This window comes from Nonomuraea sp. NPDC049637, assembly GCF_040675235.1.
Classification (GTDB): domain Bacteria; phylum Actinomycetota; class Actinomycetes; order Streptosporangiales; family Streptosporangiaceae; genus Nonomuraea.
Genome location: NZ_JBFAOM010000008.1, coordinates 223797 through 280901, shown reverse-complemented (window position 1 = coordinate 280901; position 57105 = coordinate 223797). Strand labels below are relative to the sequence as shown.

Here is a 57105-nt window from a genome sequence, read left to right as displayed (position 1 = left end):
TAGCTGGTGTTGACGATGCCGGAGGCCAGGCCGCCCTCCTCGGGACGGGCCGAGGAGATGGCGGTGCCGAGCGAGGGGATGAAGGCCAGCGACATGCCGAGCGCGGCCACCAGGCTGGCGGGCAGGACGTCGACCGCGAAGCTGCCCTCGGGGCTGATCAGCGACAGCCAGCCCATCCCGACGGCGAGCAGGACCAGGCCCGCCACCGTGACGGCCTTGGGGCCGAACCGGTTGATGGCGCGCGGCGCCAGGACGATCATGCCGAGCATGATGAGGACGGTCATCGGCACCAGGGCCGCGCCGCTGGGGAAGGCGCTGTAGCCGAGGACCTGCTGCAGGTACAGGTTCAGGAAGAACCACATCGGGATCCAGGCGCCGCCGAGCAGGAGCTGGGTCAGGTTGGCGGCGGCCAGGTTCGGCGTACGGAAGATCGACAGCCTCATCAGCGGCTCGCGGCGGCGGGCCTGGATCGCGAGGAAGGCGACGAGCAGCGCGATCGCGGCGGCCAGCACGCCCCAGGTCTGGGCGGAGCCCCAGCCGACCTCGGGCGCCCGGACGATGGCGTAGACGGCCGCGCCCAGCCCGGCGGTGACGGTCAGCGCGCCGAGGATGTCGATGGAGCCGCGCTGGGACTGACCGGCGGGCATCAGCGGACGGGTGGCGAAGAGCGCGACGAGCGCGATCGGGATGTTGATGTAGAAGACCCAGGGCCAGCTCAGGTACTCGGTGATGACGCCGCCGAGGAACACGCCCGCGGTGCCGCCCGCCGGGGCGGCCGCGCCGTACAGGGCGAGGGCCTTGGTGAGCTCCTTGGGGTCGTGGCCGAACAGCATCATCAGCAGGGTCAGCGCGGACGGAGCGATCAGGGCCGCGCCGACGCCCTGGACGGCACGTCCGGTGAGCTCGACCCACACCTCGGGGGCGATGCCGGCGACGAGCGAGCCGGCCAGCAGGATGAGCCAGCCGGCGCCGAACAGCTTGCGTGCGCCGAACAGGTCCGAGAGCCGGCCGCCGAGCAGCAGGAGCCCGCCGAAGGCGACGACGTAGGCGTTGAAGACCCACGACAGGTTCTCCTGCGAGAAGCCGAGGTCTTCCTGGATGCGGGGGAGGGCCACGCCGATGATCGACGTGTCCATGATGACGATGAACTGGGCCGTGGCGATCAGGGCCAGGGCGGTCCATCGCCGGGGGGATGGTGCGGACATGAGCATTCTCCAGCACTACGCCGTACCCCGGTGGGGGATGCGGGCGGGTCTTTTGGGTTCCTCTGAAATACTGGTAGGGGGTATCTGGCGATGAACATACATACACCGGGGGGGTATCTGTCAAGCCCGCGCCGGAGATCACCCCGGCAGTGCACCGGGACGGCGAGCCCGCGTACGTCGCCGAGGCGGCACGACGCCTGGCCGGCGGCAGCGTTTCCGCAGCTCGAGCGGCCTCTGCCTCAAGGCGTCCGGGAGGCGTCACGGGGGCAAGGGCGCGCATTTGACGCGTGCACGGGGTTGCGATGTGCCGCACTTGTCCGGGTGGCGGGGTGTGCGGGAGCTGCGGGGGCGGAGGTGCGGGATAGGGCGCGGCATGGGGGGTGGGGGTATCGCGCGAGCTGTGCGGGGGAGGGGTATGCGGTGCGCGTCGGCGGCGCGGGGTGTGCGGGCCTTGCGGGCCGGGCCGCCGGAGGCACGGGCCGCACGTTGGGCGGCTCATGGTGGCGCCAGGACGTGCCTGCTCATGGCGGTGAGTCGGGGGCATGCCGGGGTGGACGTGCCCTCCTGGCTCGGGGGCAGGCCCGCGATGGCGTCAGGGTCATGCCGCTCGTGGAGGTGCGCCGGGTGTCGTGTCGGAGGCGTCGGGCGCTCAGGGGTCGGCGTCGGGAGCCGGGATGTGCGGTGGTCGGAGAGGCCCGCTCATGAGGGCGGGACGGGGGCTGCGAGCGGGCCCGCCTCGCGTCCGGGATTCGTGGGCGATCACGGAAGGCGGGCGGGTCGGCTCATGTCGTGCCTGGGGCGGCGTCCGGTCAGTGGCCGTGATGGCCGTGATGGCCGTGATGGCCGTGATGGCCCTCGTGTCTCTGGTGGTCGTCGCTGCCCTGGTGGCCGCCGTGGCCCTGGTGGTACTGGTGGATCACGGCGTGGCCCTTGCCGCGGGAGATGAGCCACTTGTTCACCGGCGTCGTCAGCAGGAACGCCACCAGTAGCGACCCGGCAAGCGCCACCCAGAACAGCCAGTTGCCCAGCCCGGCGTCCATGGCGCCCGGCACGGTCACCATCACGGTGTTGTCCAGCACCTCCATCACCGCGATCGAGATGGTGTCGGCGGCCAGCGCCACCTTCAGCGCCGCCTTGACGTCCACCCCGGCGCGCAGGACGCCGCGCATGGTCAGCGCGTAGCCGAACACGAAGGCCAGCGCCACCGAGATGATCACGGTGGCGAGGTTGGACAGGCCGAGCGCGGTGCCGATCACCATGCCGAGCACTTCGCCGATCGCGCACCCGGTCAGGCAGTGCAGGGTCGCCTGCGCGGCCATGGCCCACGTGGCGGCGGGCGGAGCGGCGTGATGGTGTTCCGGCGAGGAGGAGGGAGGGTGATGTCCACTATGGTCCATGGTGATACTCCTAGGAGGGGTGACCGATTTTAGGGGTATGGGGTATGCCGGTAAAGAGGGAGGTGAGCCTCTTGTCGGTGGCACGTGGGCGAAGAGAGGGTCCGAGGACCGGCTTCCCGCGAGCGGACCAGGCTACTACGACGTATAGTAGACAAAGGCGTGCCCCCATGCCGTCCGTCCACCTCGGGAACAGCCCGGCCGCCGCCCCGTCCGGGCGGGCATGAACAGGCGGGGACACGGCGAACTGGTCGCGGCGGCCGTGCGGCACTGGACGTGCTGGGGCGTCCCCTGAGGCCGTCCGGCCAGCTAGATACTAGCGACAGTAGTAGGTCAGAGCGACAGCAGCGAGTGGCAGTGGTGGGCCAGGAACGAGCCGACCCCCGGCGCCAGCGCCACCGCCGCGGGCCCGCCCAGCAGCGCGCTGACCGCCAGCAGCCCGGTCAGCCGTTCGCGGCGGCCGAGCGGCTGCTCGGGGCCGAGCAGCCGGCGTACGCGGCTGAGCGCCGTCTCCCCGCCCGCCCCGAGCGTGAACGCCGGCGCGCGCCCGGTGGCCAGGCTCACCAGCGCCGCGGCGATCTGGGCGCGCGGGTGACGGCGGGCCGCGACGTCGTCGGCGAGCAGCTCGACCAGCCGGGCGATCTCGGTCCTGGCCCGCTCGAACAGCGGCACCCCGGGAAACGCCCGCACCAGGGCCTCGGCCCCCGCCAGCACCAGATGATGACGGCCACGCAGGTGCGCCCGCTCGTGCTCCAGCACGGCGGCGATCTGCTCCGGCGTCAGGGCCCGCAACGCGCTCGTGGTGATGACGGTCTGCGCCCGCCGGCCCGGCACGCAGTACGCCAGCCGTTCGTCGTAGTCGATCACCACCACGCCCAGATCGGCGTCGCGCCGCCCGAGCAGCCGCAACATGGCGGCGTGCCGGCGACGCTCCACGGCGGCCCGCACCAGCACCGTCCCGCCGCACCAGAGCACCCTGGCGAGCACCGCGCCGGCCGCGAGCATGGCCGCGAACCCCACCCGCGACACGCTGGAGCCGTCGCCCAGCATGTCGGCGCACGCCTCGAACAACCCCGCCAGCCCGTGGCCCACGATCTCGGCCGGCACGGCGAAGGCCAGCGCGGCGAGCACCGCCGAGGCGACCACGGACGCCGCCCCCGCCTGCCACAGCGCGATCGCCAGCCGCGGCGCCCGGTCGGCCCACTTCGCGGCCCGCTGCCCCGGCACGGGCAGCCAGACGGCCGCCACCACGGTGTAACAGGCCAGCACGACGGCGGCGATCATGCGGGACGGCCCCGGTGCGGGTAGACCTGAAGGGCCGCCTCCAGCGCCGCGGCCTCCTCGGGGGTGAGCCGTTCCAGGAAATGCACGAGGGTGGCGGCCTGGTTGCCGCTGCCCGCGAGCGCGCGGCGCATCAGGTCGGCGGTGTAGGCCTCCTTGGAGGCGACCGGTTCGTAGACGTAGGCGCGGCCGACGGCCGCCCGCCGGAGCATGCCCTTGGTGTGCAGCTTGTCCATCACGGTCATCACCGTGGTGTAGGCGATGGTCCGCCGCTGCTTGAGGTCTTCGAAGACGTCGCGGACCGAGGCGGGACGCCGCCTGGCCCACATCCAGTCCATGATCGTGGATTCGAGCTCGCCAAGGCCACGCATCATGCCGGTCATGCTACCCGCGGTCGTAGTCAGAGCGCCTCGCCCGCGGCGATGGACCGCTTGAGCCTGATCAGGTCCTTCGGCGCGTTGACGGCGACCGCGCCGACCAGCACGCCGTCGCGGGCGAACGCCACGGCGAAGCGGTCCTCGTCCGGGTGGCCGGCGACGACGCGCGCCTCGTCGGCCAGGTGGGGCAGCCCGGCCGTCTGGATGCGGGCGCCGTGCACGTGGGTGGCGAAGTTGGGCACGTCCGCGAACGGCTGCGCCTCGTCGGGCCCGGCCAGCAGGTTGCGGGCGGCCACCGCGCCCTGCTCGTTGGCGTTGGACCAGTGCTCGACGCGGATCAGGGCGTCGCCGTACAGGCGGTGGGGCCAGCGGGCCACGTCGCCCGCCGCGACGACGTTCACCGAGCCGGTGGCGTACAGCGTCGGCTCGCACAGCACGCCGTCGTCCACGGCCAGGCCGCTGCCCGCCAGCCATTCGGTGTTGGGCGTCACGCCCATGCCGCCCACGACCAGGCCGGCGGACAGGACGCGGCCGTCGCCGAGCCGCACCTGCCCGCCGGTCACCTCGGTGACGCGGACACCGGTGACGAGTTCGACGCCGTTGCGCTCGTGGTGCCCGGCCAGCCAGCGCGCCGCCGCCGCGCCGAGGCCCGCGTGCATGGGGTGCGGGCCGGAGTCGACCAGGGTGACCTTGCGGCCGAGCTGCCTGGCCGTGGTCGCCACCTCGCCGCCGATGAACCCGCCGCCGATGACCAGCACGTGCTCGTGGCCGGAGTCCAGCTCGGCGCGCAGGGCCAGGGCGTCCTCAAGGGTGCGCAGGGTGTGCACGCCGTCGAGCCGCCTGGGACGGGCGCCGCTCGCGACGACCAGGCCGTCGTAGCCGAGCTCGGCGCCGTCGTCGAGGACGACCGTGCGGCTCCTGGCGTCCAGGCGTACCGCCTGCCTGCCGCGCAGCCAGTCGTCGCCGAGCTCCTCCGCGCCGGGGAGCGTGACGTCCTCGTCGCCGCGCAGGACGCTCTTGGACAGCGGCGGCCGGTTGTACGGCGCGTGCGCCTCGGCGCCGACCAGCGTGAGCTCGCCGTCGAAGCCCTCCCGGCGCAGGGTCTGGACGGCCCGCAGCCCCGCCAGCGAGGCGCCGACCACAACGATCTTGTCAAGAGTCCTCATGCAGGGCAACGATACCGGTAGGGGGTATAGCAGAGGCAATGTGACGCGCGTCTCACATACCCCTCCGCCGTATGGCTTGCCTTTCCCGAAGATCGGGCGTACGTTCTCTTCCGACATACCCGGCCGGGGTATCACGAGAGGAGCGAGGCGATGAGCACGAAGACCTACACGGTGTCCGGAATGACCTGCGGCGGCTGCGCGGGCACCGTCAAGACCGAGATCGGCAAGGTCGCCGGGGTCTCCTCGGTCGACGTCGAGCTGGCCACGGGGCAGGTGACCGTCACCTCCACCGACGCCCTCGACGACGCGAAGATCAGGGACGTCGTCGAAGAGGCGGGCTACGAGCTGGTGGCCGGCTGAGCAGGCGGGACCACCGAAGCGGCGCCGGGCCGACCCCGGCGCCGCTTCGGCCTGTCCGGGGCTGATCCCGCCGCCGGTTCGGCTCGGGCGGCGGGATCGGCGCAGGGCCGGCTCAGGGCTCCCGGGTCAGCGCCTGGTGCAGGCCCCGGCAGGCCCGGGTGAGCGAGGTCGAGCCGCGTCTGTCCGCGTGGGCGGCCACCTCCGGGATCGCGCCGCGCGCGCCGGCCCACATGGCGACGTCCGTGGCCAGCACGACGGCGTCGGTGTGCGCACGCCGGGCACGCTCGCCCCCGCGCGGGAGGAAGACGGCCAGGAAGTGGCGCAGGATCGTCCACGCCTCGGCGTGCGCGCCCTGCCGGGCGGCCAGTTCCAGTGACGGCAGGGCGAGGTCGGCCCGCACGCCGCCGCGGCGGCTCAGCATGCCCAGCGCACGACCCGTCTCGGCGGCGGGCAGCGCGCCCTTGGCCGCCAGTTCGAGCAGCGGGGGCACCGCGTCGTCGCCCTCCGCGGTGAGCAGGAAGGCCAGGACCAGGGCCGTGGCCGGGCCGGACTCGCCTCCGGCCAGCGCCAGGCCGCGCAGGTCGTCGACGCCGGGCGGGACCGCGTAGTCGAGCAGGCAGAGCGCCAGATGGGCCGCCGCGAGCTCCCGGTGGTGCGGCGTCATGCGCGGCCAGAAGTCACGTGAACCGCGCCGGAAGTGGCCCCTCCCGGAGGGCGCGGCCAGCAGGGCGTCGACGCGGGCGAGGCCGGTGGGCTGGGCAGGCGGCCAGCTCACGGCGGCGACCCCGCGCCGGTCGAGGACCTGCTCGTGGGACGCCGAGCCGAGCTCGGGGCTCCAGGTCACCTCGACCCGCGGGGGCGGCGGCGCGCCGCGCCCGAGCCGGCGGGCCACCGCGGCGGCGGCCTGCGAGCCGATGCCCTGCGCCCGTCCGGCCAGCTCGGGGGCAGGCTCGGGCGGCAGCCGCAGCAGGGCCTGGGCCAGGTCGAACGGCAGCGGTTCGCGGCCGGAGCGCGCGCACCCGGCCAGGCGGGTGAGCAGCGCCTCGGGGTCGAGGTGGCCGTCGGCGCGGGTGGGCGTGGCCAGCAGGACCGGGGGCAGGGCTCCGGCCTTCGCGGCGCGCAGCAGCTCGTCGAGGCGGGACAGCAGGAAGGCGTGGGGGCCGGCGCATACCTCCGGGCGGGGGAGCCGGTCCCACTCGGCGGGCGCCGGCCGGGCGCCGGGGTCGTAGAGATCGGTCTCGACGTCGTCCGTCCGCAGCAGCGTCTCCTGCACGTCGTCGGGCAGATCGTGCAGCGGGAGCATCGTGCGCAGGCCGGGGAGCAGGCGGAAGGCCGTGGCCGCGAGGTTCACCATGCCGTCGTACAGGGCCTGCCCGACGTCGCCGGGCGTGCTCCGGTACGGCGTCCACTCCCGCGGCGGACGCGAGCCGGGCGGCCCCGGATCCTCGCCCGGGTTGACCAGCTCCCTGGCCAGCGCGGTGCACCAGTCGCGCGGCGACTCCCACACCGGCATGTCGTAGAGCACCGGCCGCAGCTCCTCGCCGAACCGCCGGGCCAGCGTCTCCCGCAGGGAACCGGGGTTCGCGTGGGCCTCCCGGACGACCGCCGCCAGCCACGCCTCGACGGCGACCCAGTCCACCTCCGCCGGCGGACCGGCCTCCGGGCCGCAGACCGGGAACGGGCCGGGCACGGTGGCCTCGGGCAGCAGGCCAGGGGTGAAGTCGCCGGTCCGGCCCGCGCCGAAGCGCTCGTGCAGCCGCCGGGCCGAGGCCGGGGGCAGCAGCTCGGCCCCCTCCAGGAGCGCTGCGGGGTCGGTGAGGTGACCGGCGTACTTGAGGGTGAGGGCTACCGCGCGGTCGCGCACCTCGTGGGAGGCGTGCCCGTACGCGTTGCTCAGCGCAGTGACGTGGTCGTTGACCCGTTCCGGGTGGGGGCCGAGGGCGCGGTCGAGCCAGGTCAGGCCCTTCACCGCGAGCCCGGCCTCCGGGCGGAAGGTCATCGACTCGACGGCCTCGGCGACGTCCGCCGGGTCGAGCCGGGCCCCGCGCACCTGCCGCCAGGCCAGCTCGGCCACCGGGCCCGGCGCGGTGGCCAGCAGCCGCAGGTAGTCGCGCAGCCGTCCGGCCGACTCCGCCGGCGTGGGCGCCACGAGCGTGTGCAGCCGGACGAAGAACCGCAGGTCACGCGTGTCGCCACCGAGCAGGAAACGGCGCACGCAGCCCGCGATGACCTGCTCGCGCGGCAGCGCGCGGCCGGCCAGGGCCAGCCAGTGGGACGGCTCGGGGGTGAGCTTCTCGTCGGCCAGCGCCCGGCCCGCGCCGGCCGCCTCGAAGATCCGCGGAAGCAGGTGGGGCGTCAGCGGGTCGTCGGCCACGACCGCCGCCGACAACCAGGCCGCCACCAGCGGCTCGTGGTCGGGCGGGGGGACCGGGCCGTCGCGCAGCAGCGCCAGGGCCAGCGGCACGGCCCGGTCGTCGGGACGGCGGACGCGGCGCGCGAGCCGGGCCGCCAGCTCGGCCCGCCAGGCCGCCGGCCGGCCGGAGACCGCTCTGACCAGCCGGTGCGGGCTCGGCACGCCGGACGTTCCCGGATCGAGGTCGCGCTTCATCAGCCAGGTGGCCGCGCCGGCCGGGCCGGGAACGGTCGCCGCGCCCACCATCATCAGCGCCTCGGCGGGACCGGTGAGCTGGTCGAAGGCGTCCCAGCGGGCGGCGAGCAGCCGCGGGCGCAGCTCGGCGAGCAGGCCCGGCAGCTCGGCGGCGACGGCGGCCCGCTCGGCGCCGGTGAGGTCCGGCAACCGCGCCGCCAGCCGTTCGGCGTCACAGGCGAGCACGAGGCGCCTGATCTCGGCGCGGACGTCGTCGGCGTTCATGACGTGGCTCCGGTCAGCTGGGCGTGGAGGCGGCGGCAGGCGTGGGCGAAGCGAGTCGTCCGGCGGCTGCCCGCGAACTCGGCGACGACCGGGATCTCCCCGCGCGCGCCGGTCCAGAGGGCCACGTCGGTGGCGAAGGCGACGAGCCGGGTGTGGCTCACGGTGACCCGCCGCCCCTCGCCGGGCAACATCACGGGCAGCAGGGCCCGCATGACGCGCCACACCTCGTGGTGGCCGCCGGCCTCGGCCAGCCGGGTCAGGGCGGCGATGGCGGGGGTGGTCTCCTGCCAGGTGCGGCGCAGCACCAGCGCGAGCCGGCGGCCGATCTCCTCGGCGGGCAGCTCGCCCCTGGCGGCCAGGCGCAGGGCCAGCGGGATCATGCCGGGCACGCCGCCGGCCAGGAGGAAGGCGAGGATCAGCGCCGTGGACTCGCCCATCGGACCCTGGGCGAGCTCCAGGCGGGTGATCTCGGCCGGAGCGGTCCAGGCGCCCCAGTGGTGGCCGTGCAGCAGGTAGGGCAGGAAGTTGACGGCCACCACCTCGCGGTGCGAGGGCAGGACGGCGGGCCACGCCCCCAGCGTGTGGCCGGACTCGCCGCCCGCCCGCTCGACCGGCTCGCGCAGCACCACCTCGTCGATCAGCCGAAGGCCGGTCGGGGCCGTCACCCGCAGCACGGGCCGCAGCCTGACCTCGGTGAAGTGCTCCGGCTCGCCGTCGCCGAACTCGACCATGGACGCGCCGACCATGTGCCGCCACACGTGGCCGCACTCGGGGTCGGCCATGCCGTCACCGGCGAGCCAGCGGGCGGCCGACCGCGCCGCCTCCGACTCGACCTTGGCGGCCCGCTCGGCCGCCGCCGGATGGCGGCCCCGCGGCAGCCGCAGCAGCGCCTGCGCCAGGTCGGCGGGGAGCGGCTCCACCCCGGCGGCGGCGCACGTCTCCAGCCGGCCGACCAGCACGTCGGGGTCGAGGTGGCCGCTCGTCCAGGTCGGGGTGGCCAGCAGCACCGGCGGGAGGGCGCCGGCGCGCAGGGCCGCGGCCAGCTCCGCGTAGCGGTGCAGCAGGAAGTCGTGGAGCGGGGCGACCCGGCCGAGGCGGGGCAGGCGGTTGCGCCGCCGCCACTCGTCCTGCTCGGACAGCGCCTGCGGCAGGTACGAACGCCGCCGCGGCGGCACGAACACGACGGTCACCTGCGCGAGCGGCTCGTCCGGGCCCGGCGGGGGCACCGGTTCCCCCAGCCGCATCGCCGCGATCCGGACGGGATCCACGCCGAGCACGGCCATCTCGTCGTAGGCGCGGTCGAGGAGGTGGTACGGCATGACCTCCACGGAGTCGTCGTACCGGACGCCGGGCCTCTTCCGCACCGGACGCTCATCGGGTTCGTTCAGCCTGATCCGGCCTCCGGCGAAGGGGATCTCCCGGTCGCCCTCGCGGGCCACCGCCTTGGCGGGACCTTCGTCGCTGGTCCAGGTGATGGAGAAGACGCGCAGCGGGGCGTCGTCGTCGAGGAATCGGCCGGGCCGATGGGCGCCCAGTGTGATCCGCCTGGGCGACGGCTCCTGGTCGGGCTCCTGCCCGCGGGTGACGGCGCGCACCCGCACGGAGTGGGCGGCGCGGTCCCAGAACCTCTCCGGCTGGATCGGCGGGAGCTCCGGCACGCTGCCGGGGGTGACGAGCTCGGCGGCCAGCGCCGTCCGCCAGTCGCCGGGGTCGAGGCACACGTCCCTGAGCCGCCAGTGGCCGCCGGCCTGCGCGACGTGGGCCTGCTCGACGTGGGGCGCGAGCCTGCGGCGCAGCTCAGCCCGGTCGTCGGCGACGCCGGTGACGAAGGCCGCCAGCCAGCGCTCCTCGTCGATCCAGGGCTCGTGCCCGTCCGGGAAAATCGACGGCTCGGGGAAGGGCAGCGCCTGCGCGGGCTCGGGCAGCGGCGGGAACTCCTTGGGCTCCAGCAGCTCCTCGACCGGGGTCTGCCCGCCGAACCGCCCGGCCAGCTTCGCGCCCAGGTCGGCGGGGAGCTCGCGGACGGCGTCGAGGATCGCCTCGGCGTGCTCGGTGAGCAGGTCGGCGTGTTTGAGGGTCAGCTCGACCGCGCGGTTGCGCACGTCGAAGGACGTGTGCCCGTACGCCGTGGTCAGCGCGGTGACGAAGTCGGCGGCGGTCTCCGGCGTGGCCCGGATCGCCTGGTCGAGCCAGCGCAGCCCGGTGGCGGCGAGCTTGGCCTCGGCCCGGAAGGTGAGCGCGTCGACCGCCTCGACCAGGTCGGCGTGGTCGAGCGGCATCGCGGCGCGCACCCGCGCGGCGGCCGACTCGGCGACCGTGCCGGGCGCCGACGGCAACAACCGCAGGTAGTCGCGCAGACGGGCCGCCGACTCCGCGGGCGTGGGATCGAGCAGCGTGTGCAGCCGGACGAAGAACCGCAGGTCCTGCTGCTCGCCGCCACGCAGGAACCGGCTCACGCAACCGTCTAGGGCCTGCTCCCTGGGTGTCTTGCGGGCGACGGCGGCCAGCCAGCGGGAGGGCCGGGGCTGCAGCGACTCCTCCCGCAGGACGCGGCCGGCGCCGTCGGCGTCGAAGATCCGGGGCAGCAGCACGGGGGCCAGCGGGTCGTCGGGCACGGTCGGCAGGAACAGCCAGGCGGCCACCAGCGGGTCGTGGTCGGGCGGCACCGCGCCGGACCGGCGCAGCAGCTCCAGGGCCAGCGGCGCGATGCGGTCGGCGGGACGGCGCACCCGCCGGGCCAGCCGCACCGCGACGTCCCGGCGCCATTCCGGCGGACGGGCGGCCGCCACCCGGCACACCTGGTCGACCCTGATGGCCGGCCCCCAGCGGCGGTTGACGTCGCGGCCGGTCATCCACGTCACCGCGGCGGCCGGGCCGGTGATGAGCCCGACCCCGGCCACCAGCAGCGCCCTGGCGATGCCGGTGAACAGCTTCTCGACCTCCCAGGAGACCATCTCCCCGAAGTCGTCGGGGGTGCTCGGCGCGCACCTGCTCGGTGCGGACCCGGCGCAGCTCCTTGACCAGGCCGGGCAGCTGCCCGGCCAGCTCGGCGCGCTCCCGCTCGGTGAGCGTGACCAGCCGGTCGGCCAGGCGGCCGGACTCGTTGCGGACGACGAGGTCGCGGATCTCCGTCCAGGTGGTCATCGGGAGACCTCCACGGCGGCGCGGGCGACGATCCGGGCGGCCAGCACGTGCTTGCACGGGCCGCGGGAGCCGCGGTGGTCCCACCACCACTCGCAGGTGCAGGAGCCGTCGGCCAGCGAGACCTGACGCGTGCCGCCCGAGGTGCGGACGGTGGCCGACTCGCCGTCGAGCCGCACGGCGCCCGCCTCGACGAGCCTGCGCGCCTTGGCCAGCCGCGGGTTGAGCACGGTCACGTTGTCCTTGTCGTAGGGCAGCTCGCGGTGGAAGTGGGCGGCCTCGGCCAGGTCGTAGCCGACCCGGCCGGCGACGCCGAGCTGCGTCAGCGCGGCCCGCACCCGGTCGGCGGGGATGCCGGCGCGGTCGGCCAGCAGGCCGATCTCGACCTCGGGCTCGAAGTTGAGCAGCATGCCGACCAGGTCGGCGTCGTTCTCGGCCGCGTCGGTGGCCAGGTCGTCGAGCACCGCGCCCTCGCCGGAGAAGCCGCGCCAGCGCTCGGGGGAGAGGGTGAGCGTGTAGCGCATGCCCGGCAGCTCCAGCTCCCAGGCGCTGGAGGCGGCGTCGGACGGGCCGTACACCCGCAGGGCCTTGGCGAAGCGGAGCAGCGGCAGCAGGGTGGCCAGCCGGTTGGGGCCGGCGAGCTGGACGGACCCGGGAGCCGGGCGGTCAGAGACCTTCAGGTCGCGCCCCGCCTGCGCCACCCACACCGTGCCCCTCCTGGGCAGCCCGCGCACGAAGCGCACCGCCGCCATGCCGGCCAGCTCGCCGCGCTGGTCCATGCCCGACGCGATGACCTGCACCTCGGCGAAGCCGCGCAGCCAGCGCTCGGGCAGCGGCACCTTCTTCTCCACCACCGCGCCGTCCGTCGTGGTCACCACCAGCTCGTCGAGGCCCACTCCCAGGTGCAGCGCGTCGCGTGCGCCGATGCGCGCCAGCGCCTCCCGCAGCGGGGCGTTCACGTCGACGTTGGTGGTGCCCCGGTCGAAGACCTCGCCGTCGAGCGCGCCCTGCAGCAGGTCGAGCCGGGCGTACACGCCGCCGCAGGCCGAGAACGACTCGAAGCGCAGGCGGTCGCCGTTGCACGTCACCACCGGGTCGCGCACCCAGCCGGGCCGCTCCTGCGGCTGGTGGTAGCGGGCCAGCGCCACGTCGGCGACGCCGAGGAGGGCCGCCGCGGCGGGGGCGGCCTGGGTCACCACGCCGCTGAAGAAGCGGGGGGCCACGGCGGGGCCGGACAGGGCACGGCCGCCGGAGGTCGCGAGCCCGAGGCGACCGTCGATGAGGGAGGAGGGCGCGGCGTACGTGTACGCCTGCGTCGCTGAAGTCATGGCCGGGACGATAGATCGCGCCACCGACAAGATCTCCGCTACGCGATCCACCGGTTTTGAGGCCAGATCATGTTTGATTCCGGATGGTCTACTCATTTCGGACAAGCCGGTTTATGCTCTGGGCATCTCGAAGTGGATCACTCCCCAGGAGGCGCCCATGAAGAAGATGACCATCCGCCGCAAGAGCACGCAGCGCCTGATGTCCGGGGCCCGCCGGCTCTGGATCGAGTGGTGCTGGTAGGTGCCGAGACGGCGGGCGCTCTCGGGTGCCCGCCCCTGCGGTTCCCGGTGCGGCCGTGAACCGCTACGACTGCCATCGCGGCCACGGGCCCTACGCCGGGGTCGCCGGATTCCTCGCCACGATCGCCGCCGACCGTCCCCGCCTGGCCGCCCGCCATCGGGTCGAGCTGTACGCGATCGCCCCCTGGCTCGACCGCACGGCGCGGCCGGCCGTCGAGGAGGAGCCGATCAGGTTCCACCCCGCCCGCCGCACCGCCTGCCTGGCGTACGGCGCCGCCGAGTTCGCCGCCGCCTGGGCCGGCACCCTCCGCCGCCCGGTCACCGTCACCTTCGACCACGTCGCGAACGCCGACGAGACCACCGCCGAACTGCTGGACACCCTGGTCCCGCGGACCGCCGCCACCCCGCTTCACCTGGACCTGCGTGCCGACGGCCCAGCCGAGCCGCCGCCGCTCCCCACGGCCCCGGACGCCGTCCGCGCCGCACTCGGCGACGGGCTGGCCCGCGGCTTCTACCACCACGCGGCCCGCGTCGCCGCCCACGGACGCACCCTCGTCACCCCGGACGGCGACCTGCGGCAGTGGTGGGCCTGCACCACCGGCCTGGCCACCGCCCTGGCGGCGCTGGAGCGCGCCGAGGAGGCGCTCGCTCTCTACGACGAGGCCCGTGCCGCCACCGACGACCCGAAGATCAACATGTCCGCCGCGTACGCCACCGCCATGTTGTACGCCCGCCACCTCCCGGCCGCCCGCCAGGACCCCGCGCAGGCGCGGCACTGGCTGGAACAGGCGCTCGACCTGGCGCGGCGCGTGGACGACCCGCGCCACCAGGTGATCTCCACCGTCTTCTACGAGCAGGGCCTGGCGTTGCTGGACGCCAGGGCGGGCGCACCCGGCCAGGCGCTGCGGCTGGTCGACGACGGCCTGGCCAGGCTGACCGCGGTGCTCGCGCCGGGCGAGCACCCGCAGCACCTGGCCCGCCTGCGGCACAACCGCGCCCAGGTGCACCTGGCGCTCGGCGACCCGGAGCGGGCGCTGGCCGACCTGGACAGTGTGATCGCCCACGATCCGGACAACAGCGAGTACTACGTGGACCGGGCCGCCCTGCACCGGGCGGCCGGTCGCGTCCAGGCAGCGATCAAGGACTACGGCACCGCCATCAGCCTGGGGCCGCACCTGCCCGAGGCCTACTACAACCGCGCCGTGCTGCACCTGGAACGCGGCCGCGACGACCGGGCCCGCGAGGACCTGGAGCACGCGCTCGCCATCGACCCCGGCCACCTGGACGCCCGGATCGCCCTGGTCAACGCCCACCTGGGGCGCGGCGCGCTCGACGCCGCCGAACGGGAGGCGCTGGCCGGCCTCGCGCTGGCCCCCAAGGATCCCGCGCTGCTGTGCACGCTCGGCCTGATCCGCTCCGAGCGCGGCGAACCGGCCGAAGACCTGTTCACCCAGGCTCTGGAGGGCGACGAGACGCTGGTCGAGGCGTGGACCAACCGCGCCGCCGTCCGCTTCGAACGCGGTGAGGTGACCGCCGCCGTGGCCGACCTGGACCGGGCGGTGGCCCTGTCGGCCGCGCCCGAGCCGCGCTACAACCGGGGCACCGCGCTGGCCCGGCTCGGCCGCTGGGAGGAGGCGGCCCGCGACTTCACCGATGCGCTCGCCCAGCCCGGCCTGGACCGGGCGCTCCGCCGCGACCTGCGCGCCGAGCTGGCCCGCTGCCGGCGCGCCCGCTCCGGCTGACCCGCGCCGGCTGACCCCCGTCGGGGTCAGCCCGCCGATCGATGCGCGGCCGGGGTCACCCCCGGCCGGTCCTGTCGCAGGTGGTGTCCTCGCCGGGCAGGACGCCGTCCACCAGGTACCGGGTGACGGTGGCGTCCACGCAGGCGTCGCCCGCGGCGAGGTAGGCGCCGTGGCGGAAGGCGCCGCGCAGGGTGACCATGCGCGAGCCGCTCAGCGCCCGGTGCATGGACCGCTGGCCGGCGAAGGGCGTGACGGGGTCTCCGTCGGCCCCGACGACCAGCAGCGGGACGTCGTTGCCGAGCCCGGTGGGCGCCTCCACCGGCGCTGTCGGCCAGAACGAGCAGGGGCCGAGGTTGCGGGTCATCGGCCCGAACAGCGGCTCGTCCGCGCGGTGGGCCTGGATGTCGCGGTAGTACGACTCCAGGTCGCGGGAGGCGGCCCGGTCCGCGCAGAGGATCGGGGTGCCCGCCCGGTCCTCGGCCGGCCCGGACCCGGTGAACAGGCCGTCGAGCGTCTCCTTCAGCGACGCCGGGACGGTGACCGCCTCGCCGCGGGCGGCGCCGGCCAGCGTCCGCACCTCCGCGGCGAAGCCGGCGTACGCCTTGGCGCTGTCGTCGTAGAGGCGGACGAACAGCAGGTAGGGGACGTGGTGGGCGTCGATCCGGTACCCGCCGACGCGCAGCGGACGACGGGACGCGGCCCGGTTCACCCGCTCCACGGTGGCCAGGACGTCGGCCTCGGTGGCGCCCAGCCCGTACTCGGAGTCGCGGGCGGCGGCCCAGGAGGCCCAGTGCCTCAGCGCGGCGTCGATCGCCGGGCCGTTCGCGGACAGCAGGTCGGGGCCGTAGACGTCCGGGTCCACCGCGCTGTCCAGTACGAAGCGGTCGGCGCGGCCGCCGAACAGCTGCGTGTAGACGGCGCCCAGGTAGGTGCCGTAGGAGTAGCCGAGGTAGGACAATCCGGGCTCGCCGAGCGCGGCGCGGATGACGTCCATGTCGCGGGCGGTGTTGCGGGTGGAGGCGTGCGGCAGCAGGTCACGGTTGCCCTGGACGCATCCGGCGGCCAGCTCCTGCATGAGCGTGGCGCTCTCGCCGAACGTGCGGCGGGTCGGGCCGGCCGACCTGGTGGGGGTGTCGGTCGTCCACCGGCAGCGGATCGGCGTGCTGCGGCCGACGAAGCGCGGATCCATCCCGACCAGGTCGTAGCGGGCCGCGACGGCGGGCATGAGCCTGCCGAGCAGCGGCCGTTGCAGCCCGCTTCCGCCCGGCCCGCCGGGATTGATCAGCAGGACGCCCCGGCGCGCGCCGGGATCGGCCGCCTTGATCCGTGAGATCGCCACCGACACGGTCCGCCCCCGGGGCCTGCGGTAGTCCAGCGGGACGGTCACCTCGGCGCACTGGGCGCCCGCCGCGTCCAGAGCCGCGCCGGCGTCGTCGCCAGGACCGGTCGCGCAGCGGTGCCAGGCGAGCGCCTGACGGTGGAACCTCGCCAGGGCGTCGGTTCCGTTGCCGCGCCTGACGTCCGCCGACGCCTGTCCGGTGACCGCCATCCCCGCCAGCAGGGTCGCGCTCGCGGCGACGGCTGTGACGATCTTTCGTGCACGCACAGAAGGCCCCCTTTTCTGATGATGTCGGCACCGACGCTAGGGGGTCGTGCGATTGATCTTGATCGGCCGAACGGCCGACCGGGATCGGCCGTACGGACATTCCGGCGTCCTGACCCGGACGGCCTGGCCCGCAGCAGGTACGCCTCTCCCGCGACACCCGCGCCGGGCCGCCGCGCGCGGGGCTCGGTCAGTGGCCGTCGCAGCAGGCGGTGCGGGCTTCGTCGAGGTGGGCGGGGTCGTTCCACCAGTGGGCCGCCGTGCTCGGATGGACGGGGACGCGGGCCTTGACCCGGCCGGCGGGCGCCGCCTGGCCGGCGGCAGCGGTGGCGGTAGTGGTCGTGGCGGACGGGTAGGGCGCGAGCAGCTGCTCGACGGTGTGGTGCCTGCCGCCGACGACGACGGCGGTGACGTTGGCCGCGTCCTCGATGCGGGACAGCGGGTCGCCGTCGACGATGGCGAGGTCGGCGTACATGCCCTCGGCGATCCGGCCCAGCGGGAGGCCCAGGTAGGCCCCGGACGTGCTGGTCGCGGAGGTGAGCGTCTCGCGCGGGGTCAGGCCGTACCGGACCATGGCCCGCAGGTTCATGTGCAGGCTGACCCCGAGGTGGTCGATCGGCGCGTCGGTGCCGGCGGTGACCACGCCGCCGCCGCGGATCATCGCCTTGAGCTGCGCGACCTGGTTGGCGAGGTTCGTCCGGACCACCTGGACCGTCGCCGGGTCGGCGGTCTGCGCCGCGGTGACCGTCGCCCGGAGCGCGGCCGTCCGCCAGTTCGGGTAGAGCCGGCGCACCCGTTCGTCGGTGACCAGCGAGGTGTCCTCCCGGTACAGGGACGAGGAGTTGAACAGGGTGGGGGTCCTGGCCATCTTCGAGGCGTTGAACATGGAGATGACGTCGGAGTAGCCCGAGCCGACGTTCGTGACGGTGCGCGAGTAGCCGAACCGGTTGGTGGCGCCGACGTGCTCGGTCTGGTCGCCGCCCATGGCGATCGCCGGGTAGTGGTAGTGCGAGCTGACCGGTTTGCCCTGGCGGTGGGCCCAGTCGATGACCTCCCGGTGCCAGACGACCGGCAGCCGCACGTAACACTTGAGCAGGTCGTAGTCGAGGGCGGCGGCCCGCCGCAGTTCGAGCCGCAGCTGCTCGTGCGAGTACGTCGGGCGCATGAAGTTGTAGTAGATGCGCGCCCCGTCGATGGCCTCGCCGGTGCCCAGGTAGCGCGGCGCGAGCCGGGCGCCCGACTGCACCGACTCCCGCTCCTCGACCATGTGGTACGCGGGCGAGCCCGGCGAGCGGGTGGTGGTGACGCCCAGGGCCAGCCACAGCGGACCCTGCCGCGACCCGTAGGCGTAGCCCTGCATCTCGCGGTGGTGGTGGATGTCGATCAGGCCGGGCATGACGAACCTGTCGCGGGCGTCGATCAGGTCGCCGGGCCGTCCGTCCCGGTGCGGCTCGATCGCGGCGATGCGCTGGCCCCGCACGACGATGTCGACGTCACGGACGACGTGGCCGGAGACGCCGTCCCACATGCGGCCCGCGTGGATGACGACCTGGTCGGGGCCGGGGTCGTTGCGCCAGGTCAGCCGCACCGGGACCGGCCGGGCGGGCTTCCCGTCGAGGCTCGCCCGCTTCAGCCGGCCCTCGTTCAGGTAGAGCAGGGTGGCCGAGTCGCCGGCCCAGACGGGGGCGTCGGACACCTCGCGGGTGACCTGACGGGCCGCGCCGGTGGGCCGTCCGGACGGGTCGACGGGCAGCACCCACAGGACCGACTCCATGGCGAAGGCGAGCATCGTGCCGTCGGGCGACCAGACGGGGCCGTCGTCGCCACGCGTCTGCAGGGACCGGTGGGGCGCGGGGTCGACGTACGTGCCGGCGCCGGTGGCGCGGTCCACGAGCAGGATCTTGGACAGCCCCTCCCGGTAGCGCCGCGAGTACGGCACCACCGCGGCCATCGCCAGCGTCCTGCCGTCGGGGGACCAGGTCGGGCGGCCCGGCTCGAAGGTCGCGTCGTAGATCTTCTGGCGGTCGCCGGTGGAGACCTCCACGACCCACAGGGCGCCGTCCTGGTCCAGGTAGGCGATCTCGCTGCCGTCCGGTGACCAGCGGACCGACAGGGCGGCGGAGTCGGTCAGCCGGGTCACCTGCCGGTCGGCGCCGGTGTCCAGCTCACGCACCCAGACGTTGAGCGTGCCGGTGCGGTCGGTGACGAATGCCAGCCGCCGCCCGTCGGGGGAGAAATCCGGGTCGGCTTTCCACCAGCGGTCCCGGAAAAGCGGTTCTGGGGTGCCGCCGGCGCGCATCAGATAGATGTCGTTGAGCGCTCGGAAGGCGATGGCGGAGCCGTCCGGTGAAACGGCCGGGCTGCCGATTCCGACGACCGGGAATGAGCCCGGCTCGTCGAATACCCGGGCTTTTTTCCGGTACTTCGGAGTGGTCGTCGTCAGCGCGGCGGTGAATCCGACCGTGCCGGCGGAGGAGGAGCCGAGGCGGCGGACCTTGATGGCGCCCGCGGAGGTGTAGTAATAGCGTCCGTCCGCGGCGAAGCGGGCGCGGAACGGGAACACCTCCTCGCCGGTGACGAGCGCGCCCGCGGTGCCGGCCAGGTCGTTGGCGCCCGAGTGGAAGTGGTGGTAGGCGAGGTCGACGCCGTTCGGCAACCAGGACGGCTGGTGGACGACCTGCCCGGCGGGCACCGTGACCGCGGTGTCGCGCCTGCCGGTGGCGACCTCGACGACGTCGATCCTGGTGTCGGCGACGACGAAGGCGATCTTGCTTCCGTCGGGCGACCAGGCCGGCTCGTACTCCTCGGCGGAGCCGTCGGTCAGCACGCGGCTCGCTCCGGTGGCGACGTCGAGCAGGTGGATGCCGTAGCTGCCGCCCGCGTCGGAGGAGTAGGCGATGGTGCGGCCGTCGGGGCTGTAGCGGGGCTCGCGGTGGTCGTACGGGCCGGTGGTCAGCTTCCTGATCCCGGATCCGTCGGGCCGGATCGTCCACAGGTCGAAGACGCCGTCGCGGTACGACTGGAACACGATCGTCCTGCCGTCGGGGGACCAGTCGGGCTGGGCGATGTCGTACAGGTCGCTGGTGAGCCTGCGGGCGGCGCCGCCGGAGGCCGAGCAGACCCACAGGACGCCGAGCAGGTCGAGGGCGAGCAGGCGGCCGTCGGGCGAGGGCGCGACGGCGAAGTCGGTGCCGGAGGTGACGGCCGTCCGGCCGGCGTCCCGCGCCACGCGGGCCCGCGCCGGCGCCGCCGGGGCCAGCGCGGCGGCGAGCGCGGCGCCGCCACCCGCCAGGACGGCCCGCCGGGACGGCCCTGACCTTGATCCGGACGGGGCGGCGGAGACGTCGGAGTGAACGGGGGCGTGAGACATCGCGAATTTCCATTCCACTGTTCAGGTGGTCGGCGAAAGGCTGAACGTGACGACGCGCGATTCATGGTCCCAGACGAATTGTCTGATCGCCTCGGAGTTCATCTGATCGGCCAACATTGCGTGGCTGGAATATGCCTTCAGGAAAGTAGATATGTCGGTCAAAAGAATAAGTCAAGAGGGACGGGCGGGACGGGATCGCCGGCAGAAGTGGGGCCAGCCCCACCCACCCGTACGGCCAGCCCCATGTTCCGGCCCGGTGGGTGCTTCCTAAGCTCGCTGCCACAACGACACGGAGGAGACAGACCATGACGAACCCCGGCGACCTGACGCCCGCGACGACGGCCCTCGGCGACGCCCGTGCCCAGGAGGCCCTCGCCACGGTGAGGAAGTGCGTCACGCTCTTCGGGGTCGTCGGTGTCATCGTGCTCGGCGTGGTCGCGGTGATGGCGTTCACCGGCGGCGAGGCGTCCTCCTTCATGTGGGTCCGGGGGGTCGTGCTGGTCGCGATGGCTCCGCTGCTCCACCGGATGACCGTCCGCGCCGCGGAGGGGTCGTACAAGGCGTTCGACCGGGTGCGCACCCTGTCCACCGTCGTGCCGATCGCGATCATCGGCGTGGACCTGATCCCCGGCCTCTGCCCGGCCTGGTACGCCGTGCTCCAGGGCCTGTCGGCACTGGCCCTGGCCGGCGTCGCCTTCGTCACCCGCGGCGCCGCGCTGCGCGCCGCCTTCCCCGGCGGGAAGTGAGGCCCGGGCCCGCGCGTCAGGCGGGCGGCTGGAGCATGGGCACGAGGAAGCGCCTGGCCACCTCGGCGAGCTGCCCGTCGTCGTCGAGGTCGATGACGGCGCTGGGGATGGCCAGGAAGGAGGTGGAGATGCGCACCATCATCTCCGCCACGAGGTCGGCGTCGAGGCCGTCGGACACGTTGCCCGCGCGTTGCTCGCGGCGGAGCTGGCCGGCGACGAACTGCCGCACCGTGGCGAGGGTCTGGCCGCCGTCGGTCATCAGGGACGGCACGAGCAGGTCGGGCTCGGTGGCGATGAGACCGCCGATCAGCGGGTTGCCGCGGATGGCCCGCAACGAGCTGACGAAGCCGAGGACCACCCGGTCGGCCGGCGTGCGGGCCTGCTCGATGTCGATGAGGAACTGGTCGAAGTAACGGCGGAACTCCCGGCGCACCACATGCTCGACCAGCGTGTCCTTGCTGTCGAAGCGCCGGTAGACGGTGATCCGCGACACCTTCGCCAGACGCGCGACGTCTTCCATGGTGGAGCGCCTGATGCCCATCCGGCAGAACTGCTCGTAGGCCGCGTCGAGGATGCGCGCCCGCAGCTCGTCGGGGTCGCCGACGCGTTCGACGGCGTCGACGAAGGCGCGCTCCAGCAACGACGCCGAGCCCGACGGCGCCATGAAGCCGGACAGCACGGATTCCACGCTCACCTCCTGGATCGATTCTGCCTCAGGGGCGGGTCTTGTGATGTCCATCACAACGTGCTCTCATGATGATACACAGACTCATGGTTTGTTTCTCAGTATCACCCACTTCTCGGCTCCGGACGAGAAGGAGGAAGCGGCGTGGGAGAACTCAGCAGGCGTGATTCCGGCGACGGCGACGGCACGCGCTCCCTGTTCGGTGGATCTCCGGCGAGCCGATCGAGACTGCCCTGAGCGGGACCCCCATCTCGAAGGAGTGCAGAGCATGGCAGAGCTGAGCAGGCGCGAGATCCTGATCTCGGGCACCGCCCTCGGAGCCCTCGGCGCGCTGGGGATCACCTCCCCGGCCCAGGCCAAGACGCTCGCCGACGGCTGGGAGTGGCCGGCCGGCGGCTCGGTCGCGGGCTCCGGCAGCGGCGCCGACCCCCGCTGGGTGTGGGACGACGTCGCCGACCCGCTCCTCGCCTCGCTGTTCGACCGCGGGGTCATCCCCGAGGTCAACCGGCTCCTCTACGACTGGAACCGCAACGACCAGCCGCTGCCCGCCGGGCTGCCGGCCGACCTGCGGGCCTTCATCGAGCAGGCGCGTCAGCTCCCGTCCTGGGCCGACCAGGCCAAGCTGGACGCCGCGTCGCGGTTCCACGCGCTCAAGGGCAACTACATCGTCGTGCTCACCATCGTCGGGGCCGGCATGCTGGCCACCGCCATCCCCAAGGAGGCCCGCGCGGTCTACTACTCCGCGGGCGGCGCCGACCTGAAGGACCGGGTCGCCAAGACGAACGTCCTGGCGTACGCGGTCAGGCCCCAGAACGCCTGGGGGCCCGGCGGCACGGCCGTGGTCGAGGCCGTCAAGACCCGGCTGGTGCACGCGGCCGTGCGGCACCTGCTCAAGTCGTCCCCCCACTGGCCGGGGCCCATCCCGATCAGCCAGGAGGACATGCTCGTCACGTGGCACACCCTGGCCACCTACTCCATGCGCGGGATGCGCGAGTGGAAGGTGCGCATCTCCGCCGCCGAGTCCGCGGCGTACCTGCACTCGTTGCAGCTGCTGGCGCACATGCTCGGCATCAGGGACGAGTTCATCCCCGCCACCTGGGACACCTCCTACGCCCAGTCGGACATCGTCCTGCCCAGGAACATGGGGCCGACGCCGGAGGGCCTGGAGCTGAACGACATCCTGCGCGACATGCTCGCGGAGCTGACCAGCCCCGGCAGCATCGACAAGCCGCTCGTCAACGCGTTCTCCAGGTACCTCACCGGCAACCAGGCGGCCGACTGGAACGGCATCCCGCGCGAGCCGCTGTGGGACCCGGTCGTCAAGACCGCCTGGCCGCTGCTGGTGGCGTTCAGGGAGGGGGTGATCGGGCTGCCGCTGGTGCCGGCCGCGGCCTGGCTGCTCGACGAGATGATCAAGAAGTGGACCACCTTCTACCTGACCAAGGGCGCGCAGACCAAGATCGTGATTCCGACCGGCAACCGCCCCGGCTGACCCCGGCGTCTCCTCTCCGGGAACGCGTGCAGGACGCGGGCGACACCCGTGGGGCAGGGCCCCTGCCCCACGGCCGTGCCGGGTCGCAGTCTCGCGCCGGGTGGCGCGCCTTCGATAATCGGGTCGACAGGCGGGCTCGCGGTGCACTGTGATGGTCCGGCCGCCCGCCGCACGGAGCGGGCCCGTCGCTGGAGTCGTCCTTGGCAGTCCCGGGAATCGCGCCCGTCCGCCCCACGATCGACGCCGCCCTGGTCAGGAGGCTGGTCGACACGCAGTTCCCGCAGTGGGCCGCGTTGCCGCTGCGGCTGCTCGACCCGGCGGGCTCCGACCACGTGATCTACCGGCTGGGCGAGGAGCTGTCCGTCCGGCTGCCCCGCCATGCCGACGCCGTCGGGCAGGCCGACAAGGAACACGAGTGGCTGCCCAGGCTCGCGCCGCGGTTGACCCTGGCCGTACCGGTGCCGGTGGAAGTGGGGGAGCCGGGCTTCGGCTACCCCTGGCGGTGGGCGGTGTCCCGCTGGCTGGAGGGGGAGGTGGCCACCGTCGAGGCGCTGGCCGGCTCGTCCGTGGCCGCCGAGGGGCTGGCGGAGTTCCTGGTCGCCCTGCAGCGGTTCGCGCCCGAGTGCGTCCCGTCGCTGAAGGACCGGTACGACCTCGCCGGGCAGCCGCTCGCGGGCCGGGATCGCGCGACGCGGGCCGCCATCGCGGCGCTCGGCGGCGTGTTCGACGGCGCCGCCATGACCAGGCTGTGGGACGCGGCCATGAGCGCCCCCGGCTGGGACCGCGCCCCGGTCTGGTTCCACGGCGACTTCCACACCGGCAACGTGCTGACCGTCGAGGGCCGCGTCAGCGCGGTCATCGACTTCGGCGGGCTCGGCATCGGCGATCCGGCCGCCGACCTGATGATCGCCTTCACCCTGATGTCGGCCGGCAGCCGGGCCGCCTTCCGCGCCGCGCTCGGCGTGGACGAGGCCACCTGGACCAGGGGCCGCGGCTGGGCCCTGGCCACCGGCCTCAACGCCTACACCACATACGCCGCCGTCAGCCCGAGGGTCGCCGCGCAGACCACCCGCCAGATCACCGAGGCCCTCGCCGGCTAGACCGGTGCTGCCCGGAAAGCTCTGATCGCACCCGCCGCGACGCCGCCCGGCCCGGCCGCGCCGGAAGGGGGCGTCAGCGGTGGGGGCGGAAGGTGCGGCGGAGGTCTGCGACCCACTCGTCGGGGATCTCCCACGGGATGAAGTGCCCGCCGCGATCGTGGCAGGTGATGCCGGCGTGGTTGTACCAGGCGGCCCGGTCGCCGTCGAGGAAGCTGCGGATCCGCTGCTCGCCGGTGGTCACGCCGGGCGGGTTCTCGAAGCCGACGAACGTGATGCCCGTGGGCGCCTCGACGACCGGCCACCGGTCGTGCGACGGCGTCCAGGGGTAGCGGTTGTTGTTGGCGTAGGTGCGGATCGAGCTGTCGATCGTGTTGCCCGCCCAGAAGATCGTCGCGTGGGTGAGCAGGTCGTCCTTGGTGAAGACGGTCTCGACGTCGCCGTGGTTGTCGGACCACTTCGTCCAGCGTTCCAGGATCCAGGCCAGCATGCCGGCGGGGGAGTCGGCCAGGCCGTGGCCGAGCGTGGCCGGCGCCAGCATGTGCGCCGCCAGATGCACCGCGAACCGCCGGTCCAGCTCGACGAACCGGGCGTGCACGTCGGCGGGCAGGCCGTCCGGGATGGGCAGGCCGCCGCTCAGGTCCCAGGCGCGGTCGCCGTTGAAGAGGGTGAGCTTCTGCGCCGAGCCGATGTGGATGGCGTACAGCTCGCCGGCGTACTTGTGGCCGAGCTGCCCGGTGACCAGCGCCCCGACGTCGCATCCGGCGGCGGCGTACCGGTCGTGGCCGAGGACGCCGGTCATCAGCTCGTGCCACACGTCGGCGATCTTCCAGAAGTTCATGTCCGGACGGCCGTCCAGCGGGGCCGAGAAGCCGAAACCCGGCAGCGAGGGCACGATCACGTCGAACGCCTCCGCCGGATCCCCGCCGTGGGCGCCGGGGTCGGCGAGCGGGTCGATGACCTTCGACCAGTGCCAGAACGTCCAGGGCCAGCCGTGGCTGAGGATCAGCGGCACGGGGGCGGGGCCGACGCCGGGCTTGCGCATGAAGTGCACCGGCACGCCGCCGACGTCCACCCGGTAGTGCTCGTAGGCGTTGATCGCCCGCTCGGCCGTCCGCCAGTCGAAGCCGTCGGCCCAGTAGGCGATCAGCTCGCGCAGGTACTCGCCGCGCACGCCGTAGAAGCCGTCGTCGTTCCCGGCGGACGGCGCCCATCGGGTCATGGTGAGCCTGCGGCGCAGGTCGTCGAGCACCTCGTCCGGTACGTGCAGCGGCTCGGGGCGCAACGGGAAGGGGTCATGCGTCAAGGGAACGGTCCTCCTGGTCTTCGACCCGCGTGGCGATCTCGGTCAGGCGGCCGAGGACGCCCGCGTACCGGGCCAGGTCCGCGCGCTCGTCGTCGCTCAGGTGCGCCACCAGGCGGGCGACCCGCGCCACCCGGTCGGCGCGCCGGGAGCGGACGATGTCCCTGCCCTCCTCGGTGAGGGTCAGCAGGACGGCGCGGCCGTCGCGCGGGTCGGGGCGGCGCGAGACCAGCCCGTCCCGTTCGAGCTTGGCGACCAGGCTGGTGAGCGCGGGCTGCTTGAGCTGTTCCGTGGCCGTCAGGTCAGTGAGCCGCATGGGCCCCTTGCCCGCCAGGGTGTGCAGCACGGACAGGGTCGAGAAGCTGAGCCGCCTGACCGAGGGCAGCCGGATGAAGTACGCGTTGAAGTCCTCGATCGCGCCGACCAGCGCGTCGAGGTCGAGGGCAGGACCGGGATCCGCCTGAGAGGACGCCACGCCTCATTTATATCGAACTTCGATATAAATGCGCTACATTCGGTGAGCTACACCATTAATGAGGACGGCGGCGCCGCTACCGACAGGTCGATCTCCGGGTCGAAGAGCACCTTGGCCAGGTGCTCGACGCCGTGGCACACGGCCCCGATGGCCACGCACTCGTCGCCGAGCACGGAGGCCCGCAGCTCGGGCGTGCGAAGGCACATCGTCTCCAGCTCGACCCGCAGCGGCTCCATGAGCACGTCGGCCGAGCGCGAGAACCCCCCGCCGAGCACCACCAGGTCGGGATCGACGGTGAGGGCCATCGCGGTGGTGGCCAGCGCGAGCACCTTGACGTAGCGCAGGACGGCCCGGCGGGCCTCGACGTCACCCTGCCTGGCGGCCTCGAACACGGCCCCCGCGACCGCCTCAGGCGGCGTGCCGGGCTCGACCGAGGGGACGGCCTGCAAGAGCTCGCCCACGTGACCGAGGTTGAACAGCGGATGCACGCCGATCTCCCCGGCGGCGCCGCCGCTGCCGCGCAGGGGCACCCCGTCGAGCACGACGGCGGCGCCGGCCCGGCGGCCGACGTGCAGGAAGATCAGGTTCCGCGCGTCGCGGGCGATGCCCCTGCGGCACTCGGCCAGCGCGGCGAGCCTGCTGTCGTTCTCCACCAGGACGGGGCAGCGCAGCCGGTCGCCGAGGTGGTCGGCCAGCGGCACGTCCGACCAGTCCTGGATGGCCCGCGAGAGCACGACGCGCCCCTGCAGGTCGACATAGCCCGTGCTGCCCGCGACCGCGAGCCAGACGTCGGAGGCGGCGGTGCCCGAGCCGGTCAGGCAGGCGTCGACGGCCCGGTCGACGGCGGCCAGCCGCTCGGCGCGCGGCTGCTCGGGGGTGACCGGCTCGCGGGTGGTGTGCAGGACGTTGCCGTCGAGGTCGGCCACGACCACGAGCACCTTGTGCGCCCCTATGTCGAGCCCGAGCACCCGGCCCGTCTCCGCGTGGAACCGGTAGCGGCGCGCGGGCCTGCCCTTCTCGCCGCCGCTCGGATCCATCTGGACCACCCAGCCCAGCTCCATCAGGTCCTTGACCACCACCTTGATGGTGGCCCTGGCCAGGTCGGCGCGCTCGGCGAGCTGGGTCAGCGTCGCCGGCCCGCCGGCGCGCAGGGCCGAGAGCGCGGCGAGGGCGTTGAGCCGCCGGAGCCGCTGAAGGTCGCCGCCGGTCACGGAGAGCGTCACTGATGACCCTTCTTGACGAATCTTAATGGTGAGCTCCATCATAAATCCTGATCGAGGCGCTCACCCAGAAAAAAGAGGCCAGATCACGGGCATGGCCGCGGGCGGCTCGCGGCGACCGGAAGCCGAGCGCCATGCTACGACCCGCCGCCCGCCCTGTCACCGACCGACGATCCCGCCCCCCGAACCCCCCAGGGACCTGTCTTGCTGCTGCCACGACCCGTCCATGCGACCCCAGACGGCGGGGAGCCCTTCGCCCTCACCGCGACCACAGTGATCGCCGCCCCTCCCGGCCTGTCGCGGGTGGAGGGCTGGCTGCGGGCCGCGTTGTCGCCCGCGACCGGCCTGCCGCTGCCCGCCGGAGCGCCGGGGCCGGGGGCGATCGAGTTCGTCCTGACCGCCGGGCTCGGCCCGGAGGGCTACCGCCTGACCGTGCGTCCCGACGGGGTGCGCGTCGAGGCGGGCGACGCGGCCGGGGCGTTCTACGGCGCGCAGACCCTGCGCCAGCTCCTCCCGCCCGCGGCCTTCCGCAGGGGCGCGGTCGGCGAACGGGACTGGCTGCTCGCCCCGGTCACCGTCGCCGACCGGCCGCGCTTCCGGTGGCGCGGCTGCCTGATCGACGTGGCCCGGCACTTCCTGCCGAAGCCCGACCTGCTGCGGTACATCGACCTGCTGGCCGCGCACAAGCTCAACGTGCTGCACCTGCACCTCACCGACGACCAGGGCTGGCGGCTGGAGGTCAAGGGGTATCCGAAGCTCACCGAGGTCGGCGCCTGGCGCAGGGAGAGCCCGCTCGGCGACCGCCGGCACGGCGTGTTCGACGGCCGCCCGCACGGCGGCTTCTACACCCAGGACGACCTGCGCGAGATCGTCTCGTACGCGGCCGACCGGTTCGTCACCGTGGTGCCGGAGATCGAGCTGCCCGGCCACTCCCAGGCGGCCATCGCGGCCTATCCGGAGCTGGGCAACCTCGACGAACGGCTGGAGGTCGCCACCGGGTGGGGCGTCTCGCCGAACGTGCTCAACGTCGAGGACACCACGCTCGCCTTCTACCGGGACGTGCTCGACCAGGTCATGGAGATCTTCCCCGGCGAGTACGTCTGCGTGGGCGGCGACGAGTGCCCCAAGGAGCAGTGGCGGCAGAGCCCGTCGGCCCAGCGCCGCATGGCCGAGCTCGGCCTGCGCGACGAGGAGGAGCTGCAGAGCTGGTTCGTCCGCCAGTTCGCCGACCACCTGGCGGCGCGCGGCCGGCGCCTGCTCGGCTGGGACGAGATTATCGAGGGCGGCCTGCCGCCGGGGGCGACCGTGGCGTCCTGGCGCGGGACGTACGGCGCGGTCGTGGCGGCGCGGGCCGGGCACGACGTGGTCACCTGCCCCTTCACCGAGCTCTACCTGGACTTCCGGCAGTCCGACCGGCCCGACGAGCCGGTCCCGATCGGCAACGTGATCTCGCTGCGCGACGTCCACGGCTTCGAGCCGGTGCCGCCGGAGCTGACCGAGGCCGAGGCCGCCCGGGTCCTCGGCGCGCAGGCCAACCTCTGGACCGAGCACATCGACTCGCCCCGCGGGCTCGACTACATGGCCTTCCCACGGCTGTCGGCCTTCGCCGAGGTCGTGTGGAGCCCCGCCGGCGGCGACTTCGACGACTTCCTGACGCGGCTGCGCCACCACGAGCGCCGGCTCGCCGCGCTGGGCGTGGAGTACCGCAAGGAGACCGGCCCCGAGCCGTGGCAGACCCGGCCGGACGTCCGCGGCCGGCCCCGGGAGCGGGCGGAGACCGAGGCCGAGGTGGCGGCCTGGACCCGCGGCCTGCGGCGGAACCTCAGCGAAGGGAAGCGAGCATGATCAAGCCTCTGTCCGCCGTCCTCGTCGGCCTGTCCTGCCTGCTCGGCCTGGTCACCCCGGCCCGGGCGGCGGCTCCTGAGCTGTCGGCGTACTTCAGCAGGCCGAGCGTGGACGGCACGCTCGCCGATCCGCTGCCCGCGAAGGTGCTGGAGCTGATCGGGCTGGCCGCCCCGGACTCCACGCTGCGCGTGGCGACCTTCGTGCTGGAGATCAAGGCCGTCAAGGACGCGCTGGTGGCGGCGCACGACCGGCGGGTCGACGTACGGGTGGTGTCCGAGGGATCGGGGCACAACGCGCTCCTGGACGAGCTGGCCGCGGCGGGCGTGCCCGTCACGCTCTGCGACAGGGGTTGCAACGGGCCGGACACCGACATCAGCCACCACAAGTTCCTCGTGTTCAGCCGGCTCACGGACGGCAGGACCGACGTGGTCGTGCAGAGCTCGCAGAATCTCGCCCCCGACACCGGCCTGCACCAGAACATGCTGATCAGCTCGGACGACGCCGCGCTGGCCGACGGCTACCGGCAGGTGTTCGACACGCTGGTCTCCCAGGTGCGCACCTCCTGGCGGGCGCCGTTCACCGCCACCAGCGGCAGGGTCACGGTCTGGATGGAGCCCCGCGACACCGCCTACGACCAGAGCGCCTACGGCAGCGCCGACCTGGTCGCGGCCATGATCCGGGACGTGGGCTGCCCCGGCTCGATCCGCGTCGTGCAGTCGCAGTTCGCCACGGACCGGCCGCTGGTCATCGCCGAGCTCAAGGCCAAGAAGCAGCAGGGCTGCGACGTCCAGGTGCTCGTGGCCGAGGGCAACCAGACGGCCGCGACCGCCGCCGAGCTCGCCAAGGGCGGGATCGTGGTGCACACCTTCCGGCCCGGCGGCTGCCACTACCCGGCCGGCGACACCTGCGCGCCGGACAACATCCACTCCAAGATCATCCTGGTGGACGGGCCGTCGGCGGCGGCGGGCGGCGCGCGGCGCAGCTACGTCTACACCGGCTCCCACAACCTCAACGGCGGCTCGCTGACCGCCTCGGACGACTCCTTCGTCCGCGTCGACGACCCGGCCGTCTACGCGGCCTACGACGCCGACTTCACCGCCATGAAGGACGAGGTCGTCAAGATCGTCCCCAGGGCCTACCCCGGGGCCGGGCTCCAGATGACCGCCAACGGCCCCGACGACCAGCGCGCGCCCAGGGCCGCCGCCGTGCGGTCCGGCTACACGGCCGTGGCCTGGGAGGACGACCGCGACCGCGCCTCGGTGGACGGCGCAGAGGTCTACGCGCGCATCTACCGCGACGGGCAGCCGGTGACCGGCCCCGTCAAGGTCTCGATGGGCGGCGTCGGCTGCGCCGCCGGCTGGAACCACGTGCAGCCGTCGGCCGGCGTCGACGACGCGGGCAACGTCTACGTCGCCTGGGCCGAGGACGGCGACTGCCGGGGCGAGCACAACATCGCGGTGCGCAGGCTCTCGCCGTCGGGCACGCTGAGCGCGACGATCTGGGCCAACGACCCGCAGTGGAGCGGCGACCAGACCCGGCCGAGGATCGCGGTCCGCGGCGCCGGTGGGTTCACGGTGACCTGGGAGGACGGGCCCACCCACACCGTCCGCGCGGCCGGCTACGCCTCGCTGACCGCCCGTTCCTTCGCGCCGCTCCAGGTGGGCGCGGGGGACCGGCCCGACGTGGCCGTCGACGGCGCGGGCACCGCGACCGTGGTCTGGCAGCAGGCGCCCGACGTGTACGGCAGGCGGATCTCGGCGACCGGCGCGACCGTCGCCGCCGCCACCCGGATCAACACCAACGCCGCCACCCAGCACCTGGCCCCCGCCGTGGCGACGACCCCCGGCGGCGACAGCGTCGTGGTCTGGAGCGACAACGTGGCGGTCACCGGCGGCGACGTGACGACCGTCTGGCGGGTGCGGGCGCGCGGCCTGACGCCCGCCCTGGGACAGAGGTTCGCGGAGACCCCCGTCGCGTTCGGCAGGTACGCGCCGAACACGCCCTCCGACGGCGGCAAGGAGTACCCGCCGCTCTGCGGGAAGGTGGACCAGACCTACCGGTGCGCCGTCCAGGGATCGCCGTCCGTGGCCGTCGAGGACACCGGGCGGTTCGTGGTCGGCTGGACCGAGTCCGACCTGTGGAACGCCGGCCGCTCCCACGAGGTGTACGCCCGCGGGTTCAACGCCGACGGGACGACGACCGGCCGCTTCCCCTGCGAGCGCATGAACCCCAACACCGCCGGCGACCAGTCGGGCACCGCCGTCGCCGCCGACGGCAGCGGGTTCCACCTCTTCTACGTCGAGGACTTCGACGCCAACGGATACGGCGACGTCGTGGCCAGGACCGGCTTCACGAACACCGGACTCTGAGCCCCCGCCCCGCCGAGATCCAGACCCTGATCATCATCCCCCCGACGCCTTCTAGAGAAAAGGAACTGCCCGTGCGCCTGCGTATGGCACTCGCCGCCGCCCTGGCGATGACACTGGCCGGTTGTGGCTCCGGCTCCGACACCACCGCCACCAAGCCAGGAAAAGTCACGATCAGCTACGCGATCTGGGAGAAGAACGACCAGCCCAGCACCCAGAAGATCATCGACGCCTTCCAGAAGCAGCACCCCGACGTCACCGTCAAGCTTGAGATCACCCCGTGGGACCAGTACTGGACCAAGCTCCAGACCGCGGCCACCGGCGGCGCGGCCCCCGACGTCTTCTGGATGAACAGCCTCAACGTGCGCATGTACGCCAAGGGCGGCGTCATCGCCCCCTTCGAGAACGCCGACGTCAGCGCCTTCCCGCAGGCCATCGTGGACGGCTACCGCTACGACGGCAAGCTGTACGGCATGCCGCGCGACGTCGGCGTCCCCGTGCTCTGGTACGACAAGGAGCTGTTCGACAAGGGCGGCGTCGCGTACCCGACCGCCGACTGGACCTGGGACGACCTCAAGGCCGCCGCCAAGAAGCTGACCGACCCGGCCAAGAAGCAGTACGGCCTGCTGGCCCCCCTGTGGGACCAGGGCGGCTTCTACCCCACGATGATCCAGGCCGGCGGCCACGTCATCTCCGCCGACGGCAAGAAGTCGGGCTTCGACGAGCCCGGCTCCATCCAGGGCCTGGAGTTCTGGACCGACATGATCAACAAGGACAAGGTGGCCCCGCCCCTCCAGGCGACCACCGACACCAGCCCCGTGCAGCTGTTCATGACCGGCAAGTACGCCATGTACTACGGCGGCTCGTGGCTGGCCAGCACGTTCAAGGCCAACACCGAGCGCGGCGGCAAGGTCGACGTGGCGCCGCTGCCCAAGGGGCCCGCGCAGGAGGCCGTCATCCTGCTCGGCCTGGCCAACTCCGTCTCGGCCAAGAGCGAGCACCCGGCCGAGGCCGCGCAGTTCGCCACGTTCCTGTCCTCCGACGAGGCCGAGAAGATCCTCAGCGACTCCGGCGGCGCCTCGGTCTCCTCGCGGGCCGGCACCCAGGACGGCTGGTTCGCCGCCTTCCCGGACTACCACCTGAAGGAGACGTTCGCCGCCTCCATCCCGAACGGCGTGCCGTACCCCGTCTCGCTCAACACCGCCAAGTGGCAGGACGTGCAGAACAAGCTCCTGGCCGAGGCGTGGGCGGGCACGCGGCCGACCGCGGAGGCGGCCAAGGAGATCGCCGCGCAGATGAACGAGATCCTGGCCAAGGAGTAGCCGATGGTGCTGACCGAGGAACGGGCCGCCGTCAAGGCGGCGGCCCCGCCGGGGCGGCGGTCGCGGCGCGACTGGCTGTGGGGTTACGGGCTGATCGCGCCCATGGCCCTCGGGCTGGCCGTGTTCTACCTGTGGCCGATCGTCCAGACGCTCTACCTCAGCTTCACCGAGTCGGGCGTGTTCGGCGGGCAGACGTGGGTGGGCCTGGACAACTTCGCCGCCCTCCTCGGCGACGAGGAGATGGCCGGCGCGCTGCGCAACACGCTGCTCTACTCCGTGCTCGTGCTGGTGGGGGTGCCGCTGTCGATCGTGATCGCGGCGCTGCTGAACGTGCCGGGGCTGCGCGGGCTCGGCTTCTACCGCACGCTGTACTTCCTGCCGGTGGTCACCATGCCCGCGGCCGTCGGCCTGACCTGGCGCTACCTCTACAACGGCGACTTCGGGCCGATCAACTACCTGCTCGGCCTGGTCGGGATCGACGGGCCGTACTGGGTGTCCGACCCCGAGTTCGCGATCTACGCGGTCGCGGTGGTCGGGATCTGGACCTCGCTCGGGTACAACGCGGTGTTGTTCCTGGCCGGGTTGCAGGGCATCCCCAGGCACTACTACGAGGCCGCCTCGATCGACGGCGCGGGCCGGGTGCGGCAGTTCTTCCGCATCACGCTGCCGCTGCTCACGCCCACCACGTTCTTCGTCGTGGTGATCACGCTGATCAACACGCTGCAGGTCTTCGACCTGGTCTACCTCATGATCGACACCAAGAGCCCGGCGCTGGCGGGGAGCCGCACGATCGTCTACCTCTTCTACGAGCAGGGCTTCGTGCAGAACAGCCGCGGCTACGCCGCCGCCATCGCGGTCGTGCTGCTGGCCCTGATCCTCATGCTGACCGCCGTCCAGTTCCGGCTGCAGAGGCGGTGGGTCCACTATGAGTAGGCGCTGGATCGTGCACGCGGTCCTGCTCACCGGCGGCCTGATCATGGTCATGCCGTTCGTCTGGCAGCTCGTGGTCTCGCTGCAGACCATGACCGAGTCGATGCGGGTGCCGCCCACGGCGGTGCCGTCCTGGCAGTGGCACAACTTCGCCGACGTGTTCCGGACCGTCCCGCTCGGGCGGCAGTTCCTCAACACCGTGGTGGTGACGGCCGCGGTGACGGCCGGGCAGCTGCTGCTGTGCTCGCTGGCGGCCTTCGCCTTCGCGCGGCTGGACTTCCCCGGACGCGGGCCGGTCTTCATGTTGTTCCTGGCCGTGCTGATGGTGCCGGGGGAGCTGTTCCTGCTGCCGCGGTACGAGATCATGCAGGGGCTCGGGTGGCTCAACAGCCTCCAGGCGCTCATCGCCCCCGGCGTCTTCGGCGCCTTCGGCACGTTCCTGCTGCGGCAGTTCTTCAAGACCCTGCCCAAGGAGCTGGACGAGGCGGCCCGGCTGGACGGCGCCAACCCGCTGCAGATCTACTGGTGGATCATGTTGCCGCTGGTCCGGCCCGGCCTGCTGGCGCTCGGGCTGCTGACCGTCATGTGGTCATGGAGCAGCCTGCTCTGGCCGCTGGTGGTCAACACCGACCCGGAGATGATGACGCTCTCCGCCGGGCTGGCCTCGCTGCGCGGCCAGTACCTGACGAACTACCCCATCCTCTTCGCCGGGTCCGTCGTGGCGTCGCTGCCGGTGATCGTTCTCTTCGTGGTCATGCAACGGCAGCTGATCGCCGGGATCGCGTTCACCGGCTCGAAGGGCTGATCGGCAAGTCTTTTCTCCCGCTATATCCCCTTATTTAGGAGTATGCGTGTCCTCGTTCCGTAAGTGGATTATTGTCGCCTTAGGCGTCACTCTGGCCTCGTCCGCCTCACCGGCACTGGCCGCGCCCAAGCCCGTGGACGTGCAGTTGTTGTCGCTCACCGACTTCCACGGCTACATCACCCCGCAGAGCAACGCCACCGACGGCACGATCAAGGATCCGCAGGGGAAGACCCTGGTGGTGGGCGGCGCGCCGTACCTGGCGGCGCATCTCGACCGGCTCCGGCAGGGGCACGAGAACACGGTCACCTTCTCCAGCGGCGACAACTTCAGCGGCTGGCCCACCGAGGTGTCGTACCACGCCGACGAGCCCACGATCGAGTTCCTGAACAAGATCAAGGTGGAGTTCACCACGGTCGGGAACCACGAGCTGGACCGGTCGCTCGAGTTCCTGCGCGACCACATGGGCAAGGGGGAGTGCTTCGGCGAGGTCGGCCTCGACAGCTGCTTCACCGACTCCGACGGGCAGCCCTTCCACGGCGCCGACTTCGACATCTCCACGGCCAACATCACCATGAAGGGCGACACCCGCCCGGTGCTCCCGCCGTACGTGATCAAGCGGTTCCAGGGCATCCCCGTCGGGTTCATCAACCTGACCACGCCCACCACCGTGGACGGCTCCACCTCCTACCAGCCGTCGCTGGACAACCTGCCGCTGGTGGAGACGGCCAACAAGTACGCCGAGATCCTCAAGCGCCGCGGCGTCAAGGCCATCGTCGCCAACGTGCACGAGGGCGGCAAGGCCGGCGAGGACTACAGCGGCTGCGGGGACCAGAAGTCCGGGCCCATCTGGGACTTCGCCAAGAACGCCTCGCCCGACATCGACGCCATCGTCACGGGCCACTGGCACTGGTTCTTCAACTGCTCGATCCCCGACCCTGCGGGCAACCCCCGCCCGGTCGTCGAGGCCGCCAACCACGGCCGCCTCATCAGCGAGATCAACCTCCGGCTCGACCGCCGCACCCGCGACGTCATCAGGACCGCGACCACCGCGGCCAACCACCCGGTGACCCGCGACATCACCCCCGACCCCGCCATGGTGAAGCTGGTCGACCACTGGAACGCCATGCAGAAGGAGACCTACGCCAAGCCGTACGGGACCATCACCGGCGACCTCACCAGGACCCGCGACGCCACCGGGCAGAGCACGCTCGGCAACACCGTGGCCGACGTCGAGTACTTCGACTCCCAGCAGACCGAGGGCGGCAAGGCCGACCTGGCCATGGTGGCCGTGGCGCCGACCAAGGGCTCGAACTCGCTGCGCGGCGACCTGAGGTTCGCCAAGGGCGCCAACGCCGCCGACGCCGACGGCAAGGTGCTCATGGGCGAGTCGTGGGCCGCCTGGGGTTACGCCAACCCGGTGGTCACGGTGTCGGTCAAGGGCTCGCAGCTCGAACAGGCCCTGGAGCAGCAGTGGCAGACGCAGGCCGACGGCACCGTGAAGTTCGCGCCGCTGGCCGTGTCGAGGAATGTGCGCTTCTCCTACTCCCCGAACCGGCCCGTGGGCGACCGGATCAACCCCGCCGACGTGGTCATCGACGGCCGGCCGCTCGACACCGGCCGGACCTACCGGCTCGCGGCGCTGGCGTACACGCTGCTCGGCGCCGACGGCTACACCGCCTTCGCCGGGTACACGGACGCGGTGCGCGGCAGCCGCGACTACGAGGCCATGCGCGCCTACCTGCGGCAGGGCCCGCTGACCCCGCCCGCCCTGGACCGTGCGGTGGCACTGCCGTAGCGCTCCCGGCGCGGGAGGCCGCGCGGCCTCCCGCGCCCGGAATCGCGGCATGCTCCGATTCGCCCTGCCCTACGCGGCCGTGGTGCTGGGCGTGACGGCCTGGATGGCCAGGGTCGCCGGAAAAAGCCCCGGCGCCGTCTCGCGTGGGACAAACCGGTCAGTGAATGACTGGTAACGTCTGCGCGATGACGATTTCTCATGACGTGGCAGGCGACGGACCGGCGCTGCTCCTCCTGCACGCGGGTGTCTGCGACCGGCGCATGTGGGACCCCCAGTGGGAGCCGCTGATCGCCGCCGGTTTCCGGGTGGTCCGGTGCGACCTGCGCGGCTTCGGGCAGAGCCCGCTGCCGACCGAGCCGTACAGCAACTCCGGCGACGTGCTGGGCCTGCTCGACAGCCTGGGCATCGACCGGTTCTTCCTGGCCGGCAGCTCCTACGGCGGGAAAGTGGCGCTGGAGGTCGCCGCGAGCAGCCCCGAGCGGGTGGCGGCGCTGGTCCTGCTCTCCGCCGCCCTGCCCTGGCGGGAGCCGAGCGCCGAGCTGCGCGCGGTCGGCGAGCGTGAGGACGCGCTGGTCGAGGCGGGCGACCTGACGGGCGCCGCGCAGCTGATGGTCGACCGCTGGCTGGGCCCCGACGCCGACGAGAAGGCCGGGCGGGCCGTGCACGAGATGCAGCTGCGCGCCTACGAGCTCCAGCTCGCCGAGGGGGTCGTCGGCCCGGTCAAGGTCCAGGTGGACCCGGCGGCCGTGACGATGCCGTGCCTGGCCGTGTCGGGCGCGCACGACGTCGCCGACTTCCGGCACACCGAGGCCGACCTGCCCGCCGCCCGCAACGTCGAGCTGCCCTGGGCGGCCCACCTGGCGAGCATGGAACGGCCGGCCGAGGTCACCGAGCTGATCGTCGAATTCCTGCGCGAGCAGACCCGCGCCTGAGGCGTCAGGTCACGAGGAGGGGCAGTGAGCCGGCACGTCGACCGCGAACTCGTCCAGGCCGCCGCGGAGGTCGCCCGCACTCGTTGCCGGGGTGACAACCACACCATGGCGGCCGCCGCGCGCGCCCGCGACGGCCGGATCGTCACCGCGGTGAACGCCTACCACTTCACCGGCGGCCCCTGCGCCGAGCTGGTCCTCATCGGCGCGGCGGCCGCCCAGGGCGCGTACGAGCTGGACACGATCGTCGCGGTGGGGGACCGGGAGCGCGGGGTAGTCCCGCCGTGCGGCCGTTGCCGTCAGGTCCTGCTGGACTACTTCCCGGCCCTGCAGGTCATCGTGGGCGACGGCGACCGCCTCCGTACGGTCCCCGTCACCGACCTGCTGCCCGAGACCTACGTCTGGGCCGACCACCAACTGCCTCCCGGCACCCCGTCCTGACCCCGGCCCCCGGCCTGCCCTCCCGGCTCCCGGCCTGATCTCGCGCGCACGCCGCGCCGGTGAGGGCGGGCCGGGGGCCGGCGCGGTCAGATGAGGCCCAGCGCGAGCATGGCGTCGGCGACCCGGCGGAAGCCGTCGATGTTGGCGCCGGCCACGTAGTTGCCGGGCATGCCGTACTCGTCGGCGGTCTGCAGGCAGCGGCCGTGGATGTCCTGCATGATCTCCTGGAGACGGCGCTCGGAGAACTCGAACGTCCAGGAGTCGCGGCTGGCGTTCTGCTGCATCTCCAGCGCGCTGGTGGCCACCCCGCCCGCGTTGGCCGCCTTGCCCGGCCCGAACGCGACGCCCGCCTCCAGGAACACCTTGATGCCCTCCGGCGTGGTCGGCATGTTGGCCCCCTCGCCGACCGCGACGCACCCGTTGTCCACCAGGAACGCGGCGTCCCGGCCGGTGATCTCGTTCTGCGTGGCGGACGGCATCGCCACCTCGCAGGGCACCTCCCACACGCTGCGGTCCGGGACGAAGACGGACTGCTCGCCCCGGCGCTCGGCGTAGGTCTCCAGGCGCCCCCGCTCGACCTGCTTGACCTGCTTGAGCAGGTCGAGGTCGATGCCCTTCTCGTCGACCACGTAGCCGGAGGAGTCGGAGCAGGCCACCACGACGCCGCCGAGCTGTTCGATCTTCTCGATCGTGTAGACGGCCACGTTGCCGGAGCCCGACACGACGACCCGCTTGCCGTCGAACGACGTGCCGCGGGCCTTGAGCATCTCCTCCACGAAGAACGTGCAGCCGTAGCCGGTGGCCTCGGTGCGTACCTGGGCGCCGCCGTAGACCAGGCCCTTGCCGGTGATCACGCCGGATTCGTAGCGGTTGGTGATGCGCTTGTACTGGCCGAACAGGTAGCCGATCTCGCGCCCGCCGACGCCGATGTCACCGGCCGGGACGTCGGTGTACTCGCCGATGTGCCGGTAGAGCTCGGTCATGAAGCTCTGGCAGAAGCTCATCACCTCGCGGTCGGAGCGGCCCTTGGGATCGAAGTCCGAGCCGCCCTTGCCGCCGCCGATGGGCAGGCCGGTCAGGCCGTTCTTGAAGATCTGCTCGAACCCGAGGAACTTGACGATGCCCAGGTAGACCGACGGATGGAAGCGCAGCCCGCCCTTGTACGGCCCGAGCGCGCTGTTGAACTCCACCCGGAAGCCACGGTTGATCTGCACCTCGCCCTGGTCGTCCAGCCACGGCACGCGGAAGATGATCTGCCGCTCGGGCTCGCAGATCCGCTCGATGATCTTCGATTCGGCGTACTCGGGATGCTTGCCGAGAACTGGGCCGATGCTTTCGAGCACCTCGCGCACGGCCTGGTGGAACTCGACCTCGCCGGGGTTCCGGCGCAGGACGTTGTCGTAGGTCGACGACAGTTTCTCGTGCAACAAGGGCTCCCTACATCACTGGTGCGATCGTGCTCACTTTACGATTCGGCCACTCGTGAGCAGCAGCCGCCCCGCCCCGAGGACGCCCGCGCCGGCCCCGGGACGGCGACGGCAAAGGAAGGTTTTGCCCGCCCGGCCGAGTGCGGGAGGGGGGCGGGGTAGCGCGCATCCTATGACCGGCAAGCGCAAGGACGATCCGTCCGTGGGTGACGAGGTGTCCTGGAAGAGCCACGGGTCCACGGCCCGCGGCAAGGTGGAGAAGAAGATCACCAAGAGGACCAAGGAGGCCGGCCGTACGGTGGCTGCCTCGCCCGACGACCCGCAGTACGTCATGCGCAGCGACAAGAGCGGGCGCGAGGCCGTGCACAAGCCGTCCGCGCTGCGCAAGGGCAAGGGCAAGGGCAAGGGCAAGGACGCGAAGTGAGCGGCGACCGGGACGTGGCGGCCGAGTTCGGCCAGGCCGTCAACATGACCGCGCACGAGCTGGAACGCTGGCTGGACACCGAGGAGTCGAAGCAGGTCGGCCAGAAGCAGGACGGCGGCGGCGAGTCGACCGGCCACGCCTCCGGCCGCGAGATCGTCCGGCTCCTCCGCAAGGGCAGATCCTCCTGGACCGGCCACGACTACGAGCACATGGCCAAGGTGATCGGCTACATCCACCGGCATCTGGCGCAGCGCCCGTCCGGTGACGTCCGGGAGACCCGGTGGCGCTACTCGCTGATGAACTGGGGGCACGACCCGCTCAAGTGAGCGGCGCCTGCGCTCACCGGCGGCTTTCCAGAGACGGAAGGCCGCCGCCGGGCGGGCTGCTCAGTCGTCGTGGGCGATGAGCATGAGCTGCCGCCACAGCAGCACCACGAACACCGCCGAACCGGCGAAGGCGAACCAGAAGGGCGCCGCGACGCCGAACCGGGTGGCCAGCACGCCGCCGATCAACGAGCCGACCACCAGGCCGGCGTAGACGCAGACGGTGTTGACGCTGCCCACCCGCCCCTGGAGCTCCTGCGGGACCGCGCGCTGGCGGACGGTGCCCGAGGTGGTGCCCCAGATGAAGGCGTGCGCGCCGAAGACCAGGAAGATGGCTCCGGCGACCCACGGCGAACGGGTCAGGGCCAGGCCCAGGTGGGTGAACGTCTCGATGATGAGCCCGATCCGCATCAGGGCGCCGAGGCTGACCCTGCGGGTGATGGTCCCGTACAGGCCGGTGCCGATCAGGCCGCCGATCCCGCCGATGGTGGTCATCAGGCCGAACCCCATCGCGCCGAGGCCGAGCTGCTCCTGGGTGTAGAGGACGAGCACCGACCAGGCCGCGCCGAAGGTGAAGTTGAAGATCAGGATGGTGAGCGCCAGCGTGCGGACCGCCGGGTGCCGCACCGTCCAGCTGAACCCGGCGACGAGCTCGCGCACGGTGTTCGGGCGCGGCGCGTCGTCCGGCCGGACCCGCGCCGGCAGCGCGATCCGGGAGACCAGGACCATCCCCGCCAGCACCAGGAGCAGCTGGCTCGCGAACGGCCAGGTCAGGCCCAGCCCGAACAGCGCCGCGCCGATCGGCGGCCCGGCGAGCTGGTTGAGCGTGATGAACCCGGTGCCGAGACGGGCGTTGGCGACGATCAGGTCGTCCCTGGAGACCATCATCGGCGTCAGGGTGGACGTCGCGTTGTCGGCGAACACCTCGGCGATGGACCGGAGCGTGAGCGCCGCCAGCGCCGTCGCCACGGTCACGGTGCCGGTCGCCATGAGCACGACGAGCGCCGCCAGCACCACGGCGCGTACGGCGTTGGCGACCAGCACGATCATGCGGCGGTCGTACCGGTCGGACAGGACGCCGGCGTACAGGCTGAACGCCAGCGGCGGCGCCCAGCTGACCAGGGCGGACAGCGAGATCATCAGCGGGTCGCGGGTCAGCGTCGCGATCAGCAGCGGGCCGGCGGCGGCCGCGATCCCGTCACCGAGATTCGTCAGCCAGCTCGACGCCAGCAACCATCGGAACCCTGTCCCCAACCGGGCCGGCAGGACCCGTTCCACGACTGTGACCACGAGCGCAAAACCATACGTTTCACCGGGGGGCGGGGCAACACGTTTTCCCCCAGGCCCGAAGCGCCCGCCCGGGCAGACCAGGGCCGTCGCGGGCCGTCGCGGGCTGCCCCGGGCCGCCGCGGGGTGCGGAGACCCAGCGACCACCTGGGGTGTCACGGGGTGCGGAAGCCGCGGAAGGTCACAAGTCTGCGGGTTCGGAAGCCGAGCCGCTCGTAGAGGGCGATCGCGCCGGTGTTCGCCTCGGCCACGTGCAGGAACGGACGCTCGCCGCGGGCCACGATCCGCGAGACGAGCGCGCCGACCAGGCGGCCCGCGTGGCCCCGGCCGCGCGCCTCGGGCGCGGTGCACACGGCGCTGATCTCGGTCCAGCCCGGTGGCCGCAGCCGCTCGCCCGCCATCGCGACCAGCTTCCCGCCGTCGAAGACGCCGAGGTAGGTGCCCATTTCACGGGTACGCGTCCAGAACGGCCCCGGTCGCGTCCTGGCGACGAGGTCCAGCATGTGCGGGACGTCGTACGCGCCCAGTTCGGTGACGTCGCCGGGCACGGCGGGGGCGCGGTCGCCGCCGTCCCAGATCAGCTGGCGGCCGTCGAGGGCGAACACCGGCTCCCAGCCGGGCGGCGGGGTCGCCGGGGAGCTGAACAGGTCGGCGAGCTCGCCCGGCCCGAGCAGCCGGGCCAGGTCGGCCCACGCCCGCTCGTCCGGCCCGGCCGGGACCGAGGAGAAGGTCGCCACCTCGGCCCGGTACGTGGCCGCCGCGCCGAGCCGCCGTGCGAGGTGCGCGTGACGGCCGCGCAGTGACGCGCCTACCGGGTCGTCGAGCGGGGTGGCGTCGGGATCCGCCATCGTGGTGTGCGCCTCTCGGGTGGTGCGGGGGAGCCGGCCGGCAGGACGGGGGGCCGTCCGGCGCCGGTCATCCTAGTGACCTCACCGCCACCGCCCCCGCGCCGGGCCCTGCCCCCGGCCTCCGCCAGTCCGGTGCCGGGCCAGTGGGAGGCAGGGCGGCGGCGGGGGCAGCGGTGGGCCCGTGGCGGTCAGGGGCGGGGTGGGGACGTGGCTTCGATGGCCTGTCTCATCTCCGTCGCGCCGTACCGCATCCGCTGGCCGACCTCGGCGGCTCGCGCGTCGGGCAGCACGTCGGTGATCCAGATCAGCCGGCCGGCCCCCTCGCCCTCCGGGTGGACCTCGAAGGAGGCGTGATGGTGGGCCAGCGGCGGCCTCGCGCCCTCCACGACCGCGTAGGCCAGGCGGCGGGCGTCGTCGTCGATCGCGACGATCAGCTCGCGGATCACGTGCCCGTCGGGGAACGTCAGGAACCGCTGGTCGCCGTCCAGCCTGGTGTCCTGGACGCGGCCCGGGAGCAGCCGTTCGTGCACGGCCCCGACGTCACGCAGGACGTCCCAGATGTGGTCGGGGGAGGCGTCGATGACGACTTCGTGCCGGATGGAGGCCATGGGATCCCTTTGTTTACGTACTTCATTATGAAGTGCTTCGCTATGTTAGCGAACGTCCCAGTCCTCCCGTCGCGGCGGGTAGGCGAAGGTCTGGCGGTGGGCCCAGTCGCCGCGCACGACGCGGTAGTCGTGCGCGGCCTCGCTCGCGGGGTGGTCGGGGCCCACGTCGACCCGGTCGGCGACCGACCAGACGCCGTTGATCCGGTGCTCCACGGTGTAGAGGAACTCGTTGAACCCCGAGCCGGACACGCAGGTGTTGACGACGGTGAGCGCACGCCGACCCGCCGTCAGCCCCGGCGGGAGGTCGACGATCTGGTTCCGCCACTTGTGGACGGCGTCTTCCAGCAGCGGCCGCCACCTCGCCGCGGGCACGCCGTCGACGGTGATGGTCGCGTCCTGCAGGCCGACGCCGGCGTCGAGCCGGCGGATCAGCCGTACGCCGGTGTTGGCCGGGCTGACGCTCACGGTGAACCGGCTCGACCCGCCGCGGGGGAACGCGCGGCCGTCGTCGGTGACGATCTGACCGGAGTCCACGGCCTGACCGGAGTCCACGGCCTGACCGGCGTCCACGATTTGGCCGGACGTGCTTTCGGGCCGCGGCTCGGGCCGTCCCGTCAGCCGTACGGCGACGACGACGGCCAGGGCCAGCGCGGCGGCCACCGGCACGGCGATCCCGGCGAACAGGACGGCCCGCCGCGGCCCGCCACCCAGCACCGATGCCGCCCCGCCCGGCAGACCTGGTCCCGCCGGACCGGACGCGGCCGGCGGGGGGCCGTCGGATGCCTGCGAGCCGCGATCGTCCCAGGCCCCGGCGGGCAGCCGGCTGATCCGCACCCGGTCCCAGGCCCGCTCCCAGGCGGGAAGCTCGTGGTCGGGCACCCGGCACCCGCGCAGGAACGCCACCATGACCGCCTTCTTGGGAAAGCGCCGGCCGGCCAGCATGTCGGCGCACGTGCTGCGCGGCAACCGGGCGCCGCCCGACCTGTCGGCCCGCGCCTGCAACTCCCGCAGCGACACGTCGGCCCGGGCGAACTGCTCGGCCAGCAGCCGCACCAGGTCCTCGTGACGGCTCACCGACTCAGGCCCGGTGGCCTCCGCGGCGCCCGGCGGCAGCCCGCCACCGTGGACCTCGCTCATCGCTCCGCACCCCGCCCTCTCTTGACCGGGCCGTAAGGCCCCGCAGACCAGCGACAGAAAGTGTACGGACGGTCGCGCCGCGTGTCCGGGTTCTCTTGGCCCGGCCGTCGCTCCGCTCCCGTGCCGTGCGGGAGACGCGGCTCGACACGGCTCGGCTCCGGGCGGCACGCCCGATGATCGACCCCCTGTTCCTCGACATGCCGCTGTCCCTCTGCCCCGCGCCGGAGCCCCGCCCTGGGTGCGCGGGGAGCGTCAGGCTGAAGACGGCGAACCCGGTGCACACCGCGACTCCCTCAGCGTTTCTCGTGGGGTTCGCCGGCCAGCCAGTCCCAGCTGGTGATGGTGGTGCGCATCAGGCGGGCGGCGGTGGACAGGTGGCTGTCGGCGCCCCAGAACAGGGTGAGCGTGCGGCGGCAGTCGGGGTCGTCGACGTCCACCCAGGCGAGCGGGGCGCGGGTGGTGGAGCGGCGGGCCAGGGACGGGACGAGCCCGATGCCGAGCCCCGTGCTGATCAGGTCGGCGATGGCGCTGGACTCGTCGCCTTCGCAGACGATCCGCGGCGTGCGGCCCCTGGCGGCGAAGAGCCGGTCGAGCAGCCGGCGTTGCCAGTGTCCCTTGCGGGCGGTGACGAACGGCTGGTCGGCGAGGTCGTCGATGGTCACCGACGTACGGCCGGCCAGCGGGTGGTCGAGCGCGGTGGCCAGCCCGACCGGCTCGTCCAGCAGTTCGGCGGCCTCCAGCCCGTCGGCGTGGATCGGCTGGGAGGCGACGCACAGGTCGAACTCCTGGGCGCGCAGGCGGCGGGACATGTCGTCGGCGGGGGCCCAGTGGAGCTCGATCTCGGCGGCGGGATGGGCGCGCTTGTAGGCCGCGAGCGGCCCGGTGAGGGTCAGGAAGGTCTCCGAGGCCAGGCGTACGGTGCCGAACCCCTCGCCGGCGGCCTCGGCGACGGCGCGCCGTCCGGCGTCGAGCTCGCCGAGCGCCCGTTCGACGAAGCCGCGGAACAGCGTGCCCGCGCCGTTCAGGCGGAGCCGGCCGCCGCGGTCGAACAGCGGCGTGCCCAGCTCGCTCTCCAGGCGGGCGATCGTCCGGCTCAGGGACGGCTGCGCGACGCGCAGCTCCTCGGCGGCGGCGCTGAGGTGTTCGAGCCGGGCCACCACCAGGAACTGGCGGAGGGCGTTCAGATCCATCATGCCTCCCAACGCATAACACCATAGCAATATAGATCTTGGACAAGATAACTCAGGAGCCATAGCGTCGGAGGCGTTCCATCAGGACGGACATGAGGAGGACCCTCGATGCTCAGCGTGGTCGACGGACCGCGAGCCGATGCCACGCGCCGCACGGCACCCGTGGGCTGGACGTTGCGGGCGACGGTCAGCGCCCACATGGTGGCGATCGCCGGCCAGCCGGTGTTCGCCGGCGTGTACCTGACCGGCGACTACGACAGCCTGCGCTGGCACTCCTTCGGCGCCGACGTGGTCACCTCCGTCGGCTACCTCCAGCTGATCGTGGCGATCGTGGTGTGGGCGCGCCTGCGCCGCAGCGGGCCGTTCCTGGCCACGGCTGCGGTGGTGGCGGCCGAGACGGCGCAGTACTTCGCCGGGCTCGACGGCGCGTTGTGGCTGCACATCCCGCTGGGAGTGGCGACCGTCGCCGCGCTCACGGTGCAGTTCATCGACGTGTGGCGCCGGCCCTTCCCGCGTCGGGCGGCCCGCGATGCCTGAGCTCGACCGGCCGGCGCGCGGCGTGACCAGGCGGCAGGCGCTCGGCATCGGCGGCGCGCTCGGGCTGATGGCGGCCACCGGGCTCGGCGCCTCGGCCGCGATGGCCCGGCGGCCATCGATCACCGGCGCCGAGCTGCGCAGCGACCTGCCGCTGCCGCCGCCGTTCCAGGTGCCGCTGCCGATCCCCGCCGTGCTGGCGCCGTCCGGCGCCTCGGGCGGCGCCGACCGTTACGAGATCGTCCAGCGCGAGACGACCCTGGAGATCCTGCCCGGCGTACGGACCAGGGCCTGGACGTACGGGGGCACCTTCCCCGGGCCGACGATCGAGGCGCGCCGGGGCCGGCCGATCACCGTGACGCACCGCAACGACCTGCCCGTGCCGACCGTCGTCCACCTGCACGGCGGACGCACCCCGGCCGCCTCCGACGGCTACCCGACCGACCTCGTGCTGCCCGAGGGCTGGACGGAGCCCACCATGCACATGGCGCACGGCTCCGGCATGGGCGGCATGGGCGGCATGCGCGACCCGCGGGCCGTGCTGAGCAGGCGGACCAGGGACTACACCTTCCCGCTGGACCAGCGTCCGACGCTGCTGTGGTACCACGACCACCGGATGGACTTCACCGCCCCCGCGATCTGGCGCGGCCTGGCCGGGCTGCAGATCGTCCGCGACGACGCCGAGCAGGCACTGGGCCTGCCCGCGGGGCCGCGCGAGCTGCCGCTCATGATCGCCGACCGGGCGTTCACCGCCGAGGGCGAGCTCGCCTACCCCGCACTCGACCCCACCCTGCGGGAGCGGCCAGGCGTGCTCGAACCGTACATAGCGGGCGTGCTCGGCGACGTGATCCTGGTCAACGGCGCCCCCTGGCCCGTCCACGAGGTGGACGCGGCCCGCTACCGGCTGCGCCTGCTGAACGCCTCCAACGCCCGCCACTACGAGCTCGAAGCCGTGCTCGACGACGGGCGGCGGCTCGACCTCGTGCAGATCGGCGCCGACCAGGGGCTGCTCGCGGCCCCCGTCACCCACCGGGTGCTGCCGATCGCGCCGGCCGAGCGCTACGACGTGGTCGTGGACTTCGCCCGCGTCCCGGTCGGCGGGCGCGTCCGGATCGTCAACCGGCTCGGCTCGGGCCGCACCCGGGACGTGATGGCCTTCCGGGTCGCGCGCGCCGCGGCCGACGACAGCCGGGTGCCCCCCGTGTTGTCCACCGACCTGCCGGAGTGGCGGCGGGCGGACGCCGTACGGGTGCGCGAGTTGTCCTTCCGCGCCGGCCGGATGCACGACGGCCGCGGGTGGCTGATCGGCGGGCTGCCGTTCGACCCCGCCCGCTCCGACGTCACCGTGGGCCTCGGCGACGTCGAGGTGTGGCGGATGGTCGCCGACGTCCACCACCCCGTCCACCTGCACCTGGTCGGCTTCCGGGTGCTCTCGCGCAGCGGCCGGCCGCCGTTGCCGCACGACGCGGGGCTGAAGGACACCGTCTCCCTGCGGCCGGGCGAGTCGGTGGAGATCATCACCCGGTTCGACGGCTACCGCGGCCGCTACCTCTTCCACTGCCACAACGCCGAGCACGAGGACATGGCCATGATGGCCAACCTCCAGATCGTCTGACACCCAGATCGTCTGACACCCCCCGCGCACCCCGGCACCGTCCACAAGGAGCGTCACCATGCCCGCCGATCCCGGCATCGTCATCATCGGCGCCAGCCTCGCCGGCGCCCAGGCCGCGCGGGCCCTGCGGCTCGACCACGGCTACGACGGGCCGCTCACGCTCGTCGGCGACGAGCACCCCCTGCCCTACCAGCGTCCCGCGCTGTCGAAGGGCTACCTGCTGGGCACCACCGAGGCCGCCGAGCTCGACGTCCTGGACCCGCGGTTCTACGCCGCCCAGGACGTCGCCCTCGCCCTCGGCGCCCCCGCCACCCTGCTCGACCTCGACGGCCGGCGGGTGAAGCTGGGGCGCAACGTGGAGCTGCCGTTCGGCCAGGTGCTGATCGCGACCGGCGCCCGTCCGCGCCGCCTCCGGGTGCCGGGCGCCGACCTCGACGGCGTCCACTACCTGCGCGACCGCGAGGACAGCGAACGGCTCGGCGCGGCCCTGCGCGCGGCCTCGGCCGTCGTCGTGGTCGGCGCCGGCTGGCTCGGCTGCGAGGTCGCCGCCGCCGCCCGCGCGCTCGGCGTGCCCACGACCGTGGTCGACCCGCTGCCCACGCCGCTCTACCACGTGCTGGGCGACCGGATCGGCGGCGCCGTCGCCCGCCTGCACCTCGACCACGGCGTCGAGCTGCTCACCGGCGACGGCGTCGAGGCGGTGCTCGGGACGCGCTCGGTCGAGGCGGTGCGCACGGTCGCCGGGCGGCGCGTCCCGGCCGACCTGGTCGTGGTCGCCGTGGGCGCCGTCCCCAACACCGAGCTGGCCGAGGCGGCGGGGCTGCGCGTCGACGGCGGCATCGTCACCGACGGCCGCCTGCGCACCTCGCACCCGGCCGCGCTGGCCGCCGGCGACGTCGCCCGCCACCGGCACCCGCGCTACCTGAAACCGGTCCGGATCGAGCATTGGGACAACGCCGTCGTCCACGGGACCGCCGCCGCGGCCACGCTGCTGGGCGAGCCGGTCACCATCGACCACGTCCCGTACTTCTTCTCCACGCAGTACGGGTCCACCCTCGAATACGTCGGCCTGCCCACCACGTCCGACCGCGTCGTCACCAGGGGCGAGCCGGGGGAGCCCGGGTTCGCCGCCTTCTGGCTCGACCGCGGCGTCCCGGTGGCCGCGCTGACCGTGGACAGCCAGGACGCCGGCCACCTGCGGTCCCTGGTCGCCGCCGGGCACACCGCCGATCCGCGCCGGCTGGCCGACCCCGGCGTCCCGGCGGCCGAGCTCCTGCCGCACGCCCCCACCGGCGCCTCATGAACGGCGGCGGCCCGGCTCAGACGCGCAGGACCGCCTGACGGGTGTGCCCGCGGCTGCCGCCGACCTCGACCTTGACCGCCCGCTTGGACCGGCGCACCCCCCGGTCGCCCTCCTTGACCGACCTGACCGGCCACGGCAGCTTGATCCGCACGTCGTCGGCGGTCCTGGACGGGTCGGAGACGGCCAGCCGGACCCGGTGACGGTCGTGGCGGAGCAGCACGACGCACGGCCCGTCGGCGGCGAGCGGCCCGTGCGGGGTGTCGACGGCCCCCGCGCGCCAGAACACCGCGGCGATCAGGTCGTCCCGGCTGACGGCCTGGACCGTGCGGGAGTTGGCCAGGATCTCGACCCGCCCGCGGTAGGCCGCGGTCTGCTCGGGGGTGGCGGCGGGCAGCACGGCGTAGGCGTAGCGGGCCCGGCGCGGATCGACGCCGTGGTCGACCAGGATCGTCGTGTAGTGCCTGGTGACGGGGGTCGTGTCGCCGCCGGTGGTGGCGCCGGTGTCGATGTCGCGCCAGCGGCCGGTGCGCCGCTCGCGGATCACCTTCGCCTCGGCGCCGTCGAGCAGCGCGTATCCGGCCACGCCGGACAGGTGGACCCAGCCGTCGCCGCGGGTCAGCGGGGGATGGGCGCCGTGGGTGTTGCGGTTCTCCACGACGGTCTCGACGCGGCGGCCGTCGGAGGCGGTGATGCCGGTCCCTAAGGCGATCACCCCGTCGTCGAGCAGGAACCACGCCTTCCTGGCCCGCAGCGAGGAGCCGTCGGCGATCAGCCTCATCGCCGCCACGCCGTACTCGCCGTCGAGCGCCGCGCCGCCCGCCCACGGGGTGGGCGGCAGGCGGCGCGCGCCGTGCGGGAGGTCGGCGCGCCCGCGCGTGTCGACCGTGGTGCCCGGCAGCCGGTACGGGTCGATCGTCGGCCACAGGTCGTCGTTCCAGTGGGTCAGGTCGTCGGTGTAGAGGTACGTCATGCCGTCGCCGGTGTACCAGCCGTGCAGGTTCTCCTGGTTCATGCCCTCGGCCGCGCCGATGCGCTCGGAGCTCATCGCGATGGCGTACGCCCAGGTGGGACGCCGGTGCACGACCCGGTCCATGTCGGCGAAGACGTACGTGCCGGTCGTGCGGGGGCCGACCGGCACGGACGCGTCCGCCAGCAGGGCCTGCGCCCGCGCGACGCTCGCCAGCGGGGCGACCGCGGCGTACGGGACGGCCTGGTTGCGGGTGAGCCAGCCCTTCACCATCGGCCGCCAGCGCCGGGCGTGGCGCTCGGGCGCCGTCTCCAGCAGCGTCAGGATGGCCTCGACCGCCTTCTGCCCCGAATGGTGGTCGCGGTGGCCCTGCACCGAGATCTGCCGGCCGCGCACGCAGTCCATCATCAGCCCGTCGAAGATGAACGGCGTGAACGAGCGGTCGACGAAGTCGTAGACGTTCCCGACGTCGCGGATCTCCCACGGTGACCTGGCCAGCATGGCGATCAGCTTGGCCACGCTCTCCAGGTAGTCCACGCCGTAGCTGCCGTTGTAGGGGAACACGCCGTGCTGGATGAAGGAGCCGTCGCGGTAGAAGCCGTCGCCCGGCCCGCCGGTGGGGCGCAGCAGGTCGGAGACGGCCTTCCTGGCCCGCTTGAGCAGGCGGGCGTCGTGGGTGAGCAGCCCGCGCATCGCCACCGCCATGGCCTTGCTGGCCCGGTTGGCGCCGGTCTCGACCACGCCGGGGTGGCTGACGCGGCGCTCGGGGTCGGGGCACCAGTGGCGCAGCGGGCGCAGCCAGCGGCGCAGGTCGTCCTTGGGCAGGCCGTCGTAGAGCAGCGCGCAGGTGTCGGTCAGCGCGCGCGGGACGCCGATCTCCCACCAGTACCAGTTGCTGCCGCGGCGGTCGAGGCCCTCGCGGTAGGCGTGCTCGTACAGGAAGTCCAGGGCCCTGGCCGCGGTCTCGGCGACCCGCTGGTCGCGGTGCATGTCGGTGCCCGGCGTGGCCCAGCCGAGCGCCAGCGTGCGCATGCGGTTGTAGGCGCGGTTGAAGTTGCCCGTACGGGGGTCGTCGAGCGGCAGGTCGGGCCACAGGCTCGGCCGGCCGGGAGCGGGGTCCATCTTGCGCAGCACCGCGTTGGCCGAACCCTCGACGGCCCGCGTCTTGTCCAGGTACGCCGGGTCGTACGTGGCGCCGGCCAGCAGGCTCACCCATCGCTCCCGGGCCGCGTCGAACGCGGCGGCGCCGACCGCCTCGGCCGGCCTCTCCCACAGAGCGATTCCGGCCACGGCCGCGGCCCCCAGCAGGGCGGACCGGCGGCTGAGGGGGTGGGTCATGGAAGCCTTTCGACAATCAGCCATCTACCAGATGAAAAGATCCTATGTCGGCGGCAGGGGGGATCATTTCGCCTTCGCGATGGGGTACCCGGCATCGACCATATTGAACTGTGATGAACCGTATTGAACTGTTCGCTCCGGCGATCGATCATCAGGGGCAGTAGCACTTCCTCGCGTCAGAGAGGATCTCCATGATTCGTCGCGCATCGCTCGCCGTCCTGCTCGCCGTCGGCACGCTCACCGTCGCCGGCTCGCCCGCCCACGCCCGCGCCTGCCAGATCGACTACCACTGCGAGACGTACTACTACAGCGACTCCACCCGGACCACGGTGGTCGGCGTCAAGTACGAGAACTGCGTGGGCGACGTGACGTGGGTGGGCACCCGCGGCTCGTACCCGGAGTTCCACGAGACCCCCTGCTAGGGGGCCCGCTCGGCGGGGTGTTGCGCAGGCACGCCCCGCCCGCCGCGTCCGGCCGGCTCACACGGTGATCACGACCTTGCCGAACGGCCCGCCCGACATGTAGTGGCGGTAGGCGTCGGGAGCCTGCTCGAAAGGGAAGACGCGGTCGATGACCGGGCGCAGCCGGTGGGCCTCGATGAGCCGGTTCATGGCCAGGAACTGCGCGCGGCTGCCGACGGCGATGCCCCGCAGCGTGGCTCCCGACCGGAAGACCGCCCGCGCGTCGAGCGGCGGCGGGTCGGCCAGGACGAACCCGACGCTGGCGACCTGGCCTCCGATCGCGGTGGCCGACAGCGACTGCCCGAGGTCACCGGCGACGTCGATGACGTGTTCCGCGCCCTCGCCCCCGGTCAGCTCGCGCACCCGGGCCGCCCAGTCGGGGGTGGCCCGGTAGTCGACGACCTCGTCGGCGCCCAGCGCGTACAGGCGTTCGGCCTTGGCCGCGCTGCTGGTCGTGGCGATCACCCGGGCGCCCAGCGCCTTGGCGAACTGCAGCGCGAACAGCGACACCCCGCCGGTGCCCTGGGTGACGACGGTCCGGCCGGGCAGCGGGCCGGTGCCCTCGCCGGTCAGGGCGTTCCAGGCGGTGACCGCGGCGCAGGGCAGCGTCGCGGCCTCCTCGTAGGACAGGTGGGCCGGGATCGGCACGAGGGCGTGCTCGTCGAGCAGCGCGTACTCGGTGAGCATGCCGTCCAGCGAGCCGCCGAGCTGCGGCAGGTGCCGCAACGCGAACGGGCCGTCCTGCCAGCTCGGGAACAGGGTGGCGGTGACCCGGTCGCCGACGCCGACCGACTCGACGCCGGGGCCGGTGGCGACGACGTCGCCGGCGCCGTCGGAGACCGGCACCACGTCCGGTTTCACCGGGAGCACGTAGTCGCCGCGCAGGATCATCAGCTCGCGGAAGCTGAGGGAGGTGGCCCGCACCGCGACCACCACCTGCCCAGGACCAGGGGTGGGGACGGGGTGTTCCTTGATCGACAGGCCCTCGACGCCGGCTCCGCTGTCGACGTGGTAGCTGCGCATGACGTCCATCAGGCGGTCGCCAGGGGAACTTCGCCGGCGGTCTTGCTGAAGCCGAGCGCCTCGACGATCCGCCCGTCGCGGACGCGCATGAGGTTCACGCCGCTGACCCAGTCGGACGGGCCGGTGCCGTAGCGGTAGTGCCAGTGGATGGTGGCGCGGTCACCGGCGACGATGACCTCCTGCGGCTCGAACGCGCTGGTCAGGTCGTCCACGAGCGCGCCCCACCAGTCCAGGCACGCCTGGCGGCCGGTGACGCGTTCGCCGGTGGGGGCCGGCTGCACGGACTCCATCACGCAGTCCTCGGCGACCAGGTCGTCGAGCAGGCCGCGGTCACGCTCGACGAAGGCCCGGTTGAAGCGCTCCATGACGTCGGCGGTGGATGGGAAGGACACGGTTCCTCCAGAAGGAAGTGGGGTAGATCGATCGGTCTATCTATGTATATCGACCGGTTGATCTACTCGTCAACCCGTGGCAACCTGGATCCATGACAGTTCGTACGGGACCGGGCCCCCGGGAGCGCCTGCTGACGGCCGCCGACCAGCTGATCTACAGCCAGGGCGTCAACGTCGGCGTCGACGCCCTGCTCAAGGCCGCGAACGTGGCCCGGCGCTCGCTGTACGAGCACTTCGGCGGCAAGGACGGCCTGATCGTCGAGGTGCTCAGGTCGGCCGCCGACGCCGACGCCGCCGACTACCGCCGCACCATGGACGCCGCCGGCCACGACCCGCGCGAGCGCCTGCTGGCCGTCTTCGACCGGATCGGCGAGATCGTCGCCATGCCCGGGTTCCACGGCTGCCGCTACCTGGCCGCCGACCTCGGGCTGACCGACCCCGGCCACCCCGCGCACGAGATCACCCGCGACTACCGCCGGCAGGTGCACGGGCTGCTGGCGCGCGAGCTGGCCGCGCTCGGCCACCCGCAGCCCGACCGCGCCGCCGACCAGCTGCTCATCCTCATCGACGGCACCCTCGCCGTCGGCGCGACCCGCCCCGGCACGAACCCGGCCGCCGCCGCCCGCGAGCTCGCCGAACACGTCATCACCCCCTGACGGGCCCGCGCGGGCCGTCACGGTCAGGCCGGTGCCCGAGGACGGGGGGCGGCGCTTACCGGGCCGTCACGGTCAGGGTGGTGTGCGGGCCGGTCGTCGCGCCTTCGGGGCCGGCCAGGTCGAGCGCGAAGCCGTCGGCCGTCCTGCGGCCGAGCAGCCGCGCCGGTCGCCCGCAGAACAGCGGCCGGATGTTGCGGTGCACGATGCGGGTCACCCGCTCGGGACGCCCCTCCAGCCGCAGCGTCTCGGCCAGGGCGAGCGTCATCAGCGGCCCGTGCACCACCAGGCCGGGATAACCCTCCACGCGGGTGGCGTACGGCCAGTCGTAGTGGATGCGGTGGGCGTTGGCGGTGGCCGCCGAGAACCGCATGAGCAGGGTCGGATCGGTGTCGAAGTGCCACTCCCAGGCGCCCGCCCTGCGGAACGGGGAACCGGCGGCCCGCGCCGCCACGGCCTCCTCGGCCGCCGCCGCCGGGCCGGTGGGCGCCCCGGCCTCCCGGTAGATCAGGTCCTGCCGCTCCTCCAGCCGGGGATCGCCGTCCTGGCCGGTCAGGCGGGTGCGTACGACCACCACGACCAGCCGGCCCGAGCGCCCGGACTTCTCGGTGACCGACTCCACCGCGCTCTGCCTGCGTACGGTCTCGCCGACCCGCAGCGGCCCGTGGAACACGACCTCGCCCCCGGCGAACATGCGCCGCGGCAGGCCGACGGGCGGCAGGAACGAGCCGCGTACGGGATGCCCGTCGCCCCCCAGCACGGACGAGACGGGCCAGCGCGCCAGCGCCGCCCAATGCCACAGCGGCGGCAGCTCCGCGCCCGGCCCCGGGACCGGCACGCCGTCGTCGAACAGGGCCGCGAGCGCGGCGACCGGCGACGCATCGACCAGCTCGTCACTGACGACAGTGGACGGCTCCCACCCCTGCACGCTGCTCCCCGCCCTCCGCCGTGACCGCCGCGAACCACGGTACGCCCAGGCCGGGCCCGCGCGGCAGTGCGCGGTCGCCCCGGGGGGAGGGCGAGCGTCAGCGGGCGGTGATGATGCCGCCGGGCAGCAGGGCGCCGAGGGTGGACGTGTCGTTGACCGCGTTGAGCACGTCCAGCACCGGCTGGAGCAGCGCGCCGACGGGCCCGCCGGCGGCCAGCGAGTCGGCGGTGGCCGGGGTGGTGAGTGCGACGGCCAGCAGCGCGCCACCGGCCACGGCGCAGGTGATACGGCCCATGAGCTTCATGGACACCTCCATGGGAGTTACCGAAAGTGATCGTCCAGCACTCTATGTGACAGGAGGGTGTCCGCCCGGTAAGGCGCACGGTCAGGGCTGGACAGGGAGCATGACCTCCACCGTGGTGCCCGTCCCCGGCTCACCGCTGACCAGGCAGATGCCGCCCAGCTCGGCCGTGCGCTCGCGCATCGAGGTCAGGCCGACGCCGGACCGGTGCTCGGGCGGCAGGCCACGGCCGTCGTCGGCGACCAGCAGGCGCAGCGCGCCGGGCTCGCGGCGCAGCTCGACCCGGACGCGGGTGGCCCGCGCGTGCCGCCGCACGTTCGTCAGCGCCTCCTGCGCGATCCGGTAGACGGCCACCTCGACGGCGGCGGGCAGGCCGGTCAGGTCGCCCTCGGCGATCACCTCCGCGGCCGGCCCGTCCGGCGCGGCCAGCGCTCGCACGGCGGCGGCCAGGCCCAGGTCGTCCAGGGCGGGCGGGCGCAGGCCGTAGACGAGCTGCCGCAGGTCGCCCGTGACGGCGTCCATGCCGGTACGCAGCTCGCGCAGCAGCCCGTCGGCCGCCTCCGGCGAGCTCTTCAGGCTGAGCCGGGCCATGTTGACGGTCATCGCCAGCCCGCTGAGCGTCTGGCCGAGGCCGTCGTGCAGGTCCCGGCGCAGCCGGCGGCGCTCCTCCTCGCGGGCGGCCAGCATGCGTTCGCGCGAACGTTGCAGGTCGGCGGCCAGGCGGACCGCGTGGGCCACGTCGGCGGCGTACGGGACCAGCGTGTCCAGCACCCGCTCGTCGTGCGCGGCGGCGAAGCGGCGCGCGGCGGGCGGGCCGACCAGCAGCCGGCCCACCCACTCGCCGTGCCAGATCAGCGGCACCTCGCGCGGGGAGTCGCCGACCTGCCCGCGCGAGGTGCTCGCCACGCTGACCGGGTGGCCCGGCTCGCCGCTGGTCACCTCGACGGCGACGCCGCGTACCGCCAGGCCCTCGCGCAGCACGCCGACCACCGCCGCCAGCGCCTGCGCCGGATCGCCCCGGCGCACCTCCTGCGCCAGCCGCTCGGCCAGGACGCGCGGATCGCCCACCGGCCCGTAGAGCAGGCGGTCGACCGCGCGTTGCAGCGCCCGCCGCAACGGCTGGAAGAACGCGCCCGTGAGCAGCGCGGAGGCGAGCCCGGCGACCTGGTGGTACCCCGACACCAGCAGGCTCGACAGCGTGGCCACCCCGAAGTAGACCCCGCCGACCACGGCCAGCAGCCCGGCGGCGACGAACGTCCGGCTGACGACGGTGTCGATGCCGTAGAGCCGGTAGCGGGTCACCGAGATCACCATCGACACGGGGATGACCGCCGCCCACCCGATCGACAACCAGTACAGCTCCGGCACGACGACGCCGGCGAGCATGAAGACGATGTACCCGCCGAAGGAGAACAGCGGCCAGCCGATCTGCCGCCGCACGACCGGGTCGGCCCGGCGGAAGCGCAGCACCATCGACCACGCCGCCAGCGGCAGCGTCGAGAGGATGCCGGTCCAGGCCACCACCGTGACCACCGGCCAGATCGGCGCCAGCTCCGGAACCTGTGACGGGTTGGGGATGACCGCGGGCAGCGGATAACCCTCGGCCGGCGGGTCGGGACGCAGGAACATGTGGGCCAGCTCCACCGCGGTCGACACCGCGCCGAGCAGCACCACCAGGCGCCAGCGCCGCGACGGCAGCCTGCCGTCGGGGGAGTACAGCGGCAGCAGCATCTCCAGCAGCAGCCCGGACACCGCCCAGCCGGCCTGCGCGGGGAACCTCAGCATCCCCGCCAGCGCGAGATCCCCGTCCGCCGCGGCGGCCAGCATCGCCGACTGGCAGAAGGTGTTGACCGCGCCGCCGAGGCCGCCCGCGCACATCAGCCACGCCAGCCTGAGCCGCGGCCGGTGCACGATGAGGAACGCGCTGAAGGCCGGGAAGGTGACCCCCGCCGCGGCCAGCGGGCTGAAGATTTCCGGCAGCCGCCACTCCGGCGGCAGCGCCGCGTACAGCAGGACCGCCGCGAGCACCAGCACCGGCGAGACCACGGCCAGGACGACGGCGACCACCCGGGCTGCCCACGCCATCCGTCCCCGCCTTCCGGCTGCCGTTCCCGCCCGACACTAGCGTGCCCGCGGAACGGTCCGCCATGATCCGGCCCGCCGGCCGGACCGACCGGCGGGTCAGCGCAACGACCGCAGCAGGGCGCTCCGGTCGAGGGCGTCGACCGGCCACGTACGGGAGCGCAGGGTGCCCCGGTCGCGGTAGGCGCGCATGATCGTGACGTGTTCGGGCAACCGGACGAACCCCCGCAGATCATCCTCGCTCCGCCACACCGACAGCGAGCCGACCCGGCGGCCGGCGAGATCCGCCCAGAGCCACATGCCCACCGCGCCCGGCAGGCCGGGCCAGTGGCGGCTCAACGACCGGCCGTGCCGGGCGATGCCGGGCAGGTCCCGGAGCCGCCGCAGGCGGAAGTCCGTCAGGGCGGCGACCAGCGGGCCCGGCCGGTCGCTCTCGGGGCCGGGGATCCAGCGTGAGGTCAGCATGCGGCACACCGGCCGGTCTCGGACGTCATGCCGCCAAACTATATTAACGACCGATCGTTTGTATATCGAAGGCGGCGGTCAGGCGCGGCCGGGGGAGAGGGCGCCGGCCAGCTCGCGCCAGTGGGGCATCGCCGTCCGGCCCGGCTCGATCCCGATCACCTGCACGGCCACGTGGTCGGCGCCCGCGTCCACGTGGGCCCGCAGCTTGCCGACGACGGTGTCCAGGTCGCCCCAGAAGACGAAGTCGTCCACCAGGCGGTCGCTGCCGC

At 73.3% G+C, this 57105-nt stretch carries 49 protein-coding genes (2 of these 49 running past the window's edge); 21 read left to right on the top strand and 28 right to left on the bottom strand.

Annotated elements, in window-relative coordinates:
• The 5 genes from AB0J71_RS14660 to AB0J71_RS14640 form a co-directional block, all read right to left on the bottom strand.
• On the bottom strand, nt 1-1205 hold the 5' portion of the coding sequence (locus AB0J71_RS14660; protein ID WP_364414473.1) for an MFS transporter. Its footprint begins 235 nt before the window's first position; the window shows 1205 of its 1440 coding nt (coding positions 1-1205); it begins with the start codon at nt 1203-1205; its stop codon lies off the left edge, out of view.
• Between the two features lie 809 nt (nt 1206-2014).
• A complete protein-coding gene (locus tag AB0J71_RS14655) occupies nt 2015-2602 on the bottom strand; it encodes a DUF4396 domain-containing protein (RefSeq protein WP_364414471.1) in 588 nt (195 codons plus the stop codon).
• Nucleotides 2603-2932: 330 nt separating this feature from the next.
• Complete coding sequence (locus tag AB0J71_RS14650) at nt 2933-3883, bottom strand: M56 family metallopeptidase (protein ID WP_364414469.1); 951 nt, start codon at nt 3881-3883, stop codon at nt 2933-2935.
• The gene (locus tag AB0J71_RS14645) at nt 3880-4254 is read right to left on the bottom strand and encodes a BlaI/MecI/CopY family transcriptional regulator (protein WP_364414467.1); all 375 of its coding nucleotides are present in this window, start codon (nt 4252-4254) and stop codon (nt 3880-3882) included. Before AB0J71_RS14645 ends, AB0J71_RS14650 begins: the two co-directional genes overlap by 4 nt.
• Nucleotides 4255-4280: 26 nt before the next feature.
• Nucleotides 4281-5423 carry an FAD-dependent oxidoreductase gene (locus tag AB0J71_RS14640; protein WP_364414465.1) on the bottom strand — a complete coding sequence of 381 codons (1143 nt, stop codon included), beginning with the start codon at nt 5421-5423 and terminating at the stop codon, nt 4281-4283.
• A 150-nt stretch (nt 5424-5573) separates the two neighbouring features.
• On the opposite strand from AB0J71_RS14640, the gene AB0J71_RS14635 reads away from it, so the two are divergent.
• Nucleotides 5574-5783, top strand: a complete 210-nt coding sequence (locus AB0J71_RS14635) for a heavy-metal-associated domain-containing protein (RefSeq protein ID WP_352329364.1) — start codon at nt 5574-5576, stop codon at nt 5781-5783.
• Between the two features lie 112 nt (nt 5784-5895).
• Here AB0J71_RS14635 and AB0J71_RS14630 read toward each other — a convergent pair whose 3' ends face one another.
• From AB0J71_RS14630 to AB0J71_RS14620, 3 genes are all read right to left on the bottom strand, one after another.
• The gene (locus AB0J71_RS14630) at nt 5896-8655 is read right to left on the bottom strand and encodes a hypothetical protein (RefSeq protein ID WP_364414463.1); all 2760 of its coding nucleotides are present in this window, start codon (nt 8653-8655) and stop codon (nt 5896-5898) included.
• The gene (locus AB0J71_RS14625; RefSeq protein ID WP_364414461.1) at nt 8652-11609 is read right to left on the bottom strand and encodes a hypothetical protein; all 2958 of its coding nucleotides are present in this window, start codon (nt 11607-11609) and stop codon (nt 8652-8654) included. The genes AB0J71_RS14630 and AB0J71_RS14625 overlap by 4 nt, the downstream gene beginning before the upstream one ends.
• Before the next feature lie 186 nt (nt 11610-11795).
• The gene (locus AB0J71_RS14620; protein ID WP_352322819.1) at nt 11796-13124 is read right to left on the bottom strand and encodes an SWIM zinc finger family protein; all 1329 of its coding nucleotides are present in this window, start codon (nt 13122-13124) and stop codon (nt 11796-11798) included.
• Here AB0J71_RS14620 and AB0J71_RS14615 point away from each other — a divergent pair.
• Together AB0J71_RS14615 and AB0J71_RS14610 are read left to right on the top strand one after the other, a co-directional pair.
• Entirely contained in the window at nt 13099-13365 is a 267-nt protein-coding gene (locus AB0J71_RS14615) for a hypothetical protein (RefSeq protein WP_364414459.1), read from the top strand. The genes AB0J71_RS14620 and AB0J71_RS14615 overlap by 26 nt on opposite strands.
• 55 nt (nt 13366-13420) lie before the next feature.
• A complete protein-coding gene (locus tag AB0J71_RS14610) occupies nt 13421-15106 on the top strand; it encodes a tetratricopeptide repeat protein (RefSeq protein ID WP_364414457.1) in 1686 nt (561 codons plus the stop codon).
• A gap of 55 nt (nt 15107-15161) precedes the next feature.
• Here the strand turns inward: AB0J71_RS14610 and AB0J71_RS14605 are convergent, their stop codons facing one another.
• Both AB0J71_RS14605 and AB0J71_RS14600 read right to left on the bottom strand, forming a co-directional pair.
• Complete coding sequence (locus AB0J71_RS14605; protein WP_352322816.1) at nt 15162-16712, bottom strand: alpha/beta hydrolase; 1551 nt, start codon at nt 16710-16712, stop codon at nt 15162-15164.
• A gap of 187 nt (nt 16713-16899) precedes the next feature.
• The gene (locus tag AB0J71_RS14600; protein WP_364414455.1) at nt 16900-20079 is read right to left on the bottom strand and encodes an amidohydrolase family protein; all 3180 of its coding nucleotides are present in this window, start codon (nt 20077-20079) and stop codon (nt 16900-16902) included.
• Nucleotides 20080-20384: 305 nt separating this feature from the next.
• Between AB0J71_RS14600 and AB0J71_RS14595 the strand changes: the two genes are divergently transcribed.
• A complete protein-coding gene (locus AB0J71_RS14595) occupies nt 20385-20825 on the top strand; it encodes a hypothetical protein (protein WP_364414453.1) in 441 nt (146 codons plus the stop codon).
• 16 nt (nt 20826-20841) lie between these two features.
• On the opposite strand, the gene AB0J71_RS14590 is transcribed toward AB0J71_RS14595, so the two are convergent.
• Complete coding sequence (locus AB0J71_RS14590) at nt 20842-21489, bottom strand: TetR/AcrR family transcriptional regulator (protein ID WP_352322822.1); 648 nt, start codon at nt 21487-21489, stop codon at nt 20842-20844.
• Between the two features lie 289 nt (nt 21490-21778).
• Between AB0J71_RS14590 and AB0J71_RS14585 the strand changes: the two genes are divergently transcribed.
• Together AB0J71_RS14585 and AB0J71_RS14580 are read left to right on the top strand one after the other, a co-directional pair.
• Complete coding sequence (locus tag AB0J71_RS14585) at nt 21779-23002, top strand: oxygenase MpaB family protein (RefSeq protein WP_352322813.1); 1224 nt, start codon at nt 21779-21781, stop codon at nt 23000-23002.
• Nucleotides 23003-23202: 200 nt separating this feature from the next.
• Nucleotides 23203-24102, top strand: a complete 900-nt coding sequence (locus AB0J71_RS14580; RefSeq protein WP_352322812.1) for an aminoglycoside phosphotransferase family protein — start codon at nt 23203-23205, stop codon at nt 24100-24102.
• Between the two features lie 73 nt (nt 24103-24175).
• Here AB0J71_RS14580 and AB0J71_RS14575 read toward each other — a convergent pair whose 3' ends face one another.
• From AB0J71_RS14575 to AB0J71_RS14565, 3 genes are read right to left on the bottom strand one after another with little or no spacing between them, the layout of a single operon-like run.
• Nucleotides 24176-25405: an epoxide hydrolase family protein gene (locus AB0J71_RS14575; RefSeq protein ID WP_364414451.1), complete on the bottom strand. Its 1230-nt coding sequence runs from the start codon at nt 25403-25405 to the stop codon at nt 24176-24178.
• Nucleotides 25395-25877: a MarR family transcriptional regulator gene (locus tag AB0J71_RS14570; RefSeq protein WP_364414449.1), complete on the bottom strand. Its 483-nt coding sequence runs from the start codon at nt 25875-25877 to the stop codon at nt 25395-25397. Before AB0J71_RS14570 ends, AB0J71_RS14575 begins: the two co-directional genes overlap by 11 nt.
• A gap of 47 nt (nt 25878-25924) precedes the next feature.
• A complete protein-coding gene (locus tag AB0J71_RS14565) occupies nt 25925-27100 on the bottom strand; it encodes an ROK family protein (protein WP_352322809.1) in 1176 nt (391 codons plus the stop codon).
• Between the two features lie 201 nt (nt 27101-27301).
• Here AB0J71_RS14565 and AB0J71_RS14560 point away from each other — a divergent pair, with 201 nt between their 5' ends.
• From AB0J71_RS14560 to AB0J71_RS14525, 8 genes are all read left to right on the top strand, one after another.
• Nucleotides 27302-28942, top strand: coding sequence for a beta-N-acetylhexosaminidase (locus AB0J71_RS14560; protein ID WP_364414447.1), 1641 nt, complete (start codon nt 27302-27304; stop codon nt 28940-28942).
• A complete protein-coding gene (locus AB0J71_RS14555) occupies nt 28939-31311 on the top strand; it encodes a phospholipase D-like domain-containing protein (RefSeq protein WP_364414445.1) in 2373 nt (790 codons plus the stop codon). The genes AB0J71_RS14560 and AB0J71_RS14555 overlap by 4 nt, the downstream gene beginning before the upstream one ends.
• A 71-nt stretch (nt 31312-31382) precedes the next feature.
• Nucleotides 31383-32630, top strand: coding sequence for a sugar ABC transporter substrate-binding protein (locus AB0J71_RS14550; RefSeq protein WP_364414443.1), 1248 nt, complete (start codon nt 31383-31385; stop codon nt 32628-32630).
• Between the two features lie 3 nt (nt 32631-32633).
• The gene (locus tag AB0J71_RS14545) at nt 32634-33563 is read left to right on the top strand and encodes a sugar ABC transporter permease (RefSeq protein ID WP_352322805.1); all 930 of its coding nucleotides are present in this window, start codon (nt 32634-32636) and stop codon (nt 33561-33563) included.
• Nucleotides 33556-34365, top strand: coding sequence for a carbohydrate ABC transporter permease (locus tag AB0J71_RS14540; protein WP_352322804.1), 810 nt, complete (start codon nt 33556-33558; stop codon nt 34363-34365). Before AB0J71_RS14545 ends, AB0J71_RS14540 begins: the two co-directional genes overlap by 8 nt.
• Before the next feature lie 46 nt (nt 34366-34411).
• Nucleotides 34412-36160: a bifunctional metallophosphatase/5'-nucleotidase gene (locus tag AB0J71_RS14535; protein WP_364414441.1), complete on the top strand. Its 1749-nt coding sequence runs from the start codon at nt 34412-34414 to the stop codon at nt 36158-36160.
• A 185-nt stretch (nt 36161-36345) separates the two neighbouring features.
• Complete coding sequence (locus tag AB0J71_RS14530; RefSeq protein ID WP_352322802.1) at nt 36346-37092, top strand: alpha/beta hydrolase; 747 nt, start codon at nt 36346-36348, stop codon at nt 37090-37092.
• A gap of 24 nt (nt 37093-37116) precedes the next feature.
• Complete coding sequence (locus AB0J71_RS14525; RefSeq protein WP_352322801.1) at nt 37117-37530, top strand: cytidine deaminase; 414 nt, start codon at nt 37117-37119, stop codon at nt 37528-37530.
• Between the two features lie 86 nt (nt 37531-37616).
• On the opposite strand, the gene gdhA is transcribed toward AB0J71_RS14525, so the two are convergent.
• Nucleotides 37617-38960 (bottom strand): NADP-specific glutamate dehydrogenase, encoded by a 1344-nt coding sequence (gene gdhA, locus AB0J71_RS14520; RefSeq protein ID WP_352322800.1) that lies wholly within the window; start codon nt 38958-38960, stop codon nt 37617-37619.
• A 169-nt stretch (nt 38961-39129) separates the two neighbouring features.
• Between gdhA and AB0J71_RS14515 the strand changes: the two genes are divergently transcribed.
• Nucleotides 39130-39381, top strand: coding sequence for a DUF2945 domain-containing protein (locus AB0J71_RS14515; protein WP_364414439.1), 252 nt, complete (start codon nt 39130-39132; stop codon nt 39379-39381).
• Nucleotides 39378-39707, top strand: a complete 330-nt coding sequence (locus AB0J71_RS14510) for a DUF3140 domain-containing protein (protein ID WP_352322798.1) — start codon at nt 39378-39380, stop codon at nt 39705-39707. Before AB0J71_RS14515 ends, AB0J71_RS14510 begins: the two co-directional genes overlap by 4 nt.
• 60 nt (nt 39708-39767) lie before the next feature.
• Here AB0J71_RS14510 and AB0J71_RS14505 read toward each other — a convergent pair whose 3' ends face one another.
• The 5 genes from AB0J71_RS14505 to AB0J71_RS14485 form a co-directional block, all read right to left on the bottom strand.
• Nucleotides 39768-40937 carry an MFS transporter gene (locus tag AB0J71_RS14505; protein WP_364414437.1) on the bottom strand — a complete coding sequence of 390 codons (1170 nt, stop codon included), beginning with the start codon at nt 40935-40937 and terminating at the stop codon, nt 39768-39770.
• A 209-nt stretch (nt 40938-41146) separates the two neighbouring features.
• Nucleotides 41147-41839, bottom strand: coding sequence for a GNAT family N-acetyltransferase (locus AB0J71_RS14500; RefSeq protein ID WP_364414435.1), 693 nt, complete (start codon nt 41837-41839; stop codon nt 41147-41149).
• Between the two features lie 188 nt (nt 41840-42027).
• Nucleotides 42028-42447: an SRPBCC family protein gene (locus AB0J71_RS14495; RefSeq protein ID WP_352322795.1), complete on the bottom strand. Its 420-nt coding sequence runs from the start codon at nt 42445-42447 to the stop codon at nt 42028-42030.
• Nucleotides 42448-42492: 45 nt separating this feature from the next.
• On the bottom strand, nt 42493-43584 hold the full coding sequence (locus tag AB0J71_RS14490) for a hypothetical protein (protein ID WP_352322794.1): 1092 nt from the start codon (nt 43582-43584) through the stop codon (nt 42493-42495).
• Between the two features lie 293 nt (nt 43585-43877).
• Complete coding sequence (locus AB0J71_RS14485) at nt 43878-44777, bottom strand: LysR family transcriptional regulator (protein ID WP_364392342.1); 900 nt, start codon at nt 44775-44777, stop codon at nt 43878-43880.
• Nucleotides 44778-44882: 105 nt separating this feature from the next.
• Between AB0J71_RS14485 and AB0J71_RS14480 the strand changes: the two genes are divergently transcribed.
• From AB0J71_RS14480 to AB0J71_RS14470, 3 genes are read left to right on the top strand one after another with little or no spacing between them, the layout of a single operon-like run.
• Entirely contained in the window at nt 44883-45311 is a 429-nt protein-coding gene (locus AB0J71_RS14480) for a hypothetical protein (protein WP_352327776.1), read from the top strand.
• Entirely contained in the window at nt 45304-46923 is a 1620-nt protein-coding gene (locus AB0J71_RS14475) for a multicopper oxidase family protein (RefSeq protein ID WP_364414433.1), read from the top strand. Before AB0J71_RS14480 ends, AB0J71_RS14475 begins: the two co-directional genes overlap by 8 nt.
• Before the next feature lie 58 nt (nt 46924-46981).
• Entirely contained in the window at nt 46982-48226 is a 1245-nt protein-coding gene (locus AB0J71_RS14470; RefSeq protein ID WP_364414431.1) for an FAD-dependent oxidoreductase, read from the top strand.
• A gap of 16 nt (nt 48227-48242) precedes the next feature.
• On the opposite strand, the gene AB0J71_RS14465 is transcribed toward AB0J71_RS14470, so the two are convergent.
• Nucleotides 48243-50531: a polysaccharide lyase 8 family protein gene (locus AB0J71_RS14465; RefSeq protein WP_364414429.1), complete on the bottom strand. Its 2289-nt coding sequence runs from the start codon at nt 50529-50531 to the stop codon at nt 48243-48245.
• A 191-nt stretch (nt 50532-50722) separates the two neighbouring features.
• Here AB0J71_RS14465 and AB0J71_RS14460 point away from each other — a divergent pair, with 191 nt between their 5' ends.
• Entirely contained in the window at nt 50723-50953 is a 231-nt protein-coding gene (locus tag AB0J71_RS14460; protein WP_352327772.1) for a DUF6289 family protein, read from the top strand.
• Nucleotides 50954-51010: 57 nt separating this feature from the next.
• Here the strand turns inward: AB0J71_RS14460 and AB0J71_RS14455 are convergent, their stop codons facing one another.
• Complete coding sequence (locus AB0J71_RS14455) at nt 51011-52015, bottom strand: NAD(P)-dependent alcohol dehydrogenase (RefSeq protein ID WP_364414427.1); 1005 nt, start codon at nt 52013-52015, stop codon at nt 51011-51013.
• Between the two features lie 8 nt (nt 52016-52023).
• Nucleotides 52024-52407 carry a nuclear transport factor 2 family protein gene (locus tag AB0J71_RS14450; RefSeq protein WP_352327770.1) on the bottom strand — a complete coding sequence of 128 codons (384 nt, stop codon included), beginning with the start codon at nt 52405-52407 and terminating at the stop codon, nt 52024-52026.
• Between the two features lie 92 nt (nt 52408-52499).
• Here AB0J71_RS14450 and AB0J71_RS14445 point away from each other — a divergent pair, with 92 nt between their 5' ends.
• On the top strand, nt 52500-53063 hold the full coding sequence (locus tag AB0J71_RS14445; protein WP_352327769.1) for a TetR/AcrR family transcriptional regulator: 564 nt from the start codon (nt 52500-52502) through the stop codon (nt 53061-53063).
• 55 nt (nt 53064-53118) lie between these two features.
• Here AB0J71_RS14445 and AB0J71_RS14440 read toward each other — a convergent pair whose 3' ends face one another.
• The 5 genes from AB0J71_RS14440 to AB0J71_RS14420 form a co-directional block, all read right to left on the bottom strand.
• Nucleotides 53119-53988 (bottom strand): MaoC family dehydratase N-terminal domain-containing protein, encoded by an 870-nt coding sequence (locus tag AB0J71_RS14440; protein WP_364414425.1) that lies wholly within the window; start codon nt 53986-53988, stop codon nt 53119-53121.
• A gap of 97 nt (nt 53989-54085) precedes the next feature.
• Nucleotides 54086-54292, bottom strand: a complete 207-nt coding sequence (locus AB0J71_RS14435; RefSeq protein ID WP_352327767.1) for a hypothetical protein — start codon at nt 54290-54292, stop codon at nt 54086-54088.
• An 81-nt stretch (nt 54293-54373) separates the two neighbouring features.
• On the bottom strand, nt 54374-56374 hold the full coding sequence (locus AB0J71_RS14430) for a sensor histidine kinase (RefSeq protein ID WP_364414423.1): 2001 nt from the start codon (nt 56372-56374) through the stop codon (nt 54374-54376).
• A 96-nt stretch (nt 56375-56470) separates the two neighbouring features.
• The gene (locus AB0J71_RS14425) at nt 56471-56836 is read right to left on the bottom strand and encodes a hypothetical protein (RefSeq protein WP_352326612.1); all 366 of its coding nucleotides are present in this window, start codon (nt 56834-56836) and stop codon (nt 56471-56473) included.
• 78 nt (nt 56837-56914) lie between these two features.
• Nucleotides 56915-57105, bottom strand: partial view of a TIGR03620 family F420-dependent LLM class oxidoreductase gene (locus AB0J71_RS14420; protein WP_364414421.1) — the end only. 697 nt of this gene lie beyond the right edge of the window; 191 of the gene's 888 nt are visible here — the last part of the coding sequence; its start codon lies beyond the right edge, outside the window; its stop codon occupies nt 56915-56917.

Excerpts from the sequence above, each read along its gene's own strand:
- AB0J71_RS14655 (WP_364414471.1), bottom strand. The coding sequence starts at position 2,602 with ATGGACCATAGTGGACATCACCCTCCCTCCTCCTCGCCGGAACACCAT.
- AB0J71_RS14650 (WP_364414469.1), bottom strand. The coding sequence starts at position 3,883 with ATGATCGCCGCCGTCGTGCTGGCCTGTTACACCGTGGTGGCGGCCGTC.
- AB0J71_RS14645 (WP_364414467.1), bottom strand. The coding sequence starts at position 4,254 with ATGATGCGTGGCCTTGGCGAGCTCGAATCCACGATCATGGACTGGATG.
- AB0J71_RS14640 (WP_364414465.1), bottom strand. The coding sequence starts at position 5,423 with ATGAGGACTCTTGACAAGATCGTTGTGGTCGGCGCCTCGCTGGCGGGG.
- AB0J71_RS14635 (WP_352329364.1), top strand. The coding sequence starts at position 5,574 with ATGAGCACGAAGACCTACACGGTGTCCGGAATGACCTGCGGCGGCTGC.
- AB0J71_RS14630 (WP_364414463.1), bottom strand. The coding sequence starts at position 8,655 with ATGAACGCCGACGACGTCCGCGCCGAGATCAGGCGCCTCGTGCTCGCC.
- AB0J71_RS14625 (WP_364414461.1), bottom strand. The coding sequence starts at position 11,609 with ATGGTCTCCTGGGAGGTCGAGAAGCTGTTCACCGGCATCGCCAGGGCG.
- AB0J71_RS14620 (WP_352322819.1), bottom strand. The coding sequence starts at position 13,124 with ATGACTTCAGCGACGCAGGCGTACACGTACGCCGCGCCCTCCTCCCTC.
- AB0J71_RS14600 (WP_364414455.1), bottom strand. The coding sequence starts at position 20,079 with ATGTCTCACGCCCCCGTTCACTCCGACGTCTCCGCCGCCCCGTCCGGA.
- AB0J71_RS14595 (WP_364414453.1), top strand. The coding sequence starts at position 20,385 with ATGACGAACCCCGGCGACCTGACGCCCGCGACGACGGCCCTCGGCGAC.
- AB0J71_RS14590 (WP_352322822.1), bottom strand. The coding sequence starts at position 21,489 with ATGGCGCCGTCGGGCTCGGCGTCGTTGCTGGAGCGCGCCTTCGTCGAC.
- AB0J71_RS14585 (WP_352322813.1), top strand. The coding sequence starts at position 21,779 with ATGGCAGAGCTGAGCAGGCGCGAGATCCTGATCTCGGGCACCGCCCTC.
- AB0J71_RS14555 (WP_364414445.1), top strand. The coding sequence starts at position 28,939 with ATGATCAAGCCTCTGTCCGCCGTCCTCGTCGGCCTGTCCTGCCTGCTC.
- AB0J71_RS14545 (WP_352322805.1), top strand. The coding sequence starts at position 32,634 with ATGGTGCTGACCGAGGAACGGGCCGCCGTCAAGGCGGCGGCCCCGCCG.
- AB0J71_RS14540 (WP_352322804.1), top strand. The coding sequence starts at position 33,556 with ATGAGTAGGCGCTGGATCGTGCACGCGGTCCTGCTCACCGGCGGCCTG.
- AB0J71_RS14530 (WP_352322802.1), top strand. The coding sequence starts at position 36,346 with ATGACGATTTCTCATGACGTGGCAGGCGACGGACCGGCGCTGCTCCTC.
- AB0J71_RS14515 (WP_364414439.1), top strand. The coding sequence starts at position 39,130 with ATGACCGGCAAGCGCAAGGACGATCCGTCCGTGGGTGACGAGGTGTCC.
- AB0J71_RS14500 (WP_364414435.1), bottom strand. The coding sequence starts at position 41,839 with ATGGCGGATCCCGACGCCACCCCGCTCGACGACCCGGTAGGCGCGTCA.
- AB0J71_RS14495 (WP_352322795.1), bottom strand. The coding sequence starts at position 42,447 with ATGGCCTCCATCCGGCACGAAGTCGTCATCGACGCCTCCCCCGACCAC.
- AB0J71_RS14490 (WP_352322794.1), bottom strand. The coding sequence starts at position 43,584 with ATGAGCGAGGTCCACGGTGGCGGGCTGCCGCCGGGCGCCGCGGAGGCC.
- AB0J71_RS14485 (WP_364392342.1), bottom strand. The coding sequence starts at position 44,777 with ATGATGGATCTGAACGCCCTCCGCCAGTTCCTGGTGGTGGCCCGGCTC.
- AB0J71_RS14480 (WP_352327776.1), top strand. The coding sequence starts at position 44,883 with ATGCTCAGCGTGGTCGACGGACCGCGAGCCGATGCCACGCGCCGCACG.
- AB0J71_RS14475 (WP_364414433.1), top strand. The coding sequence starts at position 45,304 with ATGCCTGAGCTCGACCGGCCGGCGCGCGGCGTGACCAGGCGGCAGGCG.
- AB0J71_RS14470 (WP_364414431.1), top strand. The coding sequence starts at position 46,982 with ATGCCCGCCGATCCCGGCATCGTCATCATCGGCGCCAGCCTCGCCGGC.
- AB0J71_RS14465 (WP_364414429.1), bottom strand. The coding sequence starts at position 50,531 with ATGACCCACCCCCTCAGCCGCCGGTCCGCCCTGCTGGGGGCCGCGGCC.
- AB0J71_RS14460 (WP_352327772.1), top strand. The coding sequence starts at position 50,723 with ATGATTCGTCGCGCATCGCTCGCCGTCCTGCTCGCCGTCGGCACGCTC.
- AB0J71_RS14455 (WP_364414427.1), bottom strand. The coding sequence starts at position 52,015 with ATGCGCAGCTACCACGTCGACAGCGGAGCCGGCGTCGAGGGCCTGTCG.
- AB0J71_RS14445 (WP_352327769.1), top strand. The coding sequence starts at position 52,500 with ATGACAGTTCGTACGGGACCGGGCCCCCGGGAGCGCCTGCTGACGGCC.
- AB0J71_RS14435 (WP_352327767.1), bottom strand. The coding sequence starts at position 54,292 with ATGAAGCTCATGGGCCGTATCACCTGCGCCGTGGCCGGTGGCGCGCTG.
- AB0J71_RS14430 (WP_364414423.1), bottom strand. The coding sequence starts at position 56,374 with ATGGCGTGGGCAGCCCGGGTGGTCGCCGTCGTCCTGGCCGTGGTCTCG.
- AB0J71_RS14425 (WP_352326612.1), bottom strand. The coding sequence starts at position 56,836 with ATGCTGACCTCACGCTGGATCCCCGGCCCCGAGAGCGACCGGCCGGGC.